The organism is Lysinibacillus sp. NPDC086135 (assembly GCF_044746345.1).
Taxonomy (GTDB): Bacteria; Bacillota; Bacilli; order Bacillales_A; family Planococcaceae; genus Lysinibacillus.
Genome location: NZ_JBIVCA010000024.1, coordinates 18,519 through 76,189, shown reverse-complemented (window position 1 = coordinate 76,189; position 57,671 = coordinate 18,519). Strand labels below are relative to the sequence as shown.

General features: G+C 38.1%; 52 protein-coding genes and 1 riboswitch (1 of these 53 only partly in view). Of the genes, 32 read left to right on the top strand and 20 right to left on the bottom strand.

The window, feature by feature from the left end:
- Positions 1-769, bottom strand: the 5' portion of a protein-coding gene (locus tag ACIPKN_RS23565) for a DUF2804 domain-containing protein (RefSeq protein ID WP_400940841.1). 254 nt of this gene lie to the left of the window's left edge; the window shows 769 of its 1,023 coding nt (coding positions 1-769); its start codon is at positions 767-769; its stop codon lies beyond the left edge, outside the window.
- 183 nt (positions 770-952) lie between these two features.
- Between ACIPKN_RS23565 and ACIPKN_RS23560 the strand changes: the two genes are divergently transcribed.
- Positions 953-1,447 (top strand): amidase domain-containing protein, encoded by a 495-nt coding sequence (locus tag ACIPKN_RS23560; RefSeq protein WP_132360098.1) that lies wholly within the window; start codon positions 953-955, stop codon positions 1,445-1,447.
- A gap of 346 nt (positions 1,448-1,793) precedes the next feature.
- The gene (locus ACIPKN_RS23555) at positions 1,794-2,366 is read left to right on the top strand and encodes a nitroreductase family protein (protein WP_400940838.1); all 573 of its coding nucleotides are present in this window, start codon (positions 1,794-1,796) and stop codon (positions 2,364-2,366) included.
- Between the two features lie 48 nt (positions 2,367-2,414).
- On the opposite strand, the gene ACIPKN_RS23550 is transcribed toward ACIPKN_RS23555, so the two are convergent.
- On the bottom strand, positions 2,415-3,797 hold the full coding sequence (locus tag ACIPKN_RS23550; RefSeq protein WP_400940836.1) for a dipeptidase: 1,383 nt from the start codon (positions 3,795-3,797) through the stop codon (positions 2,415-2,417).
- A gap of 287 nt (positions 3,798-4,084) precedes the next feature.
- Here ACIPKN_RS23550 and ACIPKN_RS23545 point away from each other — a divergent pair, with 287 nt between their 5' ends.
- Positions 4,085-4,942, top strand: coding sequence for a M23 family metallopeptidase (locus tag ACIPKN_RS23545; protein ID WP_400940834.1), 858 nt, complete (start codon positions 4,085-4,087; stop codon positions 4,940-4,942).
- Positions 4,943-5,082: 140 nt separating this feature from the next.
- On the opposite strand, the gene ACIPKN_RS23540 is transcribed toward ACIPKN_RS23545, so the two are convergent.
- Together ACIPKN_RS23540 and ACIPKN_RS23535 are read right to left on the bottom strand one after the other, a co-directional pair.
- Positions 5,083-5,727: a methyltransferase family protein gene (locus tag ACIPKN_RS23540; RefSeq protein WP_400940832.1), complete on the bottom strand. Its 645-nt coding sequence runs from the start codon at positions 5,725-5,727 to the stop codon at positions 5,083-5,085.
- Between the two features lie 18 nt (positions 5,728-5,745).
- Entirely contained in the window at positions 5,746-6,543 is a 798-nt protein-coding gene (locus ACIPKN_RS23535; RefSeq protein WP_400940829.1) for a MerR family transcriptional regulator, read from the bottom strand.
- A 235-nt stretch (positions 6,544-6,778) separates the two neighbouring features.
- Here ACIPKN_RS23535 and ACIPKN_RS23530 point away from each other — a divergent pair, with 235 nt between their 5' ends.
- Complete coding sequence (locus ACIPKN_RS23530) at positions 6,779-6,982, top strand: hypothetical protein (RefSeq protein WP_400940827.1); 204 nt, start codon at positions 6,779-6,781, stop codon at positions 6,980-6,982.
- A gap of 314 nt (positions 6,983-7,296) precedes the next feature.
- On the opposite strand, the gene ACIPKN_RS23525 is transcribed toward ACIPKN_RS23530, so the two are convergent.
- Complete coding sequence (locus ACIPKN_RS23525) at positions 7,297-8,166, bottom strand: DMT family transporter (protein WP_400940824.1); 870 nt, start codon at positions 8,164-8,166, stop codon at positions 7,297-7,299.
- 566 nt (positions 8,167-8,732) lie between these two features.
- On the opposite strand from ACIPKN_RS23525, the gene ACIPKN_RS23520 reads away from it, so the two are divergent.
- Both ACIPKN_RS23520 and ACIPKN_RS23515 read left to right on the top strand, forming a co-directional pair.
- The gene (locus ACIPKN_RS23520; RefSeq protein WP_132360114.1) at positions 8,733-9,281 is read left to right on the top strand and encodes an RNA polymerase sigma factor; all 549 of its coding nucleotides are present in this window, start codon (positions 8,733-8,735) and stop codon (positions 9,279-9,281) included.
- Positions 9,282-9,424: 143 nt separating this feature from the next.
- Positions 9,425-9,598: a hypothetical protein gene (locus tag ACIPKN_RS23515; protein WP_400940821.1), complete on the top strand. Its 174-nt coding sequence runs from the start codon at positions 9,425-9,427 to the stop codon at positions 9,596-9,598.
- Positions 9,599-10,002: 404 nt separating this feature from the next.
- Here ACIPKN_RS23515 and ACIPKN_RS23510 read toward each other — a convergent pair whose 3' ends face one another.
- The 5 genes from ACIPKN_RS23510 to ACIPKN_RS23490 form a co-directional block, all read right to left on the bottom strand.
- Positions 10,003-10,446 (bottom strand): MarR family winged helix-turn-helix transcriptional regulator, encoded by a 444-nt coding sequence (locus ACIPKN_RS23510; protein ID WP_142509466.1) that lies wholly within the window; start codon positions 10,444-10,446, stop codon positions 10,003-10,005.
- A gap of 23 nt (positions 10,447-10,469) precedes the next feature.
- A complete protein-coding gene (gene spx / locus ACIPKN_RS23505) occupies positions 10,470-10,874 on the bottom strand; it encodes a transcriptional regulator Spx (protein ID WP_053484570.1) in 405 nt (134 codons plus the stop codon).
- A 705-nt stretch (positions 10,875-11,579) separates the two neighbouring features.
- Positions 11,580-13,145 carry an ABC-F family ATP-binding cassette domain-containing protein gene (locus ACIPKN_RS23500; protein ID WP_400940818.1) on the bottom strand — a complete coding sequence of 522 codons (1,566 nt, stop codon included), beginning with the start codon at positions 13,143-13,145 and terminating at the stop codon, positions 11,580-11,582.
- 54 nt (positions 13,146-13,199) lie between these two features.
- Entirely contained in the window at positions 13,200-13,385 is a 186-nt protein-coding gene (locus ACIPKN_RS23495) for an SE1832 family protein (protein ID WP_132360124.1), read from the bottom strand.
- Positions 13,386-13,677: 292 nt separating this feature from the next.
- Positions 13,678-14,724 (bottom strand): PseG/SpsG family protein, encoded by a 1,047-nt coding sequence (locus ACIPKN_RS23490; RefSeq protein ID WP_400940814.1) that lies wholly within the window; start codon positions 14,722-14,724, stop codon positions 13,678-13,680.
- A gap of 262 nt (positions 14,725-14,986) precedes the next feature.
- On the opposite strand from ACIPKN_RS23490, the gene ACIPKN_RS23485 reads away from it, so the two are divergent.
- The 5 genes from ACIPKN_RS23485 to ACIPKN_RS23465 all read left to right on the top strand — a co-directional run bounded on the left by ACIPKN_RS23485 (position 14,987) and on the right by ACIPKN_RS23465 (position 22,585).
- Complete coding sequence (locus tag ACIPKN_RS23485; RefSeq protein ID WP_400940812.1) at positions 14,987-15,832, top strand: NAD(P)H-binding protein; 846 nt, start codon at positions 14,987-14,989, stop codon at positions 15,830-15,832.
- Between the two features lie 292 nt (positions 15,833-16,124).
- Positions 16,125-16,679, top strand: coding sequence for an NADPH-dependent FMN reductase (locus ACIPKN_RS23480; RefSeq protein ID WP_323654144.1), 555 nt, complete (start codon positions 16,125-16,127; stop codon positions 16,677-16,679).
- Positions 16,680-16,798: 119 nt separating this feature from the next.
- A complete protein-coding gene (locus ACIPKN_RS23475; RefSeq protein ID WP_400940810.1) occupies positions 16,799-20,581 on the top strand; it encodes a DEAD/DEAH box helicase in 3,783 nt (1,260 codons plus the stop codon).
- Position 20,582: 1 nt separating this feature from the next.
- Complete coding sequence (locus tag ACIPKN_RS23470; RefSeq protein ID WP_400940807.1) at positions 20,583-21,347, top strand: hypothetical protein; 765 nt, start codon at positions 20,583-20,585, stop codon at positions 21,345-21,347.
- Positions 21,348-21,511: 164 nt separating this feature from the next.
- Positions 21,512-22,585 (top strand): glycosyltransferase, encoded by a 1,074-nt coding sequence (locus ACIPKN_RS23465; protein ID WP_400940805.1) that lies wholly within the window; start codon positions 21,512-21,514, stop codon positions 22,583-22,585.
- 343 nt (positions 22,586-22,928) lie between these two features.
- Here the strand turns inward: ACIPKN_RS23465 and ACIPKN_RS23460 are convergent, their stop codons facing one another.
- Together ACIPKN_RS23460 and ACIPKN_RS23455 are read right to left on the bottom strand one after the other, a co-directional pair.
- Positions 22,929-23,309 carry a hypothetical protein gene (locus ACIPKN_RS23460; RefSeq protein ID WP_400940803.1) on the bottom strand — a complete coding sequence of 127 codons (381 nt, stop codon included), beginning with the start codon at positions 23,307-23,309 and terminating at the stop codon, positions 22,929-22,931.
- 170 nt (positions 23,310-23,479) lie between these two features.
- On the bottom strand, positions 23,480-23,866 hold the full coding sequence (locus ACIPKN_RS23455) for a hypothetical protein (RefSeq protein WP_400940801.1): 387 nt from the start codon (positions 23,864-23,866) through the stop codon (positions 23,480-23,482).
- A 459-nt stretch (positions 23,867-24,325) separates the two neighbouring features.
- On the opposite strand from ACIPKN_RS23455, the gene ACIPKN_RS23450 reads away from it, so the two are divergent.
- Complete coding sequence (locus ACIPKN_RS23450; RefSeq protein WP_400940799.1) at positions 24,326-24,517, top strand: SCO family protein; 192 nt, start codon at positions 24,326-24,328, stop codon at positions 24,515-24,517.
- A 499-nt stretch (positions 24,518-25,016) separates the two neighbouring features.
- Here the strand turns inward: ACIPKN_RS23450 and ACIPKN_RS23445 are convergent, their stop codons facing one another.
- Together ACIPKN_RS23445 and ACIPKN_RS23440 are read right to left on the bottom strand one after the other, a co-directional pair.
- Positions 25,017-25,904, bottom strand: a complete 888-nt coding sequence (locus ACIPKN_RS23445; RefSeq protein ID WP_400940797.1) for a helix-turn-helix domain-containing protein — start codon at positions 25,902-25,904, stop codon at positions 25,017-25,019.
- A gap of 796 nt (positions 25,905-26,700) precedes the next feature.
- Entirely contained in the window at positions 26,701-28,887 is a 2,187-nt protein-coding gene (locus ACIPKN_RS23440; RefSeq protein WP_400940795.1) for a DNA topoisomerase III, read from the bottom strand.
- Positions 28,888-29,306: 419 nt separating this feature from the next.
- Here ACIPKN_RS23440 and ACIPKN_RS23435 point away from each other — a divergent pair, with 419 nt between their 5' ends.
- The 16 genes from ACIPKN_RS23435 to ybaK all read left to right on the top strand — a co-directional run bounded on the left by ACIPKN_RS23435 (position 29,307) and on the right by ybaK (position 46,661).
- Positions 29,307-30,173 (top strand): MurR/RpiR family transcriptional regulator, encoded by an 867-nt coding sequence (locus ACIPKN_RS23435; protein WP_400940854.1) that lies wholly within the window; start codon positions 29,307-29,309, stop codon positions 30,171-30,173.
- 5 nt (positions 30,174-30,178) lie between these two features.
- Positions 30,179-31,294, top strand: coding sequence for a M20 peptidase aminoacylase family protein (locus tag ACIPKN_RS23430; protein WP_400940792.1), 1,116 nt, complete (start codon positions 30,179-30,181; stop codon positions 31,292-31,294).
- Between the two features lie 37 nt (positions 31,295-31,331).
- Entirely contained in the window at positions 31,332-32,171 is an 840-nt protein-coding gene (locus ACIPKN_RS23425) for a GNAT family N-acetyltransferase (RefSeq protein WP_400940790.1), read from the top strand.
- Positions 32,146-33,252 (top strand): o-succinylbenzoate synthase, encoded by a 1,107-nt coding sequence (menC, locus tag ACIPKN_RS23420; protein ID WP_400940788.1) that lies wholly within the window; start codon positions 32,146-32,148, stop codon positions 33,250-33,252. The genes ACIPKN_RS23425 and menC overlap by 26 nt, the downstream gene beginning before the upstream one ends.
- Before the next feature lie 105 nt (positions 33,253-33,357).
- Positions 33,358-34,410, top strand: a complete 1,053-nt coding sequence (locus ACIPKN_RS23415; protein WP_400940786.1) for a YkvI family membrane protein — start codon at positions 33,358-33,360, stop codon at positions 34,408-34,410.
- 733 nt (positions 34,411-35,143) lie between these two features.
- The gene (locus ACIPKN_RS23410) at positions 35,144-35,794 is read left to right on the top strand and encodes a TetR/AcrR family transcriptional regulator (protein WP_400940852.1); all 651 of its coding nucleotides are present in this window, start codon (positions 35,144-35,146) and stop codon (positions 35,792-35,794) included.
- A 236-nt stretch (positions 35,795-36,030) separates the two neighbouring features.
- Positions 36,031-37,173, top strand: coding sequence for an acyl-CoA dehydrogenase (locus ACIPKN_RS23405; protein ID WP_400940784.1), 1,143 nt, complete (start codon positions 36,031-36,033; stop codon positions 37,171-37,173).
- A gap of 30 nt (positions 37,174-37,203) precedes the next feature.
- Positions 37,204-38,838 (top strand): AMP-binding protein, encoded by a 1,635-nt coding sequence (locus tag ACIPKN_RS23400; protein ID WP_400940781.1) that lies wholly within the window; start codon positions 37,204-37,206, stop codon positions 38,836-38,838.
- 16 nt (positions 38,839-38,854) lie between these two features.
- A complete protein-coding gene (locus ACIPKN_RS23395) occupies positions 38,855-40,213 on the top strand; it encodes an acetyl-CoA carboxylase biotin carboxylase subunit (RefSeq protein ID WP_400940778.1) in 1,359 nt (452 codons plus the stop codon).
- Between the two features lie 158 nt (positions 40,214-40,371).
- Positions 40,372-40,584, top strand: coding sequence for an acetyl-CoA carboxylase biotin carboxyl carrier protein subunit (locus tag ACIPKN_RS23390; protein WP_400940775.1), 213 nt, complete (start codon positions 40,372-40,374; stop codon positions 40,582-40,584).
- A 12-nt stretch (positions 40,585-40,596) separates the two neighbouring features.
- Positions 40,597-41,514, top strand: a complete 918-nt coding sequence (locus tag ACIPKN_RS23385) for a hydroxymethylglutaryl-CoA lyase (protein WP_400940772.1) — start codon at positions 40,597-40,599, stop codon at positions 41,512-41,514.
- A complete protein-coding gene (locus tag ACIPKN_RS23380) occupies positions 41,511-42,293 on the top strand; it encodes an enoyl-CoA hydratase (protein WP_400940769.1) in 783 nt (260 codons plus the stop codon). Before ACIPKN_RS23385 ends, ACIPKN_RS23380 begins: the two co-directional genes overlap by 4 nt.
- A gap of 452 nt (positions 42,294-42,745) precedes the next feature.
- On the top strand, positions 42,746-44,284 hold the full coding sequence (locus ACIPKN_RS23375; protein WP_400940766.1) for an acyl-CoA carboxylase subunit beta: 1,539 nt from the start codon (positions 42,746-42,748) through the stop codon (positions 44,282-44,284).
- Positions 44,285-44,541: 257 nt separating this feature from the next.
- Positions 44,542-45,105 (top strand): VanZ family protein, encoded by a 564-nt coding sequence (locus tag ACIPKN_RS23370; protein ID WP_142509439.1) that lies wholly within the window; start codon positions 44,542-44,544, stop codon positions 45,103-45,105.
- A gap of 326 nt (positions 45,106-45,431) precedes the next feature.
- Complete coding sequence (locus ACIPKN_RS23365; protein WP_400940762.1) at positions 45,432-46,145, top strand: hypothetical protein; 714 nt, start codon at positions 45,432-45,434, stop codon at positions 46,143-46,145.
- 24 nt (positions 46,146-46,169) lie between these two features.
- Positions 46,170-46,661 carry a Cys-tRNA(Pro) deacylase gene (gene ybaK / locus ACIPKN_RS23360; RefSeq protein ID WP_400940759.1) on the top strand — a complete coding sequence of 164 codons (492 nt, stop codon included), beginning with the start codon at positions 46,170-46,172 and terminating at the stop codon, positions 46,659-46,661.
- Positions 46,662-46,956: 295 nt separating this feature from the next.
- Here ybaK and ACIPKN_RS23355 read toward each other — a convergent pair whose 3' ends face one another.
- On the bottom strand, positions 46,957-47,385 hold the full coding sequence (locus ACIPKN_RS23355; RefSeq protein WP_400940756.1) for a helix-turn-helix domain-containing protein: 429 nt from the start codon (positions 47,383-47,385) through the stop codon (positions 46,957-46,959).
- Between the two features lie 425 nt (positions 47,386-47,810).
- Between ACIPKN_RS23355 and ACIPKN_RS23350 the strand changes: the two genes are divergently transcribed.
- Together ACIPKN_RS23350 and ACIPKN_RS23345 are read left to right on the top strand one after the other, a co-directional pair.
- Positions 47,811-48,887: a nucleotide kinase gene (locus ACIPKN_RS23350; protein ID WP_400940753.1), complete on the top strand. Its 1,077-nt coding sequence runs from the start codon at positions 47,811-47,813 to the stop codon at positions 48,885-48,887.
- A gap of 58 nt (positions 48,888-48,945) precedes the next feature.
- A complete protein-coding gene (locus ACIPKN_RS23345; RefSeq protein ID WP_400940750.1) occupies positions 48,946-50,145 on the top strand; it encodes a glycine C-acetyltransferase in 1,200 nt (399 codons plus the stop codon).
- A gap of 176 nt (positions 50,146-50,321) precedes the next feature.
- On the opposite strand, the gene ACIPKN_RS23340 is transcribed toward ACIPKN_RS23345, so the two are convergent.
- From ACIPKN_RS23340 to ACIPKN_RS23320, 5 genes are all read right to left on the bottom strand, one after another.
- Positions 50,322-51,473 (bottom strand): alpha-hydroxy acid oxidase, encoded by a 1,152-nt coding sequence (locus tag ACIPKN_RS23340; RefSeq protein WP_400940748.1) that lies wholly within the window; start codon positions 51,471-51,473, stop codon positions 50,322-50,324.
- A gap of 13 nt (positions 51,474-51,486) precedes the next feature.
- Positions 51,487-52,158, bottom strand: a complete 672-nt coding sequence (locus ACIPKN_RS23335; protein ID WP_400940746.1) for a methionine ABC transporter permease — start codon at positions 52,156-52,158, stop codon at positions 51,487-51,489.
- The gene (locus tag ACIPKN_RS23330; RefSeq protein ID WP_400940744.1) at positions 52,151-53,176 is read right to left on the bottom strand and encodes a methionine ABC transporter ATP-binding protein; all 1,026 of its coding nucleotides are present in this window, start codon (positions 53,174-53,176) and stop codon (positions 52,151-52,153) included. Before ACIPKN_RS23330 ends, ACIPKN_RS23335 begins: the two co-directional genes overlap by 8 nt.
- A gap of 95 nt (positions 53,177-53,271) precedes the next feature.
- Positions 53,272-54,105 carry a MetQ/NlpA family ABC transporter substrate-binding protein gene (locus ACIPKN_RS23325; RefSeq protein ID WP_400940742.1) on the bottom strand — a complete coding sequence of 278 codons (834 nt, stop codon included), beginning with the start codon at positions 54,103-54,105 and terminating at the stop codon, positions 53,272-53,274.
- Positions 54,106-54,192: 87 nt separating this feature from the next.
- A riboswitch (SAM riboswitch) is annotated at positions 54,193-54,297 on the bottom strand.
- 205 nt (positions 54,298-54,502) lie between these two features.
- Positions 54,503-55,672: a pyridoxal phosphate-dependent aminotransferase gene (locus tag ACIPKN_RS23320; protein WP_400940740.1), complete on the bottom strand. Its 1,170-nt coding sequence runs from the start codon at positions 55,670-55,672 to the stop codon at positions 54,503-54,505.
- A gap of 130 nt (positions 55,673-55,802) precedes the next feature.
- Here ACIPKN_RS23320 and ACIPKN_RS23315 point away from each other — a divergent pair, with 130 nt between their 5' ends.
- Entirely contained in the window at positions 55,803-56,597 is a 795-nt protein-coding gene (locus ACIPKN_RS23315; RefSeq protein ID WP_400940737.1) for a PhzF family phenazine biosynthesis protein, read from the top strand.
- 81 nt (positions 56,598-56,678) lie between these two features.
- Entirely contained in the window at positions 56,679-57,473 is a 795-nt protein-coding gene (locus ACIPKN_RS23310) for a carbon-nitrogen family hydrolase (RefSeq protein ID WP_400940734.1), read from the top strand.
- Positions 57,474-57,671 lie beyond the last annotated feature (198 nt).

Below are 57,671 nucleotides of genomic sequence, written 5' to 3'. Positions count from 1 at the left end.
CATGTATTTTTGTCATTTTACCTTCAACGAAAACAGCATTTTCCGTCATTCCGGTTCCGTCTGTCCATTTACCCCCTAAATTGAGTCCGATTCGTCTGCCTCGAACTCGCTGTGAGGCCATTCCCCAAGTCCATGTGGATTCACGGGGCCAAACGCCACGACTGTATTCTAGGACAGAGAAGTTTTCCTCAGGAGAAAACATAAAACGGCGATTACCAATCGTCACAAACCCAGAAGTGGGGAGTATATGATGCTTACCTGTGAATTGGAATGTTTTACGGTTCCAAGGGATGACTACATTCAATGACTCATCTGTAGGCGGATGCTGAATGACAAGCTTTGCACGTAAAACATCTCCATCGAAGTCTGGGATTGAAACGGATAGATGTGTTTCATTTTGTACATATGTCATATCAATCATCATTTCACTATTTTTGAAGGATACTGAATCTAGCACCTGCGTAGGCATTTTTAACTTTCCACCCAATGGAATTGTAATTGTTTTTTCAAAGTAGCGCTGTGTTTCATATTCAAGGAAATAGACGAAGCAGACCGCTGCGTAGTCTAGATGGCTAATAGTAGCTGAGAAGATGATCTCATCGCCATAGACACACCAATAATTCCATTTCTTTTTGCGCATGATATGGCCACTTAAATTGCTGTTTATGAGAGGTTTACGAGCAAATCCAATGGCAGCTGGATTTAAATTACCTTTTTTATCGCATAAAAGAGTAGGTTGTATAATTTCTTTCTCAGCATGCTGCTTCAATTTCAACATCCCTTCTGATTCGTAATATAAAAGCCTATAATTCCTTACCCTTATTGTAGCAAAAACTATCTCAAAATTGGCAATGATAGTGCCAAATAAGACCACATTCGACATTTTTATGAATAAGGACCTAGCTAATAGAAATCCCTCATTATACATATGTTGAACTTAAGGAGGGGAAGCGTGGCAAAAATGTATAACAGACAGGCCGCTGTACAGTATGCAAACTTGTGGTGGAACAGGCGTAATCCAGCATTTCCGAATTTTACTGTTGATTGTACGAACTATATATCCCAATGTTTACTTGCTGGAGGAGCACCGATGCGAGGTGCTCCAAATAGAGGGAAAGGTTGGTGGGTTCAACATGGAAATTGGAGCTTTAGCTGGTCTGTTGCACATTCCCTTAGATGGTATTTGGAAGGCTCTACAACGGGATTGAAGGGTAGGCGTGTACAATCTGCGGAAGAATTAGAACTTGGGGATATCATTTTTTATGATTTCCAAGGGGATGGAAGAGTTGATCATTCCGTAATTGTGACAAGTATCCAAAATGGTATTCCATATGTTAATGCACACACTTCAGATAGCATTAATCGACCGTATTTTTATGAAGATTCAACGGCTTATACGCCAAGCATGACTTATCATTATATTCATATAGAAGATAGTTTTGCTTAAGGTGATAGTAGTGTTAAAGCTCATTATTTTGTGATAATGTGAAAGAGAGAAGATATTAATTTTGCCTTGGCGTAATTGCGTCCGGATTTTGAATTGTGATTACAAAATTCGTGACATCCGCCGGAGGCTTTATCTTCATTCAGTAGGTATGTGGACACCAAATAAAGGAACTATATCTGAATTTATCTCATCACTTTCAGAGAAGGGAGTCTAGTCTTCTGTACCTGTCGCTTTGCTTTCGGTACAAGAGAGATTTGTAACGGCCGTTTCACTTACGTTACATAAAACATTTGCTGAATGAAGATAAATCTTAATTATTGTAGTGTTTAGAAGGAGATAAGAGTAAATGAGCGAACAAATTTTATCTGTTAGGGATGCGATTATTGAGCGTCGATCTATTAAAAAGTTTAATGGACAGCCGGTAGATCGTGAAGACTTATTGGCCATTATTGACGATGCAGTGTGGGCACCGAATCATGGAAATCGAGAGCCTTGGCGTTTAGTTGTTGCATGTGGTAAGGAGTTAGATGGTCTTCATAATTTATTGCGTGATCTAACGATACCGAAATGGCAGGAGCTTTCAAGTGAAGATTTAGCGAAGCAAATGACGAAATTTACATTACCGGGTGGCTATGCTTTTGTCATCGTTCCAGAGGATGCTCGACAAAAAGAGCGTTTAGAAGATTACGGAGCGGCAAGTATTTTTATTCAAAATATGCAATTGCTAGCTTGGGATAGAGGAATCGGCTCATGTTGGAAAACACCTGGGTTCCTAGATAACCCGAAATTCCGTGAAGCTCTAAAGATTCAGCCAGGTGAGCGCGTGATCGCGATGCTACAAGTTGGCTATTTTGATGAAGTACCAAAAGGGAAAGAACGTAAAAAATCAGTAGATATCGTTTCAATTTTTGGAGAATAACAAAAGTAAAATCCCCTCGTTTAAAATAGACGAGGGGATTTATTTAATTTATTTTTGTAATTCAGCTACCTCGAATAAATAATCACTTAAAACGCGTAATCCTTTATCGAAGTTTTCTAAATGGAAGTGTTCATTTGGTGCATGGAAGTTTTCGCTTGATAAGCCGAAGCCCATTAGCACTACTGGCAATTCTAAAATTTCATCAAAGGCAGCTACGATAGGGATTGATCCACCTCCACGTGTGTAAGCAGTTGGCACATTATATACTTTTTCGTATGAGCGGCCAGCAGCTTGGATAAATGGATGATCAAATGGTGTTAAGAATGGGCGACCTTTATCGAATTCAGAGATTGTCACTTCAACGCCAGTTGGCTTATGTTTTTCAATATGTGCTTTTAATAGTGCTACAATTTCATTAGGCTCTTGATTTGGTACTAGACGGCATGTGATTTTTGCGCCAGCCTCAGCAGGAAGCACTGTTTTAATGCCTTCGCCAGAGAAGCCACCAAACACACCATTGATCTCTAATGTTGGGCGTGCCCAAGTACGTTCTAAATAGGAATAACCAGCTTCACCGAATAATTCTTTCACGCCAACTTCTTCCTTCACGGATTCTTCATCGAAACCAAGCGCACGGTAAGCTTCGCGTTCCTCTTCCGATAATGGTAAAACTTTATCATAGAAGCCCTCAACTTGAATTGTGCCATGCTCATCGCGGAAGGATGCTAAAATGTCAGCTAATGCATGAATAGCGTTTTGGACACCGCCACCGTAAAGACCAGAGTGAAGGTCGCCTTTTGCACCACGAACATCAATTTGAACACCTGTTAAGCCACGTAATCCATAGCATACAGCAGGCTTACCAGGGCCATATAAACCTGTATCAGAAATCAAAATTAGATCAGCAGCTAGTTTCTCCTTATGTTCTTCAACATAGGCAGGAAGGTTAGGACTACCAATTTCTTCTTCACCTTCATAGATGAATTTCACGTTCACTGGTAAAGTGCCAGTTGTTGCAAATAATGCTTCAATCATTTTTAAGTGCATAAACACTTGCCCTTTATCGTCACTAGCACCACGAGCGAATAGTTTGTTGTCTCGGATTGTCGGGTTGAATGGCTCTGTTTCCCATAAATTTAGTGGGTCAACCGGTTGTACATCATAATGACCGTAAAATAGAATTGTTGGTTTATCCTCTGCGTGTAACCAATCCGCATAAACAACAGGGTGACCTGCAGTTTGCGTAATAGAGACATTCTCAAGATTTAGCTTTTTAAAAGCATTTGCTAGCCACTCAGCGGCATTTTGTATATCTCCTTTATGCTCTGATAAAGAACTAATACTTGGAATACGTAAAAATTCATTTAATTCATTTAAATGTGTTTCGCGATGTTCTGAGAAATACGCATCTAATTGCTGTAAATTTGTCATCTAGCATCCCTCTTTTCAAATATTTCGATAATAGAAATAGTATAGCATAATGTGGTTGGGGAATCTTGTTATAGCAATGGTTTCTAACGTTTCTCTTAATGCGTAGCCTCACAGATGGGCCCTGCAGTGAAGCGGCTCACGGACGCCCCAAGGAAAGCGCCCAGTCGGAACGGAAATCAACACCACGTTATGGCGATGAGAAAAAAAGTAGTTATTGAAACTTTTTGTAATTAAACCTCGTAAATACAATTAAATGTTTTATTTATACATTAATGGGGGTTGTTGTCGTGAGGGAGTTCGGTAGTCCAGAAGAAGTCATAGATATTTGGTTAAGAGAAGGTTACGAAAAAATTTATGATACTACATCAAAAGACTTTCAGCAGATCGTCACTTTAGAACAATTCATTGAGCTAAGCACATCTTTTAATAGTGGCGTGGAAAATTATCAATTAGAAACAAAGACGATATTACAAAATTTAACACATTACGTATGGTCAGATGATAAACGAGAGAAAGTAGTTGTAGCTTCCTTTGATGAACTCAATCAAATACAGCGTTTTTATTTAAAGCCTTTTACTACATATCCAAAAACGGACCAACAATATACGAAAAATAAATACATAATGCCAATTAGAGATGAGTGGTTTGTTGTTTGGGGTGGTACGAATGAATTTGTAAATTATCATTATGTATATGAAAGTCAGCGATATGCTTACGATTTAGTAAAAGTTCGAGATGGGGAATCTTATCAAAATAGCCAAATTCGAAATGAAGATTTTTATGCTTTTGACGAAGATCTTATAGCGCCAGCAGATGGTAAAGTCGTAAAAGTTGTAGATGGAATAAAAGATAATGTGCCTGGTGAAATGGATGAACATAATCCAGCAGGAAACTATGTCGTGATTGAACATGCTAATCATGAATTTAGTATGATTGCACATTTTAAAAATAACTCAATTTTAGTAAAATCAGGCGATAACGTAACAGAAGGGCAACTTATTGGGAAATGTGGAAACTCTGGTAATTCATCAGAACCTCATATTCATTTTCAGGTAATGGATTCCCCTGATCTGGTATATGGAAAGTCCATTCGTATTCTTTTTAAAGATGGTAAGGAGCCAATACAAGGGGATACGGTATCTTAAACATACGAAGCGTCAGTTACAGTTGTTATATGTAGCTGACGCTTTGCTTTCGCTACATATAACATTTTCTGAAAGAAGTTAAAAAAGATCACCATACAATAGATGATCTTGAATACTCCGTTCTCAGAGTTTGTTGCTATTTACCAAATAAAAGGAACTAGTTTTTTAGTTGTCTGCTTATATAGTGTAAATTGTTCTCCGTACTTATTTTGTAAGTAATCATCAGATTTTGGAATATAGCCAAAAACAAATACTAAGAATAAACCTAGAGGGATAAGCAAACTATAAATATTGTTAGAGATTAGCGCTAAGCCTAGTACCCAAAGGCAATCTCCAAGATAATTAATATGAATCGCATATTTAAACAAACCATCTGTATATAGTTTACCTTGGTTTACAGGATTATCTTTAAAAGGTTTTCTAAGTAACTCTGAAATTGTGTTTAACATACTGCCGCCTAAAAATAATATCCAGCCTACAATAAGTACCGTTAAGTTTGCATCCTGATTACTTGTAATCATTAAAATGGGGAAACCTAAATAATAAATCCCAAAAGCTATACTGTTCATGATGGCTTCTTGCCATGCAATACCCCTAGGCAACCATATAAACATCATAGCTGTTAATCGTAAAGCTGTAATAATTAAAGCAATAAAAAACCCTAGTGAAATGCCAGATTTGTCATAGGTAATGAAAAGTAAATAATAGGCAATGATTAAATAGATAATCTCAGCAACTAAAATCAAGATTTTTTCTTTTATCGTTGGTTTTTTTATACCGTACATTGTATGACGCTCCTTCATTTATTCTATGGGAAAATATACTTCAATGATATTACTCTCCTCCGGTGTGCTATAGGGGTCCGTTTGATAAACTTCAAACGGAGCACCGTTCAGTTTAAAGTTATTTTCATCAATCCAAACATGCAGCTTTGTATGAATAGAAGGTAATTCATCGTAAGATCCAATAAGCGTAGCCATTGCGCAAAGACCAGGATTAAGCACCCTTGTTTTATTTGTGGCCATTGCAAGGGGTATCGCAATTTCTACATCATAATTTTCAGGTTCATATTCTGAACTATGGAAAATAGCAAGTGGCTTTGCAATAGATGATAAATTTTCAAACAAAATTTTGCTAAACAATTCATTAAAGTGTAATAGAAAATCAGCGGTATTTATTTGTTTTCGTTGAGATAATATATGATAGGTTAAGTGGTCCACAAGTTTAACCTCAATCTGATCTAAATAACCCATGATATTTTCCTCTTCTTCTAATAGTTGAATATCATGCTTTAATTTTTTTAACAACGAAGAATAAAATGTAATCTGCTGTGTCAGATTTTCTTGCTTGCTTTTCATTTTAGAGTTAAGAAGTTCGGTATTCTCCCGGTTAGCTAAAATAACCTTAATTTCTTCTAATGAAAATAAATAGCTTTTTAAGCGTGCAATCAATAAAGCTGTTTCTAATTGAGAAATATTATAATAGCGATAGTTGTTTTTAGCGTCTATGAAAGCAGGTTTTAAAAGTCCAATTTCATCATAATAACGAAGAGTCTTCAATGTGAAATGTGAGATCTTTGAAAACTCACTGATTGTAAGCATAACAATCACCCCCTGTTTTAAATATAATGCTTCCTCTAAGGGGAGGGTCAATCAATGTAGCTAAATTTTTTTATCGTCCCAAATGGATTACGAGACTGAGTCAGGAATAATTTTTTTGGATTCGATTTAAAATCAAGTTGGGTATACACTTAACAGGTGTTAATTTACAAACGAGTATAATTATATTGTTTAAAAATTTCGACTTTTTAGTTTTGTGTTGATAAGGGATTTTTAAATGTCTTCTACTACAACTGTTTTCGAAAAGTATGGAATGGTTGCAACGCTAGGATTTTTTAGTGATCAAGGTATTCAAAGGTTTATGGCCAATTTAATTATGGCGAATTTAGGTTATATACACTTAGGTCAAAGTTTAGACACCTTTTCGGGTGGGGAGCTTAAAAAGGGTAAAAATGGCAAGAATATTGGGCGATCCAAGTAATGACCTTATTGTGTTGGACGAGCCGAGTACAGGGTTGCACGAAGCTGACATTGACAATTTATTAGTGTTGTTTAAAAAACTTTTAAGTAAAAAGAAAACATTAATTATGTTCCAACACAATGGATCGTGGATATGGGGATAGAGGGTGGAAACTTAGGAGGAAATGTTCTTTTTGAAGGTTATCCTATCGATTTATTGGATATAGAAAACTCATATACAGCAAAACACTTACGACGTTATGTGAAATAAAGTAGAGTGATCTTCAGCAACATAAAAGAAGCTGAATGAGAGAGATCATTCAGCTTTTAGTATGTTTATTCACGAATAACCAATAGTACACCACTAAAGATTAATGCAGTTCCAGCCCAAAAGGATAGGCCAATTTGTTCACCTAGTAATAGCCATCCTAGGAAGGTACCGACAATTGGTTGAAAGAAGAAAAATAAACCACCACTTGCGGCATTAAGCATCTGTAATCCACGATTCCACAGTAAAAAGCCACACGCTGTAGAGATAACGCCTAAGTAGAGTAGGCCACCCCAGATGGATGGTTCTGCCATAGCGTGTAAGTCTAATTTTATTAGTCTTGGAATGGCTAAAGGTGTTAAGACCATGATAGCGACAAGTGTTCCGTAGCTAGTGACAACGATTTGTGAATACTGCTCTGGTACCCGTTTAATAAGGACAGACATCAGTGACCAGGTTAGGGCAGCGATTAGTAAAGCAACCCCACCTAACTGATGGGAGAAATCGATATGTGCATTACCTACGATCATATAGACTCCAAACGTCGCTAAAATAATAGATACAGCTTTTTTAAAAGTGATTTTTTCTTTTAAAATGAATCGCGCAAAAACAACCATAAATGCCGGTGTCGTTGCTGTAATGATGGCGCCCATTTGTGCAGTAGACAGCATAGTACCAATTTCTTGGGCAACGATAGAAATCGTATTTCCAATTAGCCCAATCATAAAAATTAACAGCCAGTCCCGCTTATCAATTTTCCACGATTGCTTTGTAATAGTGCCAATGATGAACAAAGCGATGATGGCAATCGTATAGCGCAGCCATACTAATTCTAAAGGTGGTACGGTATCGACAACTACCTTTACTACTACGTACATGCCGCCCCAAATGCTTGCAGCAAGTGATAAATATAAGGAACCTAATAAGGTTTTTTTCATTTTTTCCCCTCCGTTATCTCTAGACAATGCCTGTCCTTAACGGAGAAATGATGATTCTCCGTTAAGGGAGAATAACTTCAGGTACATCGTGTTCAAATAATGGTGAGAAGATCATAATAGCCAGCTCCTTTTTATATTATTTCATTTATCATATAACATTTTTTTGAATTTGATTAGAAAAAAATGGTCTGAACCCGGTGAACTATCGAATTTCCGAACGAAAAAGCCCATGAAGCAAAGAACCGCACTCAAGTTGTTGCTTCTGCCTTTCGATTGGGGTTGCTGAATTAAGTGTTTAAAATGTATGAAAAATCTGATTTCCTTCGCGCTGGGAAATTTAAGGGAATACTATTGTATATTCAATAAAAAAGAAGGGGGAAGGGCGTGTTATAAAGCTTTTCTCTGAATAATAAATATAGTAATAAAACATTATTTACGAATATTACAAGTGAAAGCATTTAAGCTTACACGATTGTAATGTAATTGAAAGCCAATACGATAGAGTGTAATACATTATTTTGCGAGAATGTGTATAGAAGCAAGAACAAGAAGCGGAGGAATACACGATGAATGAAAAATTAGAAGGCGTATATGAGGAATACAATCGTTACATATACCATTTATGTTTAAAACTTACTCGCAATAATGTAGAAGCTGAAGATTTAATGCAAGAAGTATGGGTAAAAGTTGTGCGCTATGAGGATAGCGTTGCCGAGGTGGAGCATATTAAAGCTTGGCTAACAACAATTACAATGAATACATTTAGAGATCGCTACCGTAAAAAAACACGACGTAGTAAATACATGATGAACCAACCTGAAACATTAGACGTACCGATATTAGATTTGGTTCCCAATAATGACATTTCAACAGAAGAAAAAATTGAAAAAGATATTGTTACTAAATTAGTACAGGATAAAATGGGTCAATTAGATACAATTTATCGTAAAACATTATGGTATTTCTACATAGACCAATTTTCACTTGCGGAAATCTCTTCAATTATGAAAGTTTCAATTGGGACTGTGAAATCGCGTTTATTCCGTGCAAAAGCTCGTTTAAAAGAAATGCTAATGGCCGATGCATCCATAGTAGAGTCTGTGCTGCCAGCATAACTAAATGCATTGGTCGCACTAGCATAATTACTTAGACGGAAGTATTCGCCCGGCCAATCCAATCCAAGAAAAGATGCATTGCAAAATTATTTTGCGATGCATCTTTTTTTGATGGATTTTTATAGCCTGGAGGATGAACATCGATGGTGGTAAAAGTTGGTATAAAGGGGGACATCGCTGATAGAAGAGTAAGAATCGCTGATAAATCCTCGTACATCGCTGATAGAAGAGTAAGAATCGTTGATAAAGCATCGAATATCGCTGCTAACAGTGCTAGAAACGCCGGTAAACCGAGTCAAATCTTTAATATTGTGTAAGATTCTATACAAAGTTTTTCAACCCTGATTTTATTTTTTCTAAATTTTCCAGCTTATGTTGGAATTCGCCGCTAAAACTGTGAATAGCGCCGCCAACTAAGCAAAGAACGCCGCTAAACCATAGAGTTGCGCCGCCAACCAAGCAAAGAACGCCGCTAAACCATAAAGTTTCGCCGCTAACAAGCAAGAAACCCTGCTAAACCTCGAAATCCCACCGTTAGGCACAAGACTTTAGTCAAGTCACTTTGTCTGTTCTATCCATCACTCCGGGAGTTATTTCCGTCAAAACCTCAGACACCGCTGATAAAGCGAAAGGGGGAATTACCGTAAACTAGCCCAAAAAGAAAAACACCGTAAAAAGTTAGATTGCATGTCTAACTTTTTACGGTATGAAAATGAAGCGTTTACTCATGTCGATTAGGTTCAGCGTTGAGTAATTTTGCAAAAATATCACGTAATGTTTGTACTTCCTCAGCTGACAGCATACCAAACATATTTTGTATAATTGCGCTAACTTGCTGGCGGGAATCTTCTAAAATATTTTCGCCATCAGCAGTAATTTTCAATTGGGATGCCCGTCGATCCGTTGCATGCTGTGTTTTTTCAATAAAGCCAGCATTAATGAGCTTACTTGTTAAAACAGTGACACCACCTGTCGTCACTTTTAACCGATCAGCAATGGCAGAAGGGCGTTTTGGTCCCTCCTGCGATAAGTAGTCTAAAATTAAAATATGGGATTTTGAAAAGCCGAGTACATTATGATTATTCCACTCGTTTGCCCACTTACGCTCTATGGAAGATACTACTTCAAACAACGAGGTAATGGCTCTTTCTTTTTCTTGATCCATATAAGGTCAACTCCAAAACTGTTTTAACTTTCTTGTGCCAATCTTGTCATCGCGTTTAACTCATAAGCACGTACTCTTCGTGGAATAAAACGGCGAATGTCCATCTCATTGTACCCAACTTGAATACGTTTTTCATCAATTAAGATTGGGCTTCGTAACATTCTTGGGTGAGCTTGGATGATGGCAAACAACTCTTGGATAGAGAGCTGATCAATATCAACATTTAAATTTTTAAAATCATTTGAGTTAGTTGCAATGATTTCGTCTGTTCCATCTTCTGTCATGCTTAAAATTTCTTTAAATTCAGCAAGTGTTAGTGGATGTGAAGTAATACGTTTTTCTTTATATTCGATTTTGTGATCTTTTAACCATTTTAATGCTTTTCTGGATGAAGAACAGCTCGCTTGTGAATAAATTGTAACTGTCATTCTTCATTCCCCGCTTTCTTTTTTAGAATTATATTTAATATATATCTTATTAGTAAGTTAATTAGGTTATACATATATCTTACTAGTAAGCTATATATAAATCAATAGTTTTTTGAAAATTTTTAAACAGAAATGAATTTTTTCTACTACACTAAAATATACGCACAAAAGAGCGAAAAGTTTCGCGAATTCAGCTTACAATGATGTAAGTTTACTCAATTAATAATAGAAGCTCATAGAAAAAAGAGAGCTGTTCTAATATAGAGAGAAATAGTCTGATTTGAAGGAGATAGTTATATTGTTAATCCACTGATTATTATTATGATTTAATGCAGGTTTTTATGCATAGATAAATAAATTTTTATGTCGGTGCTGAGAAGAGGGCTGTTTTCAGGCTTGAATGGGCAAGGGAACTGCTCAGGTAGGTCAGAGAATAGATTTAGTTGGACAAGGAACAGATCTGGTAGGCCAGGGGACCGCTCGTGTTTGCCAAGAAACCGCTCTGGTAGGCAGGGAGCAGATCGGATTTGCCAAGAAACCGCTCAGGTAGGCCGAGGAACTTAATCAGACAGCTCAAAAAACCACTCATGTAGCTCAAAGAACCACCAAATTGCTACAATCGACACTCGATTTCCAGTCAAAAAAGAGGGCAGTCCCGATTTGATCCATGAATCACAGCGGTAACTGCCCATATTGATAATATTTCTAGCTTTGTTGTCCTGAAGTAAACCAGTCTTGGACATTCCAAACCTTTGTTGCTAAACCTTCATAGAAATCAGGTTCATGGCTTACTAGTATGATTGTGCCTTTAAATTCTTTCATGGCACGTTTTAGCTCATCTTTTGCATCGACATCCAAGTGGTTTGTCGGTTCGTCAAATAGAAGCCAGTTTGCTTCATCCATCATGAGCTTACATAAACGAACCTTTGCTTGCTCACCACCAGATAAAGAATTAAGAGGGCGAGTAATATGCTCCGTTTTTAGTCCTGAGCGTGCTAATGCTGCACGTACTTGTGCTTGCTCCATAGAAGGGAAGGCATTCCATACGTCATCAATAGGTGTAATTTTTTCAGCTTTTACTTCTTGTTCGAAGTATGATGGGTAAAGATAGTCACCACGAATTACTTTTCCATCTAGCGGATTTATTTTGCCTAACATTGTTTTTAATAATGTTGATTTACCAACACCGTTCATACCAACTAGAGCAATTTTTTCCCCACGCTCAATAGCAAATGTAAGTGGAGGAAGTAACGGCTTATCCTTGTCGTAGCCAATGACTAAGTTTTCAGCCTCTACTACATAACGACTTGAAGAACGTGCCTCTTTAAAGCCGAATTCAGGCTTTACAGCTGTTTCAGGACGATCGATACGCTCTAAACGGTCAAGTTGCTTGGCGCGAGATTTTGCACGACCAGTAGTTGAGTAGCGAGCTTTATTTTTCGCAATGAAATCCTCTTGTTTTTTAATGAACTCCTGTTGTTTTTCATAAGCATCAATATGCTGGCGCTTATTGATTTCAGCAAGCTCTAAAAACTTTTCATATGTCGCTGTATAGCGAGTTAATTTTGAAAATTCTAGTTGGAAGATAACATCCACCGTGTTGTTCATAAACTCGGTATCATGCGAAATTAATAAGAAAGCATGTGGATAGTTCTTTAAATAGTTTTTCAACCATGTAATATGCTCTTCATCTAGATAGTTCGTCGGCTCATCTAGTAATAAAACTTTTGGTTTTTCAAGTAATAGCTTAGCTAGTAAAACCTTTGTACGTTGACCACCTGAAAGGGCAGCAACATCACGTTCTAAGCCAATTGCATCAAGACCAAGACCGCGTGCAACCTCTTCAATTTTCATATCAAGAGAATAGAAATCTCCTGCGTCCAGAGCATCTTGCACTTCAGCCATTTGCTCTAGTAAATCTTCTAATTCTTCAGGTGTTGCTTCAGCCATTTTTCCTGTAATTTCATTAAGCTCTTCTTCTTTTTTATATAAAGGAAGAAATGCGTCACGTAATGCATCACGCATAGTTCGGCCAGCTGTCAATACAGTGTGCTGATCTAAATAGCCGTAATGCGTTCCTGGAAGCCATTCAACTTTACCAGTATCGTGGATTGTTTGGCCTGTAATGATGCCCATTAATGTTGATTTACCAACACCGTTTGCACCTACAAGACCAATATGATCACCTTCAACTAGACGAAAAGAGACATCTTTAAAAAGCGTGCGGTCACCGAAAGAATGACCTAAATTTTCAACTGTTAATATTGCCATATACGTTCCTCCGAGAGAGCGGCCTAAGTTTTTTTATGACCGCCGATATCATTTTTATAGTTCTGCTAATTGTTTATTTAATTGCGCTAGCGTTGCTTCCATATTTGCAAGACGTTGCTCTGCTTTTGCTACTTGATCATTATGACCTGTAGATTCAAGCTTTTCGATGTCGCCTTGTAAATTCATATAATCCATTTTTAATTCTCTAATTTGATATTCAATATCACTTTTTGATGGCATGATGACTGCTCCTTTATGTGTTTAGTTGTATAACGAATGCGTATCAATTATGCCTCGGCATAATTGTGTCCGGAATCGGCTTTGTGTTCGATTCCGTGACATCCGCCGGAGGCTTTAACTTCTTTCAGCGGGTGTTTGGACACCTGCTGAAAGAAGTAAAAGCGATGGAGGTTTTTTAATCCCCCACCGCTTATTAGTTACTATCAATCGGGTACTAATGTTGCTTGAATTCACTTCTATAATTAAAGATGAAATTCTTCTACATTGTATCATATCCACCTTCAAAGAATCACTAAGTAGAAGCGATATTGTGTCGATCGTAAGCGAAATCTAAAAGTAGTGACTGTAGTGCTTCATTATTACTTGCTAGATTGAGCTGTCGTTGTTTTTTTACAGCTCGTTCGCTTCGGGCCTCATGTAATAAAAACTCCATGACAGCGTTTTGGATTTGTGATTGCTTCATTTTGCGACCAAGTCCAAGGTGAATAAAGCCGTTCTGTTCGCGAGGGAAGGCATGTAATAGCTCAGCCTCAGTTTGTGCAAGAGTAATACAAGGTACACCATAAGAGGCGATTTTATAAGGTGTATAGTTAGCATTGCAAATAATTACATCTGCTTTTGGTAATAGTTTTAGGAGTGCGTTTTTATCACGAAGAATGGCGGTATTACGACGACTAAGCACCATCATTTGCAGATCATCGGTTGCGTGGCGATAGCTTTCATCAATCATCACTGTAATTTGTAGTGGAATTTGTAGCTGCGTTAAGTGTCGAAGAGTACGGTAGGTTAAGTTATGCTCGTCCCCATCCTCAAAAGCAACAACAATATGAGGTGGATTTTCAGGTATTTTACTGTCTGGTCTATCATCAAACTTCTGAAAAGCTTGTGGTAATGCGAAGTTGAAACTCCCCCCAATATAATGGGATGGTAAATAATCTTTAACTTCTTGATAGAGTGCTAGCAATACACAGTCACAGGCTTGGCCACCCTCACCAAAATCATCAAAATGAATGATAATTTTGCAGAACGGTCGTAAATTCTGTATTTGCCAGCTTTCGGAGTTACGACCATCTCTTACAATTAAATCAGGCTGAATACCTTTCATTTGCTTTGGTAGCTCATCGAAATGTTCAAATAAGATTGGCGAGAGATTTTCATTCATTAAAATTTGAATTCCATCGTTTGAAGGGGTCTTTACAAATATGAAAACTTCTTGATTTGTAAGTAGCTTTGCCAGCGTTGCAACCCGTTCAAAAGGATACAGCCCTTTATCGATACAGCTTTCAATAATGAAAACAATCGTCTTTTTTAGTTCCGTTGTTTGAATTTCGTTTTGCAAATGTATCCCATCCTTTCATCCGTCTATTTAAACTATGGTGAATGATGGGCAAGTATGTGTAAAAAATTAGGATTATTAAATCAATTTTACCGAGGCATAATTGATAAAAACCTAAAATTAAATGAGTAAGAGCTCTTTCTTTGACCGATAAATAAAGTAGAGTTTGCAAGAAGATACATAGGATTGTTGCAGTTTTTCAGCAAAACTTTCGTTCCGGCAGAGTAACTTTTGGGGCAAATGAGCATAGAAGGGGGTACAACCAATGGGAATGCGCGCAGCGATTGTTGTAGGGGCTACTGGATTAACAGGTACCTCTCTTGTAAAACAATTATGTGAAAATGATGAATACATTTCAGTTACGGTTATTGCACGAAGAGCGCTAGCATTTACGCATCCAAAGCTAGAAGTAAAAATTCGTAATTTTGATGCTTTAGAGGAAAAAGATATCGAATTTGCACATGAGCTTTATTGTTGTTTAGGAACAACAATAAAAAAGGCAGGATCACGTGAGGAATTTGAGAAAGTTGATTTTGAATACCCGTTAACGATTGCCTCATTAGCAAAAAATCGAGGAATCCCACATATGTTAGTTATTACGGCGATGGGTGCAAATGAAAGTTCTCCATTTTACTATAATCGAGTGAAAGGAAAGCTTGAACATGATCTTATGGAGCTAGGCTTACAGAGACTTTCAATTATTCGCCCATCTCTATTGGTTGGCGATAGAGAGGAATTTCGCTTTGGTGAAAAGGCGGGAGAGAAAGTTTTAAAATTAGTAAAGCCATTATTAGTTGGGCCATTAAAGCGTTCAAGAGCTATAGAAGCTTCCCAAGTTGCGAAGGCGATGATCGTTATTGCGCTGTATGGTGATAAACAGTCAGTTACAATTTATCCATCACAGGAATTGGCTAAGCTAGATTTCCCTGAAACGCAGGATGATGATGTTTCAAGAGAGCAATTATTTAATTGGAATAAGCACAATTTATTAGGTTCTAACGATGAAGAAGATAAAGTAAATCGTGAAGTCGTTATTAATCGAGATAAATATAAGATAGAGGAAACCGTTGTAGATAAAGAAGTAAAATTCCAACGTCGTGAGGATAAATAAAGGTCTATTACCGAAATTTAATCAATGCAGACAAGTTGATTGGAGTGAAGACTGGGCGACTCTTTGGGGATCAGCGATGTTTTATCTGCGCGAAAGCGCCCAGCCGGAACGGAAATCATCCCCACGTTATGAGCGAAATATTATTTTAATAATTTTTCGAAAGCATATTTCTTGTGTAGACTCCGTTCCGCCTAAAGACTGAATTTACGGTTTTAACTACTACAATTCTTTCCGTGCCTCTTTTCATTTGTTACAATATTATTGTAGAAATGAATGTGGAGGCAAAGTGAAAATGAAAATTTTACTCGTTGATGGCACAATGTTTGGTCGTAAAACTGGTGCTATTTTAGAACAAGTGGAGCAATATATTAAAGAATTAGATGCAGGTTTCGAGTTAGAAATTATGCATTTTAGTCAATATAAGCATCAAATTGTAGACGGTTCACCGTTAAATGATGACATGAAAGAAATGATTCAAAAGTTCGAAGAAGCGGATGCGTATATTATCGCTACACCAATTTTCCAAGCATCGATTCCAGGCGTTTTAAAAAATGCATTTGACTTCTTGCATCCGAAAACAATGCGCTATAAGCCTGTATCGATTGTGGCAAATGGTGGTACGTATCAGCACCATTTAGTAGTAGAAAATCAGTTGAAACCAATTTTAGATTACTTCCGTGCACTTGTAACTCCGAACTATGTATACACACACACATCTCACTTTGATGCAAATAATAATATAGTTGACGAAGATGTTCATAATCGTTTACGTGAATTGGCTCGTGTTTTTGTACAGTATTGTGAAATGAGCAAAACATTGCCGAAAGAACCGATTGATCAACATTAAAATAAAATGCATCCCTTGTGCAGTGGAAAGAAATCACTGTGCAGGGGATTTTTCTTTTCAAGTATCCTTTTACGATGTGATAAAATAGTATTTTAGTGAAACGGAAGGGAGGGCTGCTCATGCAGGACATCGCTATACTAGAAAAACAACGCTGTAGTCTAATTTTGACTAATAAGGCGAAGGAAGCGGTAGAGGAATGCTCAGCAAACGAGCATGCCTTTTTTGCCTTACAAAAAACAATCACCGTCTATATCGAAAAGCGCAAAGCAAAAACGGTTGGTGAAACATTTTTATCGATTTATTTTAATGCGGAGCAAAATGAAAAGTTAACCGACGTCCTTGCGGAGAAAACAGCCATTATGGATTGTGTGCTAAAGGTTGAAGGATTATTAGCTACAAATATTCGTTTTGTACATATGCGAGGCCCAATTAATACAAACCGTCGTTTACCGGCAGCATTACAACTTGTCACAAGACCGAATAATGGAGCAGGGATTCCGCTTGATCTTCATAAAAAAATAAGAGAGCTACCAATAGCCGAGGAACGCACAGAATATGTGAAAAAGCGTATCTCAAGCTGGGAAGGCTATTTAAAAATTCAAGAACGCGATGCGACCATTGATGATATTCATACAGAGTTTAAGCAAAGCTATTTTAACGAAGATTTTACTAGGCTGACAATTGTCTGCCCTTATATAAAATCGAAGGAATGGAAGAAGCTTGAAGGGTTAAGTGTGAGCATTCAAGGGGTACGCGGTGAAATTGGACAAGTATTGAAGGCTAATGCAGGGAAGCAGACAATAGAAATTGACTTAAAGCCTTTTGTGCAGGATTTAGCACGTAAAGATCAACTTAACCTTCGTTCAAAGCAAGCGAGCTTTAGTAATTTTGCGACATTGAGTCAAATTAGACGATTACGCAATGGTTTTACAAAGCTAGAAAAAGGCGAGGCAGTTAACCCTAATTTAGAGACAATACTATTTGAAAAACGCCCAACTGTACGAGCTTCCAAGCTTCAAGAGGATATTGTTTTTCACAATAATTTAAACGAATATCAAAGGCGGGCTGTTTTAGGAGCATTGTCTGTTGAAGATTTGTATGTGATTCAAGGACCTCCTGGCACAGGTAAGACAACTGTTATTTCTGAAATTTGTCAGCAAAATGTTAAGGCGGGCTTAAAAACACTCGTAGCTTCTCAATCAAATCTCGCCGTGGATAATGCTTTAGGACGACTTCTTTCCAATCAAGAAATTCGAATTTTACGTTACGGTAGAACGGAAAGCATAGAAGAAGAGGGTAAAAAGTTTATTGAGGAAAATGTTGCGCTTCATTGGCGTGAGCAAACTCTTGTAGCGATTGAAGAGGAAATAACAGCTTTTACAGAACGTGAGCAAGAACTAAAATCAAGTATTATCAAGGCTGAGGAAGAGCTAGAAAAGCTTGAGGCGTGGCTTGAGGAGTTAACAAAGGAAATAGCTGCAAAAGAGCAGGCCGCAATTGACGAGCCAATTTTACAGCAGGAAATACAAGCGTTAAAGAAAGAATTAAAGGCTGCAAAAGCTGGACAGCAGGAGAACGAGGCACATAAAGAGCATTACGAAAAACAGCTGGTGCAAATCGAGCCTGCTGTAAAGATGCTTGAGCAGACTCTTGCTGAAAGTCCGTCTATCGAACAGCTGAAGCTTACTATAGAAGAAACTACTCAAAAAATTGAGCAATTGGAAGCATCTGCTCAATATAAGGAGCTGCAAGAGCAAAAGCAGCATCTAGCACTGCAGTTCAAAGATATCCAATTGAAATATGAAGAGGAAAATAATCGTCTTCGGTTAATGAAGGAAGCCGAACAATATATCAGTAATTTAACGTCCTATGAGCGAATTGAACGATTTTTACAGCATTATCAAATTCGCCCATCTTATGTGCTGTCACAGCAAATCAGTCGTTTACAGCATTTAGAGGATGCTAAAGATTTAGACGCATGGGCAACTATCAATTCACGTCTACAAAAAGCGATCGCAAAGCTTGAATCGTTAGTATCCGATGAAGAAAAAGAACGTGCCCTTGCTAAAAGTAGAGTGCAGCAAGTTCAATCGTTTTCGCTGCAAAATTTAACAGGTGTTTTTGCACAGCTCAATACAGCCTTTCAAGATGATCAAACACCACCTGCCGAGCAAATTGAGCATTTCTTGCTCGGATTATATATGCGTCGTGATTTTGTCTGGCAAAAGGGTGTAGCTCTTAAGCAACAACAAGATCATAAAGATCGGGAGTTTGAGTCCTTGCGTAAAGGTATTGGAGGCCTATTACATCAAGAATGCGCGATTACTAGCTTTGACGTTCAAAGCTTGCAACGACAATTGCAGCCATTTTTACAGCATACAGAACGACTTCAGCAGTTAGCTGAGGCATTCCAAATTGATGCTGAGCCAGAAGAGTCTGTAGAACATTTAAAAATGCTCGTGTCACAATCGAAATCTTCTCTTCAAACAGCACGTCAACAACTTGAGGCAGTGGAGCATGCTAATACACAGCTCCTACCAAAGAAAGCGGCACTTCAAACAGCGCAGACTAGCTTACAAGAGATTGAACTACAGCTAACACAATTAGAAGAAAATATAAAAGAAATTAATATAGCTGGATTGAAGAAGGAGAAGCAGCTCACAGCATGCACAAAGCTTCTACAATCAACACCAGAGCGCACTTCCGAGGAAGTAGTGAAAGCAATGGCATCCTCGAAAACAGCAATAGTGGAATTACAGCGCAAGGAACAGCAACTACCTCTTCGAAAAAAGTTACAAGAGCAATGGCGTGACAAGCTACAAAATGCTACTGAATATGATTTAGATGAAATTCGTAAATTATATGTGCGTCATGCGAATGTTATCGGTACAACATGCGTTGCTTCGGCAAGTAAGGAGTTTATGGAGAACTACCCGACATTTGATGTTGTTATTATTGATGAAGTTTCAAAGGCAACACCACCAGAGCTATTATTGCCAATGCTTAAGGGTAAGAAAGTTATTTTAGTAGGCGATCATCATCAGCTACCTCCACTACTTGGAGACGATACGTTGGAAGAAACATTAAAAGCAATGCTCGATGAAAATCCAAACTTTGACGGCGCACAGGAGTTAAAAAATTTACTGCGTGAATCACTGTTTGAACGTTTATTCAATAATTTACCGCAAACACATAAGCAAATGCTGGCATTGCAGTATCGAATGCATGAAAAAATTATGCACAGTATTACACCGTTTTACGCGAAAGAGGAAAATGGTCTGCAATGTGGTTTACCAGATTCGGATGCAGCACGAGACCATTGCCTAGAAGGACAATTTGTGAACCGAGATGATCATTTGCTATGGGTTGATATTCCAACTGAAAAACCTTATCTAGAGGAGCAGGTAAAGGGCGGAACGAGTCGTTATAATGAGGGTGAACTACAAACAATTCGTCGTATTTTAATAGATATGAACAAGGCTGTTATTGAAGCTAAAACTGCTGGCCACATACCTCAAGATGCACAAAAAAGTGTTGGGGTAATTAGTTTCTATGGGGAGCAAGTTAAGAAAATTAATCGCCTTCTACAACAGGAATTACAGCTACCACATCTTCAATTTAGAACCGGGACAGTTGATAAGTTCCAAGGTATGGAGATGGACGTCATATTAGTTAGTATGGTACGTAATACGCCTAAAGGGGGAGACGTTGGCTTTGCAAGAGATTATCGTCGTTTAAACGTTGCCTTATCTCGTGCTCGAGAACTATTATTACTTGTCGGAAGTGCTGAGATGTTTGCCAAACGTGCGAAGCATCCAGATACACGAGAGATGTATAGCAATCTGTTAGAGACCGTGAAATCCTATAACGGCTTGCGTAATCATGAAGGACAGGTGATGTAGATTGTCAAAATTACAGCAGCGCTTAATGCGTGAAATTCAGCAAAATCGAAATATTAAAATGGTCAAAACCGATGAATGGTGCATCCCGATTCGAACAGTAGAAGTAACCTATGAGCCAGTTCGTCGTTCTACTATGGATGTCTTGATGACAATGCTGTTAATGAGCATACAGGAAGCGGATTTTGCAAACGCACAAGAATTAAGTGAGCTATTACTAGTTGATCCGTTATTTATTGAGGATTTAGTATCGTTAATGTCCCGAGTAAGTCTTATTGAGCAAACGGAAGACTTCTATAGATTAACCGCTAAAGGACAGCAGCAGCTGGAACGTGGCATCTTCGAAGAGGAGCTAGATGTCGAAATGGCTAACCTTTACTATAGCCCATGCCATCTTGCATTTCTTGCTGTCGACGAGGACAATATAGAAGAATATGATGACCTACCAGAATTATATCGCTATGTGGATGAAGAGGCTGAGAAGCAGGAGCAATTCGAAGAAGCAATGTTAATAGAAGCGCTACAGCAAGAGGATGAAGAAAAAGCTGAAGCTGGAGCTGGGGCCTCTCAAAAAATAATTTCAAAAATTGTTGAAACAGACGCTAAACAAATCAATGATATCCCATGCCTTGAATTTGTCCTTCACGATAAAGAACAAGATATTTTGTTCGTCCGAGTTTGGAATGCATTCTTAAATCAATGGGATTCACACCTAGAACAACAGCTCACAGAAAAAGAACAACTAAAGTGGCGTGAAAAGTACTTATAAGACAAAAAACGAACGTGTGCAGCGTTCGTTTTTTTTGATGGAAGAGTTGGGTGATAAATTATAAAAGTTGGGCGATAAAAACAAAAAGTTAGGAGATAAAATGGTAAATAGCCTCGTTAAATTTTTAAGCTTGCATATATTATTACAAAAAAAGGAGGGGACCGATGTTTACGATTAGTTTATGTATGATTGTTAAAAATGAAGAATGTACTATTGAAAGATGCCTAGACTCCGTTCAACATTTAGTGGATGAAATCAATATTATTGATACAGGCTCAACTGATCGTACAAAAAATATCGTCCGGAACTATACCTCACGAATTTTCGACTTTACCTGGTGCGATGACTTTGCCAAAGCTCGTAACTTTTCTTTTCAACAAGCGACGAAAGATTTTATTTTATGGCTGGATGCTGATGACGTGATCACAACAGAACATCAGCAAAAGTTCCTACAACTTAAACAATCTCTTTTTCATCCTAATGTCGATGCTGTTTCCATGGATTATTATGTAACGCTGGATGCTGATGGCTATGTAGAATCAAGTGAAAAAAGATTTCGTCTCGTAAAACGTGCGCATAATTTTCAGTGGCAGGGCGCCGTCCATGAATATTTAGATGTAACAGGCCAGCTCTTTCATAGCGATATAGCAATCACACATTTACCAAGAAAAAGTGATATCCATCGCAATATTACTATTTATGAGCGTTTAAAGAAAGAAGGGCACCCATTTTCAGCTAGAGAAACTTTTCATTACGCAAATGAGCTTAAATTTCACCAGCGATTTTTAGAAGCAATCAATCATTATAATATTTTCCTAGATTCCACAAAAGGCTCTGCTGATGATCAAATTCAAGCTTGCTTAAACTTAGCGGATTGCTACCAACAGCTACATGATTCAAAACAAGCAACACAAACTATTATACAGTCATTATTATATGATCGACCAAGACCAGAAACATGCTGTCGAATCGGTCATTTTTTTATGGAGCAATCGAAAAATAAAGAAGCTATTTACTGGTATTCACAAGCATTACAGCAACCTATAGAGCAGACAATGGCTATACACAAGCACGCTTATTCCACATGGCTTCCACATTTACAGCTAAGCTTGTTATACAATCGCTTGCGTCTCTATGAAAATGCATATCAGCATAATGAAGAAGCACGTAAATTTAAGCCAAAAGATCAGCGCATACTAGACAACCGAAAGTTCTTGTTAAGTCAGTTAAAGAAATAAGGCTGTCATGGAAAAGGAACATCAATAAAATTAATATATATACCGTAACCAATTAACATCGATACAAAAACAACAATTGTCATAAAAATCACATTCCGAGGTCTGAAAGTTTGAGCATCCATTCATTCATCCCCTTTCTAATTTGTGAACATTCTGTTAACTCAACATATGTTTTAAGAGTTTGAGTATGCAGTCAATTTTCGATATTTTTATTTGAAGCATAGAAAAAGAGCAAATTCACAATTAAGGTGAATTTGCTCTTTATATTGATCGATAATGACTATTAAGGTGACTAAGTAGAGGGCTCTAAATAATTTCTGCTTTTAACTTCTTTTAGTAAGTGTTAGTTACCATTAAGCGAAGCGCCAGCAGTGCATCCTGTACCTGAACTACTTTCACAATATACACGTAGTGAATATTCCTTACTTGACGACACTCCACCTAATGTTGAAGTATTTCTTTCACCTGGATTTAGATAAATATATCCTGCAAGTGGTTCACCATTTTCGAAAATTCGGAAACTTACTTTTTCTCGGCCTGTATTTACAACATTGTATTGCAATAGACCATTATTTTTTACACGTACTGTCGAAATACTTGGTAAACCCGTTGTCAAAGTAACGCTATCTTTATACGGCGCGGCTGCTAGGGCTTTTTGATTGTCAAAAGCTATTGGAGAAAGTAAAGCTGTAGCTGTCAATAGTGTTGCTAATAATTTTTTCATTTCAAATTACTCCTTTTCCGATTCTATAAGTATTTCAATTATCCACCAACTAACACTTGAATTTCTAATAGACAAATGAACTGTATATCTCGCTGTTTCATAGAGACGAGCTCATAAAATCTGCTAGTAAGTGGAATTTTTCTATACTTGATAAAAGAATTTATTTATTCTTAAGGGTTACCATTAAGTGATGCACCAGCAGTACATCCTTTACCTGTACTACTTTCACAATAGATACGTAGTGAATATTCCCTATTTGGCGACACTCCACCTAATGATGTAGCATCTCTTTTGCCTGGATCTAGATATCTACGTTCAGGAAAAAGTGGTTCACCATTATCAAAAATTTGGAAGCTCACTTTTTGAAAGCCTGTATTTACAACATTGTATGCCAAAACACCATTATTTTTTACACGTACTGTCGAAATGCTTGGTAAACCCGTTGTCAAAGTAACACTATCTTTATACGGCGCAGCTGCTAGGGCTTCTTGAGTGCTAAAAGCTGTTGGAGAAAGTAAAGCTGTAACAGTCAATAGTGTCGCAAAAATTTTTTTCATTTCTAACTACTCCTTTTATGATATTTGTATAAGTACTTCAACCACCTCAACTAAAACTTGAATTCTTAATGTACAAATAAACTGTATGTATTTGGAACTTTAGAGGTTTTGAATTACTTACAAATTAATAATAAATGCATATCCTTTAATTTATTAAAAATGTAAACAATTGTTAACTTGATATATTTTGAGGGAATACAGTCTGAAATTATAAATGATACTTGATCCTGGGAATTTTAATTGAAATTGAAATCTTCTTTAAAGAAGGGAAGGAGGAAATACCAATAAACGTTGTTATTGGAGGGAAAGATATTGAAGATAAAAAACCTATTTGTTTAATAGAGTTGTTATAGTTTTGTCAGAGTGTAGTAATTATCAATTTAACTAGTAGATGATTGCATCTATTTTAATCAAAATAATGAAAGTGTAGCGTTAGAAAATTTAAAAGGGGAAACCTAGTTGGATATATTTGTTTTTACGAACTGTAACACAGTTTGTCCGCCTATGTCATGTAATATGGCTGAAGTCCAAGGTTTACTAAATATTCAAGATTATAAGATAGTTGCCTTTACCGTAGATTCCGAAAATGACACCCATGAAGTTCTGTCAGAATATTTATCAAAATATAAAGTAGCTGATGAATCAAAATAGGAACTTTTAACGGGTTATAAACAAGAGTATAGTACAGCTTGCTCGAAACTCCTTCATCAGGAATTATAAGAATCCTTGTCTAAGTAACTGTCATACAATCTGACTTTACGATTACGCAAAGAAATTATGGTTAAAAGATTTCTCTAATTCCCATAATTGTCTCTATATATCAAATTGTTGAAAGAAGATATTTAAAAATGCTACTCTTCTTACACATAGGTTTATGATCAAGAATTGCTGGCATACTAAGTGAAAGTTTATAGGGATGGTACAATTTTAAAGAAGTGCTTTCGGGTGAAAACGAACCTAGTCAAGATGTAATATGTATTGAGTAAATGGACTTTCCTAAAAACAGGAGAAAAAGTTTGACTCATAAGTTATAATATCAAGTCGAAATATCGACGCTTTCTCAAATGCCTAAAATATAGCCTTTATTACTTAATGGGATATTGTATGCCCTTTTTAGGAGACAAAGAAACAAGGCAAGATAGAGGGAACCTTATTGAGAATAGGTGTCCTCTTTGAATTTTAAATTATAAATTTCCTGTACTTTTTCATAAAGCTCAAGGCATTGTGTGGATTTAAGCTTTAGTTCCAGTAAAGTAAATACATTTATAATTTCCAGTATTGTTTTGTTCTTTGACGTATCTCCATCTATAAGAGAGATTAATGCAGAGAAAAATTTAATCATTGTTTGCATGTACATATTATCTATAACACTTACTTTTACTTTCTCTAATTCAGCAAGGTATTTTTTAGCCCCATCTATATCCTTACACGTAATTTTTTTTTCTAAAATATTGAAAATTATTAAAGCAATTTCATTACGGTATCTCGTAAGATTTTGATAGCGCTGTAATGTTTTTTTTGTACGATCATAAACAAGATCAATTAATTCTATTGAGTAAAAACTTAAACTATTTGCAAACAAAGTGATTTCATAATAACCCCAGCTTTCACAATTCATTAAGTATTTTTGGAGTAATTCTATTTCTTTAGTATGTTCTTTTGTTCCTAGAAGATCATCAACCAACAACAATATCAAGGATCGAAAATGTAAAAACTTTAGGTTGTGCGTTAATTTATATTCATTTTCAACTTGTTCAACAATTAAGTATAAAGCATCTACATCTTGGTTATAGAAAGCTTCAACATACTTCCTCGTATAATCTAAGTCCTTATTTTCCTCATCATTGTATATGATACTAAATTCTTCTAGCGTGATATTTAAGTAATCTAACATTTTTAAAAATTTTTCTGCTGTCGTATCGCTTTCTCCTCGTTCAAATTTTACTATGGCTGGTCTACTCAGTAAATTTTTGTATAGAACATTAGAACGGACGTTTTTTTGTAGCCGTAACTCTCTAATTAATTCTCCAATTTTCATTTGTACTACTTCCTCCAACTTTAAGATGTTAACTTTTGTTTACATTTTAACAAAAAATGTATAAAAAACCAATAATATATATAGTAAGATGAAAGGAGGAGATGACGATGTTGCTAGGAATAAAGGTCTTTACAGTAAATGTCGGAACTATTATCAGTTCTATTTGGGACTTAATTGGTAGTTAATAATCAATCAAATGATTCTTTGAATATATTATATTTCCTTACATACCAATGAAATTAAAGATGTTCTAAATGTTTAAACATACATAAATTGATAATATGAAATTTAAATAATAAAAAAATCACGCATATTGCTATTCATGCAAAATACGTGATTTTTTTAAATTAATTAATCCGATAAACAATATAATTACACAATATAATTTATTTTGTCTATTAAATTTCTGTTGATATTAATTAAATACACACTTTGATTTTATTTAACGGAGGGGTAACGATTATTGGTATTAGCGAGGGTAAACTTTTATTTGAGCAGGGGGTACTGTCACATTCATAGTACGTATCATTTCCCCAAGTTAGACACTAGTCTATATTAACGTTTACGAAGATTTATTTACTTGTAGGCCTTACTAATTGCTGGTGTGGAGCATCAACAGTACTAGGAGATGGACTATCTACTGGACCAAAACCTTATATGAGTAATGTGCCTCTACGGTCAATATTTGTTAAAGAACTAGAAAAACGTGGCTTAAATCAATATGCTGATCAAAATGAACCATGAAGATTAAAAGAGGCCTCGCTAATGCGGGACCTCTTTATACTTTGTTTTAAAATTAATCAAATTTCATACCTTTTAATAAATCCGCAAATGCATTATTAATCGGCTCCGCCTCTTTTTCTTGTTGCTTCATATACTTCTGTACACTACGTTTATCCACTTTACCGCTTCCTTCTTTTTTACGGCGTGCTTCAAAAGCAGATAATTTTTCACGATGACCGCATTTACATACAAAAATTTGTCCATCGCCTTCACCACGTAGCTCCAGCTTTTTCTTACATTGTGGACAACGGGCATTCGTGACACGTGCTACGTTTTTACGGTGACCACATTCACGGTCTTGGCACACAAGCATTTTGCCTTTTTTACCGTTCACTTCAAGCATCGGTTTACCGCAATCGGGACAAGTCTTTGTTGAGATATTGTCGTGCTTGAATTTCTTATCACTATTTTTAATATCCGCTACGATTTCTTTCGTATGCTGCTTCATTTCATTGATAAACGTTTCTTTCTTTAACTTTCCTTTGGCAATTAACTCTAATTTTTGCTCCCATTCAGCTGTTGTCTCAGGTGACTTTAATTCGTTCGGAACTAAATCCAGTAACTGACTACCTTTAGACGTGATATGAATATCCTTCCCACGTTTTTCAAGTAAGAATGAATTAAATAATTTATCAATAATATCAGCGCGCGTTGCTACTGTACCTAGTCCACCCGTTGATTTTAATGTATCTGCAAGCTGTTTATCTTGCGTGTTCAAATATTTTGTAGGGTTCTCCATTGCTGATAAAAGAGTAGCTTCGTTAAATCTAGCAGGTGGCTTTGTTTGGCCAGAAGTTTGTGAAATTAAATTCACCTTTAACTCCTGTCCTTTTTCTAGACGAGGAAGTAATTGCTCTTTTACATCTTCGTTCGTTTCCTCATCCTCAAAACGATTTGAATAAACTTCTTTCCAACCAGCAGTAATTACCGTTTTACCACGTGCGATAAATTTTTCATTGCCGATTTTAGCTTGCACTGTTAATTGCTCAAATTCATGTACTGGGAATAGAACGGCTAAGAAACGTTTTACAACTAAATCATAAATTTTTCGCTCTTTATCGTTAAAGTTTGCAAAGTTAACATATTCCTCTGTTGGAATAATTGCATGGTGATCTGATACTTTACTGTCATCTACAAACGATTTATTCGCTTTAATAGACTTTGTAAGCACCTTATTTGCTAAAGAACGATATTCTCCTACACCACATGCCTTTAATCTTTCTGGAAGCGTGCTAACGATGTCAGAAGATAAATAGCGTGAATCTGTACGAGGATAAGTAAGCACCTTATGCGACTCGTATAACTTTTGCATAATATTTAATGTTTCTTTCGCTGAGTAGCCAAACATTTTATTGGCATCTCGTTGTAATTCAGTCAAATCGTATAGACCTGGAGAAAAAGATTTCTTCGGTTTACGTTCTATCTCAATTACTTTTGCATTTTGCCTATCTAAAGTATTTACAATGGCATCGACTTTCTCTTTATTAAAGCTACGAGAATTACCGTTTGCATCTTGCCATGTTAATTTTAATTCCGATGTTTTTGCTTCAATACCATAATATGTTTGCGCTTTGAAATTCTTAATTTCATCTTCGCGTGCTGCTACCATTGCTACAACTGGTGTTTGAACGCGTCCACAATTTAGCTGTGCATTATGTTTAGTCGTTAACGCTCTAGTCGCATTAAGTCCGATATACCAGTCAGCTTCAGAACGCGCTATAGCTGAAAAATAAAGGTTTTCATATGCTTTACCTGGTTTTAAATTTGCAAAGCCTTCTTTGATTGCTTTATCCGTTACAGAAGAAATCCACAAGCGCTTAATTGGTTTATTTACTTTAGCACGCTCAATAATCCAGCGTGCTACTAGCTCACCTTCACGTCCAGCATCGGTTGCTATTATGATTTCATTTACATCACCACGTATTAGTTGTGATTTAACAGCATTATATTGTTTACTTGTTTGCTTAATCGTTGTGAGTTTTAAACGTTCTGGTAGCATCGGTAAATCTGCTAAGTCCCACTTTTTATATTTCTCATCATAGCTTTCTGGGTCGGCAAGTGTTACTAAATGACCCAGCGCCCATGTGACGATATATTTGTCACCTTCTAAGAATCCATTACCCTTTTTGTTACATTTCAGTACATTTGCAATATCGCGTGCCACTGAAGGTTTTTCTGCTAAAACTAAACTTTTCGCCATATTTTGAACTCCTTTTACTATCTTGTACTGTTAATAGTAACATAGTTAGTAATAGCTGAAGTATGTATAACCCTTAAACTTCCTTGCCAACACGATGTTGGTCACGAAGGCGTTATCACAGGACGTGATGCTTTTAGCCTTCGTTTCTCTTGCTGATCCCAAGGAATCGCCCAGTATCCACTCCAATCAACTTATTCACATGATTCAACTTTTGGAGATGAGCTACCTTTGTTGTTCATTTCGTAGATTGAAACCGGTGCCACAGAATGGTTCTTTGTTCTTGCAAAATTTTTATTTTTTAAATATAAACAGAAATTTCAGAAAATATATTGAGTTAAGAAAATAAGTATGCTACTGTATGTAACATGAAAATGCAGTTTGAGCTTCAAAAAATAAAATGAGAAGGATGAACTTCTTTGATGGATAATCAAACAATTCAACAAGTCATTCAACATAAATATCAGGAGCTTTCAAAGAGTCAGCAAAAGGTAGCGATCTTCATCCTCAAAAATTTGCAGACTGTTGGTGTTCATTCAGCCGCATATGTGGGGGAGAAGGCAGGGGTAAGTGAAACGACGGTTATCCGCTTTTGCTACGCTATCGGATTATCGGGTTATGCTGAGCTGCAGCGTGAGATTACGATGCAGTTATTCAATGAAGGAAATACTAGTAGCTTACACAATTATTTGCAATCAAAGCAGGCACTTTTTGAGACCCCGCGTTTTTATGAAAAAACGATGGAAAAGGATGCAGCGAGTATTTTAAATGTTGCGAAGAACATCAACGAGGAAGATTTTAATCGTGCTTCCATTCTGCTGCATACGAAGAAAAAAATTTATATTGTCGGGAATGGGTCCTCCCATTTAGCGGCACAATGGTTGTGTTTTACGTTAAATATACTACGTCCTAACGTAGTGCTTTTAGATTTTGAAACTAGTGAAATCATTAGAGCTTTACAAGAAATTGATGAGGATAGTGTGGTCATTATTTTATCGTTTCATCGTTATTTTAAAGAACCGATTCAATTTGCAGCCGAAATTCAAGAAAAAAATTGCGAGATTATTGGTATTACAGATTCTAAAATTGCACCTATCACGCAATATGCGACGATTACCTTAGTGAATGAACAACAAGAAATGTCTACGATTGATGCAATGCCAGCACTGATTTCATTTTTAAATACACTAATTGCAGGTATGACTACACAAAATCACGACTATTATGAAAATCAACGCGTAAAATATGATGATTTCCAACATAGCTTTTTAGCAAATCGATGGAGTTGAATACAATGAATCAAATTTTACAAAACTTACAGCCGAGATTGGCTGATATTTTTACATATTTACATGAGCATCCGGAAATTAGCTGGCAAGAAAAGAAGACAACGCAATACATCGCCGGTTTATTGAAGGAGGCACAGATGGAGCCTCAATTGTTTGAGGATATGACGGGATTGTATGTAGATATTGGTGAAGGAATACCGAGAGTCGGATTTCGTACGGATATTGATGCTCTATGGCAGGAAGTAGATGGTGAATTTAAGGCTAATCATTCTTGTGGCCATGACGGTCACATGACGATGGCTATTGGGACGGCACTCGTGTTAAAGGATATGGAGCATTTACTCCCAGGCGCAGTACGTATTCTTTTTCAGCCTGCTGAAGAAAAGGCACAGGGCGCTCGCACATTCGTCGAGAAGGGGCTTATCGATCATTTAGAATACTTATTTGGTGTCCATGTTCGTCCGTTAAAAGAATTAAGGGACGGGACGTATGCTCCAGCATTGTACCACGGTGCTGCAAAGCTTTTTACTGGGACAATTCTTGGGGAAGAGGCTCATGGCGCACGACCTGAACTCGGCATTAATGCAATTGAAGTAGGGGCTGCATTTGTCGAAGGTTTACAAAAGCTCTGGACAGACCCCAATGTCTCTGCTTCAGTCAAAATGACACAATTTAATGCAGGAGGAACCTCGACGAATATTATTCCGGGGAAAGCAACATTTAGCATCGATGCACGAGCACAAACAAATGAAGTAATGCAAACTCTCACGGATGGTATTGAACGTGTAAAAGCATCGATAGAAGTGATGTATGGTGCAAAAATTTCCTTACATGTAGATGCACATATTGTTGCAGCATTAGTGAATGATGAGGCATTACAACATATGAAAGCAGCGATAGTTGACGTAGTTGGTGAAAAAGCATGTGCTTCATCAGTCGTCACTCCTGGAGGAGAGGATTTTCATTTTTATACGTATGAACGTCCGAACCTGAAAGCAACAATGCTAGGCTTAGGCTGTGGTGTAATACCAGGATTACATCATCCGAACATGACCTTTAATCGAGAGCGGCTTATTACCGGCGTGAACATTATCACGAGAGCTATTTTACGAGCTTTATAGACCTTAACTGAGGGCCATTAAGAAAGGAGCGATAGCAATGATTAACATAAGGGAAATAAAGACAATCGAACAGCTGGAGCAAGTTCAACAATTGGAATATAACGTTTGGGGCATGCCTTCAATTCCCATTCATCAAACTTTAACAGCTGTGAAAAATGGCGGTATCGTTGTTGGTGCCTATGATGGTGATCAATTAGTTGGCTTTAGCTATGGCTTTTCGGGGTTTCGAGAGGGCAAAAGCTATTTATGTTCCCATATGTTAGGGATAGACGAAAATTTCCGCTCCCAAGGAATAGGTGAACAATTAAAATATGCCCAGCAAGCTATTGCTATTGAGAGGGGCTACGATTTAATGGTGTGGACGTTTGATCCGCTGGAAACTCGAAATGGTTTTCTCAATCTGTCCAAATTAAATGGTATTTGTAATACGTATATAGAAAACTGCTACGGTGAAATGCAGGATGGCTTAAATAAGGGACTACCTTCAGACCGTTTTGAGGTGTGTTGGCATATAACCTCTAATTACGTAAGTAAAAATCTTTCAATAGATACGACGGATGCCATACCAGTGGCTAGCTGTGTATTAAATGAACAAGGATTTCTATGTTTAAATATATCTGAAAATTTAAAATGTAAGGAAAACTCATATACATTGCCTGTACCAAAGGATTTTCAAGCATTGAAGCTACAAGATCCAGCATTAGCATTGGACTGGCGTTTCAAAACGAGATATTTATTACAACGCTTATTTGCACAAGGCTATGCGGCAGTTCAATTGCAGCAACAAGAATATTACAACGAGTATGTCCTAGTAAAATTAGAAACTTTAGATCTGGAAGGGGTAAACCAATATGAAAATTATGGAAATTTCCATTAGACATTTAAAAATGAAATTAAAAGAACCATTTACAACTAGCTTTGGCACATTCGAGGATAAAGATTTTTTAGTTTTAGAGGCCAAGGATGAGGCAGGAACAATCGGTTGGGGAGAATCTGTTGCATTCCATTCTCCTTGGTACAACGAGGAAACATTGCAAACGAACTGGCATATGCTAGAGGATTTTTTAATCCCTCTTATTTTAAATAAAGAGCTTCAGCATCCGGATGAGGTCAATGAGCTATTTAAACCAATTCGCAAAAATAATATGGCGAAATCAACGATTGAAGGTGCTATTTGGGATATTTACGCCCAACAGACGAATCAATCACTGGCGGCCGCACTTGGTGGTAAAAAGGATAACATTGAAGTAGGGATCAGTATCGGTATTCAAAAAACAATCGAGGACCTAATTGCGTTAGTAGATGGCTTTGTGAATGAAGGCTATAAACGAATGAAAATCAAAATTAAGCCATGCTGGGATGTAGAGGTCATGCGTACATTACGTGAAACGTTCCCTGATGTGGCGTTTATGGCAGATGCGAACTCAGCTTATCGTCTCGAAGATGCTGAGACGCTCAAGCAGCTAGATGCTTTTAATTTAACGATGATCGAACAGCCATTGGCGTCGGATGACATCATTGACCACGCAGCATTACAAAAATTAATCGATACGCCAATCTGCTTAGACGAAAGTATCCATTCTTTAGAAGATGCACGTAAAGCTATTGAGTTAGGCGGTACTAAAATTATTAACATTAAAATTGGTCGTGTTGGTGGCTTAACAGAAGCGAAGAAAATACATGATTATTGTGAGGCAAATAACATTCCAGTTTGGTGTGGAGGCATGCTAGAGTCTGGTATTGGTCGTGCACATAATGTGGCATTAACTACATTATCGAATTTCATTTTACCTGGAGATACTGCAGGCTCAAACCGTTATTGGGAAAAAGATATCATCAACCCAGAAGTTGTAGTGAAGGACGGTTATATTGAAGTTCCTCAAAAAGCAGGAATCGGCTATGAAGTGAGTAGGGAGACAATCGATTTATTCACAGTAGCACAGAAAATATATAAATAATGCGATCTTAGAAAACTTATGGATAGAACTTAAATCATAAGGCGATGACTCCTACGAGGAATCAACCGTCTTATGGATTTTAAAAAATAGATAAGCAGGTGGTCTATGAAAAAAAGTTGGCAGATAGGTGGGGCATTTGTAGGATTAATCGTTGGTGCTGGCTTTGCATCAGGACAAGAAATTATGCAATATTTTACGAGCTTTGGTCTTTACGGTATAGCAGGGGGAATTGTCGCAACAATTGCATTTGCCTTTTTAGGGATGAGTCTAGCACAATTAGGAGCGGATTCACAAACGACCTCTCATAAAGAGGTTATCTATCAAATTGGTGGACGGTATGTTGGGGTACTATTAGATATTGTCATTACATTCTTCTTATTTGGCGTTGCGGTTGTTATGTTTGCTGGTTCGGGGTCTACATTCGAGCAAATGTTTAATATAAATCCGATGATTGGTAGTATTTTTATGGTAATCATTACGATTTTAACATTGCTATTAAATGTAAAAAACATTATTAATATAATAGCTTTAGTGACGCCATATTTAATGGGAATCGTTTTTATTATATTAATTTATTCTATTTTCACGATGGACTTAACAATTGCCGAACAGAATGTGTTAGCGCAGGAGCAAACATCGGCGTCTTCTAATTGGATATTGGGCGCACTTCTCTATGTATCTTATAACATAGCTGCTGGTACTGCGATGTTAATTGTTATGGGGGGAACGGTAAAAGAGCGCAAGATTGCTGGTTTAGGTGGTCTTCTTGGTGGCGTAATGCTCGGTGTTTTAATCATACTTATTAATATTGCTTTGTTCGTTAAAATGGATGTAGTTGGTGGGACGGCAATGCCAACATTAGAGCTAGCAAAACAAATTCATCCTGTAGTAGGTATTTTAATGTCTATTGCTCTATTAGGTATGATGTACAATACAGCTGTAGGAATGCTTTATGCATTTACAGTACGTTTTATAGCGCCTGACCATAAAAGCTTTAAATTGGGTATTGTGGTAATAGGCTTAATAGGCTTTGTCGCGAGTTTAGTAGGGTTCACGACATTAGTTGGAAAGGTATATTCAACAATGGGGTATTTAGGCTTTGCACTAATCATTGCTATTATCATCTCGTGGCTACGTAAAATACCAAAAGCTTCATAACTATATTTTTGAGATTCTCTAGTGTTTTTATATAGCGCTAGGGAATTTTTTTGGATCTTAGTAATGAAAACAAGTTGAAAATCATACAGTAATTGTATGTTTGTTTATCTTCATTCAGCAAATGTTTTATGTAACGTAAGTGAAACGGCAGTTACAAATCTCTCTTGTAGCGAAAGCAAAGCGACAGCGGCCAATTACACCAAGGCGAAATCGATTTGTATAGATTTTAAAAATTCTGCTTTATGTGAAATAAATTCTCGTAATTTAAAATAAAATCTACATCGATGCTAGACACTAATTTTTGTAAATGCTATATTAATGGTGTCATAGTTTTTTTATAATTAAGAAAAGTCAGGTTTCTCCGCCGATAGATGGGATGGCATTTTGCTAAAACATATACCATATGCGTAAGTTGATTGGAGTGGAGGTTGGGCGACTCCTCGGGGATCAGCGTCACAGATGAGACCCTGGAGCGAGCATCGCGAGTGAAGCGGCTCATCGGACGCCCCCAGGAAGCTTTGCTCTGTGCGAAAGCGAAGCGTCAGCAACAAATGTTTTCTGTAGCGAAAGCGAAGCGTCAGCTACAAATGTTTTTTCTGTGCGAAAGCGAAGCGGCAGCAACAAAGCATCCAGCCGGAACGGAAATCAACCACACATTATGGTGATGACCCAAACTTTTTCTAATTATAAAGAGTGATGGAGTAAAGAGTTATAAGAAGGATGATAGATGCCTATGGTAAAGAAAACGTTAAAACAACGCATTGTTGACGCTTCTGTAGTGCTATTTCAGCAAGATGGCTATCACAATGTCACTGTTGATCGCATTGTTGAATATATTGGTGCATCAAAGGGTGGATTTTATCATAATTTTAAATCGAAAGATGAGTTGTTGTATGAAATTCACGATGTATTTATTTCCTATGTTATTAAACAATCACAGGAGGCATATGACAAATACGATACACCGATTACACGTTTATGTGCAATGCTGCAAACACTGACTCAAGTATTTGATGTGTATCAAGCACATATTACTGTTTTTTATGAGGAAAGCCGTTCATTGCCAGGGGATTATAATGAAATTATTCATAAAAAACGAGATCAATATCGGGATATTTTACAAAAAGTCATAGAGGAAGGCCAACAAACAAAGGATTTTCGTACAGAACTACCTTGTACTATTGTAACGATGGCTATTGTTGGGATGATTAACTGGACATACAAATGGTTTAAGCAATCTGGTCCATTAACAATGGAGGAAATTACAGAGGTCTTTACGGATATGGTATTGCGTGCGATTGTCACTGAACAAGCAGTGGAAGAAGCAGTTCAATTTATGGTCAAAGAGAAGCCAGAAGCAAAAACTGGTTTTATTAATAGTTAAAACAAACCGACTAGTCGGTATTAACTTATTTCAATGGGTGTTTAAACACCCATTGAAATAGAGGAACTCAGTCTAAAACCGTCATGTCCTGTGGCAACGACTGAGTGACCAACATCACGTTGGCCCAAAGCCTCCCGCCGATTCCGGACGCTATTATGCCGAGGTATAATTGATTTTTTGCAACTGTCATCTGAACGAAATCCGCTATGGCACATTAAACATTAGGGGGACTGGGGATGAACTTTGAACTAACGAAAGAGCAAGCAATGATTCGAGACATGGTGCGTGATTTTGCTGAAAATGAAATTAAACCGTATGCTCGTGAGGTTGACGAGACATCGACGATGAGAATAGAGAGCTTTAAAAAGATGGCAGAGCTAGGCTTATTAGGTATTCCATTTCCTGAAGAGTATGGTGGTTCAGGCGGAGATACTGTTTCCTACGCACTTGCTGTTGAAGAAATCGGTCGTGCGTGTGGTGGCACAGGATTAAGCTATGCAGCAGCAGTTAGCTTAGGTGCTTCGCCTATTTATAATTTCGGTACAGAGGAGCAAAAGCAAGAATGGCTTATTCCATTAGCGAAGGGAGAAACATTAGGTTCGTTTGGTCTAACAGAGCCCAATGCTGGTTCAGATGCTGGTGGGACACGTACAACAGCCGTAATTGATGGTGATGATTACATCATTAATGGTGAAAAATGCTGGATCACAAATGCTGGCCATGCACGTCAAATTATTGTGACGGCAGTGACAGGTAAACGTGAGGATGGTAAAAAAATCATCTCAGCTATCATTGTACCAACTAATACTCCTGGCGTAACGATCAACTGCAATTACGACAAAATGGGCGTACGTGGCTCCAATACATGTGAGATTATTTTGCAAAATGTTCGTGTACCAAGGGCTAATCTTTTAGGGGATGAAAAACACGGATTTAGCCAATTTTTAAATACTTTAGACGGCGGACGTATTTCCATTGCAGCATTATCTGTAGGAATTGCACAGGCAGCTTATGAGAAATCATTAAAATACGCAAAAGAACGTGAACAATTTGGTGCACCAATTTCAAAACTTCAGGCAATACAGTTTAAATTGGCCGATATGGCAATGGAGATAGAGCTTGCACGTACGTTAGTACATAAGGCGGCATGGCTTAAAGATCAAAAGAAACCATTCGGGAAGGAAGCGGCAATGGCAAAATTATTTGCTTCTGAAATGGGCTTCCGAACTTGTAATCAAGCCATTCAAATTCACGGCGGTTCAGGCTATATGAAAGAATACGACGTAGAGCGTCATCTGCGTGATATTAAGTTAATGGAAATCGGTGAAGGAACGTCTGAAATTCAACGTCTCGTTATTTCTCGTTTAATAGGCTGTTAATCATCTTAGGTAGCTAAAAGGAGGATTTTCATGGCGGAACTTGTGTATCAAACTATTGGTCAATTGCTAGATGAACAATCGGAAAAGTATCCACAACGGGAAGCATTAGTGTATGCAGACAGGGATTTACGGATGACCTACGAGGAACTCAATCGGCAAAGTCGTTTAGTAGCTAGAGGGTTAATGGCTCTTGGAATAGAGAAGGGCGAGCATATTGCAGTATGGACGACCAATGTCCCGGAATGGGTACAGTTGCAATTTGGTACAGGTAAAATGGGTGCTCCGATCGTCACTGTCAACACTAATTATCGCTCAAGCGAGTTGGAATATTTATTGAAGCAATCCGATGCAAAAACGATTATTTTAATTGAAAATTATCGAGACCATTCTTTTATGAATACACTGCAAGAGTTATGTCCAGAGCTTGAACATTGTGAACCGGGTAATTTGCAATCAAAGCGACTGCCTTTATTGAAAAATGTTATTTTAATTGGCGAGACAAAATACCCTGGAGTGCTAAACTGGGCTGATGTGTTATCGGCTGCAGCGCAAATAACAGAGGCGCAATTAGATAAAAGACAGCAAGAGCTTCATTATGATGATGTTATTAATGTTCAATATACTTCGGGAACAACAGGTTTTCCGAAAGGTGTTATGTTAACGCATTATAACTTAGTCAATAATGCGATTAATATTGCAGAATGTATGGATTTAACTTTCGAAGATCGTTTATGCATACCTGTCCCATTCTTCCATTGCTTTGGCTGTGTAATTGGAACATTAGCCATTACGACTAGTGGCGGGACGATGGTACCAGTGCAGGAATTTTCAGCTACTGAAGTGCTACAAACAGTTGAAAAAGAGAAATGTACAGCGTTACATGGTGTACCAACGATGTTTATTAGCGAGCTTAATTTACCGAATTTTTCGTCTTTGGATCTATCAACGTTACGCACTGGAGTAATGGCAGGCTCTAATTGTCCTATTGAGGTGATGAAAGCCGTGATCGACAAAATGGGAATGAAGGATGTAACTATCTGTTACGGACAAACAGAAGCCTCACCTGTTATTACGCAAACGAGAGCAGATGACCCGCTATTGTTAAAGGTAGAAACCGTTGGTCGTGCATTACCGAATCTGGAAGTTAAAATCGTCGTTCCTGGTACAGACGAAGAAGCTGCGCCAAATGAGCAAGGGGAACTATGTACGAGAGGCTACCATGTCATGAAAGGTTACTATAAAAACCAAGAAGAAACACTTCTTGCAATTGATGGGGCTGGTTGGCTGCATACCGGGGATTTGGCGACAATGGATGAGGCGGGCTATGTACGTGTAACAGGGCGTTTAAAAGATATGATTATTCGCGGTGGTGAAAATATATCTCCTCGAGAAATTGAAGAATTCCTTTACACACACCCGAAAATTGCAGATGTACAGGTCGCTGGTGTTCCTGATCCTGTTTATGGAGAGGAAGCGGCAGCTTGGATCATTTTGCGTGAAGGAGAGCAGGCAACAGAGGAAGAAATTCGTGATTATTGTCGGGATAAAATATCTAGACATAAAATACCACGACATATTTTCTTTATCGACGACTATCCGATGACTGCATCAGGAAAAGTTCAAAAGTATAGATTACGAGAGAGTTTTGTTCCAGCAGTGAAATAAGAAGGGGGCCGGTGTTATGTTCAAAAAGGTTTTAATTGCAAATCGTGGAGAGATAGCAAGACGTGTTATTAGAACATGCAAACGACTTAATGTCCTAACAGTTGCGGTGTATTCCGAGGCGGACGCTGAAAGCTTACATGTTAAGGAAGCGGATGAGGCGTTTTGTATCGGAAAACCACCTGTTGCACAAAGTTATTTAAATATTGATCGTATTCTTGAAGTGGCGAAGGAAAGCGGTGCTGAAGCTGTTCATCCAGGCTATGGCTTATTATCAGAAAACGCTGAGTTTGCTAAACGTTGTACAGAGGCAGGCTTAGTTTTTATTGGGCCTAGCGCAGACGTTATTGCTTCGATGGGTAGTAAATTAGAAGCCCGGAAAACGATGAAGGCGGCAGGTGTACCAATTGTTGAAGGTGTAGAGAAACCTGTGAAAGATGTAACAGAAGCTATTGAAATTGCTTCCCGTCTAGGCTATCCGATTATGTTAAAAGCCTCTGCTGGCGGTGGGGGTATCGGAATGCAGCTCGTAGAAAATGCAGAGGGATTGGCAAAGGCCTTTGAGGGAAATCAAAAGCGTGCACAGTCATTCTTTGGTGATGGCACGATGTATATGGAACGATTTATTGCTAATCCTCATCACGTCGAGGTACAAATTATTGCGGATCACGATGGCAATGTCGTACCGCTATTTGAGCGCGAGTGCTCGATTCAACGCAGAAATCAAAAAGTAGTTGAGGAAGCACCATCTCCTTTCATTTCTGAAGAAACAAGAAAAAGTATGCTAGATGCTTCAGTCAAGGCAGTTCAGCATATTGGCTATGTGAATGCTGGAACGATTGAGTATTTAGTAGATGCAGAGCAAAACTTTTATTTCTTAGAGATGAATACGCGCTTACAGGTTGAACATCCGGTGACTGAGGAAATTACGAAACTAGATCTTGTAGAGGAGCAATTAAAGATTGCGGCAAAACAACCATTAGCATTTACGCGCGATAGTATAGAAAGAAAAGGGCATGCGATTGAAGTACGCATCTACGCCGAAGATCCTTCGACCTTTTTCCCTTCTCCAGGTACAATCACGGCTTTTGAATTACCAACAGGTGAAGGTATTCGCCATGAATGTGGCGTAGAGGCTGGCACTTCGGTAACACCTTTTTACGATCCGATGATTAGCAAATTAGTTGTGTGGGGAGAAACACGAGCAATTGCGTGTGAGCGACTTATTGAGGCACTTAAAGCGTATAAAATAGAAGGAATTCAAACAAATATTCCAATGCTACTGAAAACAGTCACACATGAACAATTTTTAAAGGGCTATACAACAACTAAATTTGTAGATGAATATTATCTACCTCAATTAGCAGAGACAAAATAAAACCTCTGGACGTATTGTTTATCTGTGCGAGGGCGAAGCGCCGAAAGCGAAACGACAGCAACGACAATTACGCCAAGGCGAAATTGATAAAAGCATTCGCACTTAAATATTAGTGCGAATGCGTTATCAGTACATTCATAATATTTGGAGGGATTACAATGGCAACAGTTAAAGCGAGCATGGCAGGAACAGTATGGAAAATTGTTGTAGCAGAGGGCGAGAAAGTTACAGCGGGACAAGATGTGGCAATTTTAGAGTCGATGAAAATGGAGATTCCTATTGAAGCAGAGGAAGCTGGCGTAGTCACAAAAATCATTGCGAACGAAGGGGATTTCATTAACGTTGATGATGATATTTTAGAAATTGAATAAGGAGGCTTCTTTATGCAGCTACCAAAGCATGTCACGTTAAAGGAAGTAGGGCCTCGTGACGGTTTGCAAAATGAGAAAACGCATCTTGCAACTGCCGATAAAGTGCAATTAGTAAATTTACTTAGTCAAACTGGATTGAATTATATTGAGGTAACTTCTTTTGTGCATCCGAAGTGGATTCCACAGCTGGCAGATGCAGTGGAGGTTCTTCAGGCCATTAAACGCCAAAAAGATATCACATATGCGGCACTCGTACCGAACATGCGGGGCTTAGAACGTGCATTGCAGGCTGAAGTAGATGAAGTGAGCGTATTTATGTCAGCAAGTGAAAGCCATAATCAAAGTAATATTAATAAAACAATTAATGAAACATTTCCGATACTACAGGAAGTTGTGGTAGGGGCAAAGGCAGCGCATAAAAACGTACGAGGCTATATCTCAACGGTAATTGGGTGCCCGTATGAAGGCTACATACAACCAGAAAAGGTTTTGCGAGTAACAGAAAAATTATTAGAAATGGGCGTCGATGAAATTTCGTTCGGTGACACGATTGGTGTTGGTGTACCGACACAGGTGGAAAATCTTTTAGAAGAATTGCTAAAAAGATATCCTGCAGAAAATTTCGCGATGCATTTTCATGATACACGTGGCACAGCGCTAGCGAATATTGTTCAATCTTTAAAAATGGGGATTACGAAGTTTGATAGTGCGCTTGGTGGACTTGGCGGCTGTCCGTATGCCAAAGGAGCATCAGGTAATGTAGCTACGGAAGATTTACTGTATTTATTAGATGAAATGGGTATTACAACGGGTGTAGAGCTGGATAAAGTGCTAGAGGCTGCGCTATTTATTGAACAGAAACTAGGGAAGGCCGTTGCCTCTAAACAAATGGCGATTGCCCGTAATGAAAGGAGTGCGAGCCAATTATGACGCAACTCGTTCGTTTTGAATTATTAGATGGTAGCATTGGGCTTATTACACTTTCCAGACCTGAAGCTGCAAATGCAATGTCTGTACAACTACTCCAAGAACTGAGCACGACACTCGACAACATAAACGGTGATCCGGCAGTGCGAGTCGTTTTACTAACGGGGGCAGGGGAAAAAGCTTTTTGCGCAGGAGCAGATTTAAAAGAACGTAAAGGGATGCCAGACCGACAAGTAAAGCAGATTGTGCAATTAATCGGTGCAACAGTGGCAAAAGTAGAAGCACTCGCTCAACCAGTTATCGCCGTATTAAATGGTGTTGCTTTTGGTGGCGGACTCGAACTAGCATTAGCCTGTGATTTACGTCTTGCAGCTGCACATGCAAAGATGGGCCTTACGGAAACATCTCTCGGCATCATCCCAGGGGCAGGAGGCACACAACGACTTCCACGACTAATTGGCATTGGAAAAGCGAAGGAATTAATTTATACAGCACGTCGATTAAATGCAGAGGAAGCGAGAAGCTACGGTATTGTGGAGTATGTTCATGAAGGACATGAAGTACTAGAAAAGGCTCAGCAGCTTGCACTCGAAATGGCAAAGAATGCTCCACTTTCTTTAGTACAGGCGAAAATCGCCATGAATCAAGGAGTTGAAGTAGATTTAGCTACGGGTTTAAAAATCGAATCACTTGCATATAATGCTCTGATTCCTACAGAAGATCGATTAGAGGGCTTACTTGCTTTCCAAGAAAAACGAACACCGCAATACTTAGGGAAATAAAGACCTGATAATAGATTTTGAAAGGTTTTAAAGTAGGATTTTAAAATATTGGCATATCATCAAAAAGTGGGGCTAGGTGACTTCTTGGGGCTCATCGAACGCGCCCAGGAAAGCTCTTGGTCGAAACGGAAATCAACCCACGTTATAGTGATGAACCATACAAGGTTGAATTTCTAATAGATTTTGGTTCATTATCGGAAGTTTGGAATAATACTTAGTTATAACATATGCAATGCCATAAGTTGATTGGAGTGGAGGCTGGGCGACTCCTCGGGGATCAGCGTTACAGATGAGACCCTGCAGCGAAGCGAAGCGGCTTATCGAACGCCCCCAGGAAAGCGCCCAGCCGGAACGGAAATCAACCCCAAGCTATGATGATGAACTGAAATCTAGGTATACTATTAACTATTTATGCTAAGGCGTAACCGAATGGGCAAAAGGAGGAATTAACTATGAGCAATGTACCGACAGAAAATACGACTAAAACAATGAAGGAACAAATTTTAGCAGGCGGTCTGCCAAAATATCACGATAAAAATGCGCAGCAAGGAAAATTATTTGTACGTGAACGACTCGAATTATTATTAGATGATGGGCTGCAATCAGAGGATGGCTTGTACGCAAACTGCTTAGTTGGTGACTTACCGGCAGATGGCGTTGTAACAGGAATCGGTAAAATCCATGGCCGTACCGTTTGTGTATTAGCAAACGATTCGACGATTAAAGCTGGCTCTTGGGGTAAACGTACAGTAGAAAAAATGATTCGTATTCAAGAAACAGCTGAAAAGTTAAATTGCCCATTACTGTATCTAGTCGATTCGGCAGGTGCACGTATTACTGATCAATTAGAAATGTTTCCTGGCCGACGAGGAGCAGGACGTATTTTCTATAATCAGGTAAAACTATCAGGTAAAATCCCTCAAATATGCTTACTGTTTGGACCTTCTGCAGCAGGAGGCGCATATATCCCTGCATTCTGCGATATTGTAGTTATGGTAGAGGGCAATGCATCGATGTATTTAGGATCCCCACGTATGGCGGAAATGGTTATTGGTGAGAAGGTAGATTTGGAAACGATGGGTGGAGCGAAAATGCACTGTTCCGTTTCCGGTTGTGGAGATGTGCTTGCTAAAACCGAGCAGGAAGCAATTGCCTATGCCCGTAAATATTTGAGCTACTTCCCGAACAATTATGCAGAGCGCGGTAAGGTAGAGGCTCCAAAGCCACCAGCTACATTCGATAAATCGATTGAAGAGCTAATACCAAAAAATCAAAACGTTCCTTTTGATATGTATAAGCTAATTGACCGTATTATAGATGAAAATTCGTTTTGTGAAGTAAAAAAATTATTCGCTCCAGAATTAATTACAGGACTTGGGCGCATTAATGGGCAATCCGTTGGAATTATCGCCAATCAACCGCGCGTAAAGGGTGGCGTTTTGTTCCACGATTCAGCTGATAAAGCAGCAAAGTTCATTTCACTTTGTGATGCGTTTAATATTCCGCTTCTTTTCCTTGCAGATGTACCAGGCTTTATGATTGGTACGCAAGTTGAAAAAGCTGGGATTATACGTCATGGTGCGAAAATGATTTTCGCAATGAGCGAGGCAACAGTCCCTAAATTAACGGTCATTGTTCGCAAGGCATATGGTGCAGGGCTGTATGCAATGGCAGGTCCTGCTTTTGAGCCAGACTGCTGTATTGCGCTTTCTAACGCGCAAATTGCTGTAATGGGCCCAGAGGCAGCGGTCAATGCAGTATATGCAAATAAAATCGCTGAACTTCCAAAAGAGGAGCAAGCGAACTTTATTGCAGAGAAACGTAAGGAATATCAAGAGGAAATCGATGTCTATCGTCTAGCTTCAGAGCTCATCATTGACGATGTTATTGAGCCAAATGATTTACGAAAAGCACTTGAATCACGTTTAGAGCTGTATATGTCAAAATATTTATTATTCTCGGAACGTAAACATGGAGTAAATCCAGTATAAAGTCTGAAAGAATGCTGTCTCAGTTTAATTGAGGCAGCTTTTTTTTGCATCACCAAAAGCTAAGGATGGTATTTTGTTAAAATTTGTTTTTTTCTCTTTTCTAATTGAATCTGGACAAACGTATAGTAAAGGGGGGAAAGTATTCCTAATATGCTAGTATGCTTTAAAACGCTTCACCCATCTTATTTTTGCCACTTGCATGGGGAAGGGAGGCATATTAAAATTATGAGAGGATACAGGAGGTAGGTTGTACAGGCATGACAAAAAATAATATACAGGGTAGTGCCAAGCTACCGTTACCTTATCGTTCATTGATAGATACATATTATTTACCAATCAAGATAATAGGTTGGATATTTTTTTGTATTTATTCCGTTATAGCTTTTTATAAACTAGTTATTGATCGACTAGTGAATGTAATTATTATTTTATTTAATGGCGAATATTCTCTAGACGAATTAGGGCTGTTTGATTATAGTGACTGGCGTTTAACCACAAATTTTATTCCCTTTGATACAATTCTTCGCTATATAAATTACTCTCAGTATTTTAATTTGGATATCATTATTATTAATTTACTAGGCAATTTATTGATATTTACCCCAATGGGCTTTTTACTTCCATTATTATCAAAAAAGTTTCGTAAAGCGCGGACAGTTATTTGGGCAGGCTTTTTCTCTAGTCTAGCGGTAGAAACGATCCAGTTTATTTTTACGGTTGGGTCGGCTGATATTGATGATTTAATTTTAAATACACTCGGTGCATGGCTTGGTTACTTAGCCTATAAAAGTATACTTATTAAACCTAAAAAAGACAGATAGAAACAGTCCTTGTTATGGGGCTGTTTTTTTAGTGGTGAATTAACACCATTTATAAAGTGATAACGATAATAAATTTTATTGAAATTAAATATTGAAATACTAAATGAATATAATATTGTGGGTTTTGTTAGGTCTTTGTACTTATTTCGTTGAAAGTGAAATATTTCTTTAGGAGCTTAGTATTAATTTGCTCTTGAATTTGGTAAAGAAAATTCCGATAATTAGGGTACAGAAACTATTCTGAAGGAATAGATAAAGTTAATAGAGGAAATTATCATATCTATTATTTAACTTGCATATTAAATAAGAAAGCCGAGGTGAATCATATGAAACTATCTAGTTTAATAGAACAAGAAAGAATATCATCACACTATAATCGTAAAAAGATTTTACAGCGAAAACAAGCTGGTGATGCATATCGAAAAAGTGCACTGTATTTTCCACCGAAGAAAAATCCGTTATTGCTTGAGCTAGAAAATTTACTTTTAGGGCATACAGACCAAGAACTCTTTGAGCAACAAAAAGAGGAGTCCAAAGAGGTCACACCTCAACAGCAAGCAATCATTCAAGATATGCAACAGACGAAAAATGTACTCGCACATGAGCAAATGCAAAAGCAATATTCACAGGTAGAGCGTGTAAATGAGGAAGCGCCTATAGTAGATGATGCGAATGCCAAGGAAACGTTACAAATTTTAGAGCGGGTGCGGAATACAGCGCTGGGACCCGTGCAGCCATCACCACAGGATTTACGTGTAGATGCTCAAATACAGCATATGCAAGCGCAATTAAATGGTCAAGAGGTAGATGATAGTGAGTCAGCTTTTGTACGTGAAGATATTGAAGTCAAAGTACCAGAACGTTTTTCGAAGGAATTGAAATTGGATCCATTTGTAGATACAATTTTCGGTAAGAGTTATGCGGAGGCATACAAGGCGCGAACATATAAACACGCTTCTGAAAAGTATGCCACTCATATTCAAATGGCAAAAGACGGCTATCGCCCGAGAAATGACTCCATGATCTCCATGATAGCCTAATGCTACAGATGGGAGATTTTTGATATGGCAAAAGCAAAGCATGCGAAAACAAATGCGATAAGATTATTGGAGCAACAAAAAATACAATTCGAAGTAATTGAATATGAGACTGGTGACGGCCAAGTTGACGGAATTTCGGTTGCTGAAAAAATTGGTCACCCAGTTGCTCGTGTTTTCAAAACATTAGTAGCAAAGGCAAGTGCACAAAAGCTTTTTGTATTTGTTATTCCTGTAGCAGATGAGCTTGATTTAAAAGCAGCTGCAAAGGTTGTAGGAGAGAAAAAAATCGACATGCTCCCGGTCAAGGAGTTACTTGGCTATACAGGCTATGTGCGAGGCGGATGCTCTCCAATCGGCATGAAGAAGCTTTATCCAACTGTCATCGATTCGTCGGCCCAAGAGCAAGGAAATATTATAGTAAGTGCCGGGAAAATCGGTATGCAAATCCACTTACAGCTAGATGATTTAGTCGCTGTGACAAAAGCAAAGATTGCATCAATCACTACTACCCAATGATATGCTGGGTAGTTTTTTTATTGATAATTTGTAGAAGGGTCACATAGATAAGCGGTAAACTGCTCGGCACAGAAGGATTATTGTAGGGGCAGGAGCAAATATAACCTACTATCAATTCTAAATATAAAGGATACTTTAAAAATTCATTTGTTGAATAGCCCAATAAAAAAGCATACCTATAAACATCATTACTATACCAATAGCAAAAAAAGTAGACCCTACTTTTTTCACCATACATCTCCCTCCAAACTTCAGCTAATGTTAACTGACCTGCATCACAGGCATAATTGCGTGTTTAATTAAAAAATTTGTTCTTGTTATTTTTGATGTAGCTAACGACAATTCCAAAGTAAATAACAGCTATGAGATTAATGATACTTAATGTAAGACCTGATGGTTTGGACCAGGGAAGTACAAAAAGCCAAAATACTACTAAAATTGAACTCAGTACATATAACCATTTGAACCGATCTGTCATTTTCAATTCTCTCGTCTCTTCTTCTTTGATGCTTGTAACTCTTAAGGAATTGTCTCCTTTCATTAATTCGTCAATACTAATATTGAATAAATCACTTAATGCAATAAGCGTTTCAATATTGGGGTAACCTTTTTCAAGCTCCCATTTAGAAACGGATTGTCTGCTAATGTTTAATTTAATGGCTAATTCTTCTTGTGATAAATTATGCTTTAAGCGTTCTTCTTTTAGCTTTTTATAGAACTCCATGATTTCAACTCCTGTCATTTTATTTTTACAATAGCTTATAAAAATTTGTAAGAATCGCAAGGTAGAATGATGTAACCTAAGAGTAGCAAACAGTGAAACAGATGGTTGCTACTTCCGCAATCGGGCACTTTTGGTGAAAATAGATAGAAAATGATCAAGCTTTTCATTTACCATAAAATATGGGCGAGATGTAAGTTATCTCCCTCCAAACTTAAAAATTCGACTTCATTTTGGGTATCCCTTTTTTTACTACCTCGTTAGTTTAATGGATTTATTCGAGAGGCTTTTATTGGCGGCACTCTATGGGCATGAACTTATTTTATTAAATAGGAAGCTACTTTTATGTGTAAAAATTAAAAATAGCTCTTCATTTTTTTTAAGGTTCCTTCATATAATGCAAGGCATAAGATAAAGGGGGATCGAAATTGAACGGAAATGTGACCTACTATTATGGACACGCACTGACTGGGCAAGGAATTAAACATTTATATAAAGAAATGATGGATGAGGCTGAATTAGTTTATATTTTACAGGGTGCACCGACGTTTAAAGGATCAGAACTTCTTAAAGAGCTTGGGTATTTTTATGTAAAGCAAGGCTTTGCGGTGGAGTGGTATAAGCATGCTTTGCTGGAGGATATTGTTGAGGCAGTGTATGTTCAAGGATGTAATCGACTATTTGTATGGTCATCGGGTTGGGGGATTGAACCGGTTTTCCTTGGAACAAAGCATCGGGTGATGTCATTTTATGATTGCTTAGAAGAAATCCAGCTTGAAAGGGTTGGCGAACAGCTCGCTGATGCAATGACGGAACGAGAGTCATGGCGTGAGAAGTGTATTTCGAAGCTTAACAATGCAAAAAAGATCCATGATGATTGGGAAGGAGTCACTCAGAGTTGCATGAACTGGCAGGCATTGAATGATCAGGTTGAAAATTTAAAGACAGATGTTTTCCAATCAATCGTCTTAAATAAAACAGGAGTGCGCACCCATCGCTTACTCGGAACATTAACACCGAGGGGTTCCGAAAATACCGTAGATAGCATAACAAAAAATGTATCTAGAAGATTGATGATCAAAGGGAAGCCAGGTACAGGTAAATCTTCTTTAATGAAAGGTTTAGCAGACGAAGCAAATGCAAGAGGGCTCGATGCACAAATTATTTGGTGCGGCTTGGATTCAAACTCAGTTGACATGGTCATTATCCCGGAATTGAATTTCTGTATTTTTGATAGTACAGAGCCTCATATCTTTGACCCACAGGACGGAAGACTAGGGGATGAAATTTTCGATATAGGGAAACATTGCGCAATTTCACAGGAGGCAGAAGTTCAAATTGAAGATATTCGGGCAAAGTATAAAGAGGCGATGCAGGATGCAATGGGTTATTCGAAGCGTTACGCAGAAGCGGAGTATACTGTCCGTCGATTATTAGATAATTGTGTATCATCATCTCTTTGGCGAGAAAAAACTGCCCCACTATTCGAAAGATTAACAAAGTAATTTTTCTAATAGTATGCTTATGCTACACTAGGAACTAGAATAGTGTTCTTAGGAAAGGATGATACGCTTGTCAAAAGTATTGAATGCATTTTTAGATGAAAACCTAAAAGCCTTACACGATCAAGGCTTATACAATGAAATTGATCCAGTAGAGGGAGCAAACGGACCAATTATTCAGGTACGTGGCAAAAATTTAATTAATCTATCATCAAACAACTATCTTGGCTTAGCGACGAATGAAGATTTAAAGCGTATTGCCAAAGAAACAATTGAGACATACGGTGTAGGGGCTGGGGCAGTTCGTACGATTAACGGCACACTTGATTTACACGTAAAACTAGAGGAAAAACTTGCTGAATTTAAAGGTACCGAAGCAGCGATCTCTTACCAATCAGGTTTTAACTGTAATATGGCAGCTATTTCAGCTGTTATGGATAAAAATGATGCAATTCTTTCAGACCAATTAAACCATGCGTCGATTATTGATGGCTGTCGTTTATCACGTGCGAAAATCATTGCCTTTAATCACTCTGATATGGACGATTTACGTGCAAAGGCAAAAGAAGCAAAAGAATCAGGCTTATATAATAAAGTCATGGTCATTACTGATGGCGTATTCTCAATGGACGGTGATATTGCAAAACTACCAGAAATCGTTGAGATTGCGAAAGAGTTTGATTTAATAACATACGTCGATGATGCACACGGATCAGGTGTAACAGGTAAAGGAAAAGGTACTGTGAAGCATTTCGGTTTAGAAAAAGAAATTGACTTCCAAATTGGTACACTATCTAAAGCAATTGGTGTTGTTGGTGGATATGTAGCAGGTAAGAAAAATTTAATTGACTGGCTAAAAGTGCGTTCTCGTCCATTTTTATTCTCAACGGCATTACCACCAGGTGATGTAGCAGCGATTACAGCAGCAGTACAAATGTTGATTGACTCAACAGAGCTTCACGATAAGCTATGGGAAAATGGCGATTATCTAAAAGCGGGTCTTGCTAATCTTGGCTTTAATATCGGTGAATCTGAAACGCCAATCACACCATGTATTATTGGTGATGAAAAGCTTACGCAGGAATTTTCTCGCCGCCTATTTGAAGAGGGCGTCTACGCTAAATCAATCGTTTTCCCAACGGTTCCAAAAGGCACAGGACGTGTTCGTAACATGCCTACAGCGGCACATACAAAAGAAATGTTAGACGACGCTCTAGCAATCTATGAAAAAGTCGGCCGTGAACTAGGCGTTATTCAATAAAAAATGGGGCTTCCTCAAAAGTGAGGTAGCCCTTTTTATATTAATGTTCCGATAAATCGGTGAAACGTTCCGATAAAATCTGAAATTGTTCCGATAAATCTCAAAATTGTTCCGATAAAACACAAATTTATTCCGATAAGTCTCTTATCTGCACCTCAAACTGCCGGACGCTTTTTTTACGCTTCATCCTTTTTCACTAATGTAATATCACGTAGTCCTTTTATAGATATTGCTCCCGCTAATGCGATAGAAACTTTTAATTCATCATATAAATTCGTCATTACTTTTTCGACTCCTTGCTGTCCTTCTAATGCAAGTCCGTAGACGAAGGGACGGCCAATGGCAACAGCATCTGCTCCTAAAGCGAGTGCCTTAAGGGCATCCATTCCACGATACACACCGCTATCTAAAATAACAGGAATTTGTCCCTTTACAGCTTTCACAATGTCAGGAAGTGCATCAAGTGAAGCAATTACGCCATCCAATTGGCGGCCACCATGGTTGGATACGATAATGCCGTCAATGCCGTTTTCTATTGCTAGTTTTGCGTCTTCAGGATGTAAGATCCCCTTTAACAAAATAGGGAGATTTGAACGGCGCTTTAATTCACGTACATTGTCCCAATTTAATGTTGGATGGAATATATTTTGCAATACGCCTTGGATATATGACTCGAATGAATCATCTGGTAAGGAAGCAGTAAAAACAGGGTCATTCATATAGTTTCCTCGTGCATACCCAAGCTTTAATGGTGAAAATTGATTACGAACATCCTCTTCACGCCAGCCAAGCATGACTGTATCTACAGTTAAAACGATAGCCTCAAAACCAGCTGCTTCGGCTCGAGCGGCCATGCTATAGGCAATTTCCTCATTTGTTGACCAATATAATTGAAACCATTTAGTAGCAGTGGGAGCTGTTTGTGCCACATTCTCGAGTGCATAGCTTGAAACTGTGCTTTGAATATATGGAATTTTTAATTGATCAGCTGCACGTGCAACGGCCAGCTCTCCTTCGTCATGCGCCATTTTGTTCATGCCAACAGGGGCAAATAAGAACGGAGTTGGATATACTTTTCCGAACAGTTCAATCGATGTATCAATACTTGAAACATCTTGTAAAAAGCGAGGAATGATAGAGTATTTTTCAAAGGCTGTACGGTTATTCCTTAATGTTTGCTCGCCGCCAGCGCCTGAACGGATGTAACCAAACGGACCAGCTTCCAATTTTTCTGCAACTGCCTTTTCTAAATCTGTAAAGCAAATAGGGAAGGGGGCCTGTGCATTAATATTTTTTAACAGTAGGTCGCTATGTGTTGTCTTTGTCATCGTAAACCTCCTACTAATCTTTCTTTAACTTCGTAGCAAAGCGGTTACCTAGTGATTGAATACTCTGCACGAGGATGATTAAGATGAACACTGTCGCATACATCACGTCAACCTCATAGCGTAAATGGCCGTAACGGTATGCGAGATCACCTAGACCACCAGCACCAACCATTCCTGCCATTGCTGTTGCTCCTATAAGACCGATTGTGGCAATCGTTAAACCTAAAATAATGGATGGGCGTGCCTCGCGTAATAAGACGTTCCAAATAATATGACTACGTTTAATACCCATTGCTGTATAAGCTTCCACAACACCTGGATCAACTTCTAAAAGTGCTGTTTCCATAAGTCGCGCAATATAAGGCGCTGTATAAACAACAAGTGGCACGATAACACCTTTTACACCAATAGTTGTGCCAACGATTAGCTTCGTGAACGGTAAAATGAAAAATAGTAAAATAATGAACGGTACAGAGCGAATAATATTAATAAATAAATTGAAAAATTGGTAGAGAAATTTATTTTCAAACGATTGCCCCGGGCGAGTTAAAACGATTAAAAGCCCCAAAGGAATCCCAATTAAAATAGAAAAGAATAATGAAATCCCAACCATTTGGAAGGTTTCGAGAATGGATTTCCCAATAACATCTGACCAATCTGCAAAGAAGCTTTGAATGCTATTCATTTAATTCGCCTCCTAATTCTTCAACGCTTACCCCGTTTTCTGTAAAATACTTAAGTGCTTTTTCTACGATATGTGCTTCACCGTGTAGATGCACGACAATATTACCGACAATGCCGTTTTTTAATTCTATGATATTGGCTGATAAAATATTTGGTTGTACATCATAAACTTTACTCACTTCTGCTAGTAATGGTTTCCCTGTACTTTCACCAAGGAATGTTAAACGAATAACACTTCCCGAAACATTTAATTGCTTGATAAGAGAAGGGGATAAATTACGTTGAGAAATGGTATTTAAAAATTTTCGTGTTGTTGGATGCTGAGGCTTCGAAAATAGTTCTATAGCAGAGCCATATTCCACAACCGCCCCTGATTCAAGAACGGATACAGCATCGCAAATTTTTTGAATAACATTCATTTCATGTGTAATAAGTAAAATAGTGATGCCTAGCTCACGATTAATTTTCAAGAGAAGCTCAAGAATGGCGTCCGTTGTTTCGGGATCGAGTGCACTTGTCGCTTCATCACTAAGCAAAATCTCGGGCTCTTGGGCTAGGGCACGCGCAATAGCGACACGTTGCTTTTGACCACCTGAAAGCTGGCTAGGATAGCTATCCAATTTCTCCGTTAGGCCAACAATTTCTGCATATTTTGTAACGCGTTTTTTTACTTCAGAGTCGTTATAGCCAAGAAGCTTTAATGGTACCGAGATATTGTTGTAAACAGTCGCTGTTTTTAAAAGGTTAAAATGCTGGAAGATCATCCCGATTTTTTGCCGAGTTTTGCGAAGGTCGTTTAGAGAAAGGGAAGTAATATCTACATGATCGATTAATACCTTTCCTGTTGTCGGACGTTCTAATAAATTCACACAGCGAATAAGGGTACTCTTTCCTGCACCACTGTAGCCAATAACCCCATGAATTTCACCTTTTTTGACATGCAGGTTAATACCATCTACTGCTTTGACGATACCATTTTTAGTTTTAAATTCTTTTGTTATATTTTCTAGTTGAATCATACGGTGATATCTCCTTTCTAAGTCCTTCTATAAAGCAAGAATCTGCTAACTTTCCTGTAGGAGTCTCGCAGATTCTTGATATTCTTAATCGTCACTTACCAGCTTGGAATTACAGAGCCTTGGAATTTTTCTTCAATAAATTTGCGTACCTCATCAGATTGATAAGCTTCAACAAATTTTTTGATCGTTGGGTCATCTTTGTTTTCAGCGCGCACCACAATGTAATTCACATATGGAGAGTCCGTAGATTCTAAAAGAATGGAGTCTTTTTTAGGATTAATGCCAGCATCAAGAGCGAAGTTTGTATTAATGGCAGCTACATCTACTTCACTAAGCTGTTTAGGAATTTGTGCAGCCTCTAATTCAATGAATTTCAAATTCTTTTTGTTTTCTTCCACATCGCGAATAGATGCTGTTAAGTCTGCACCGTCTTTTAATTTAATATAGCCTGCCTTTTGAAGTACAAATAGTGCACGAGCCCCGTTCGTTGGATCATTCGGTAATCCGAACGTTGCACCATCTGGAACGTCATCGAATGATTTATATTTCTCGGAGTATATGCCTAGAGGATTTAAAATTGTTTTTCCAACTGGCACTAAATCTGTATTGTGATCTTTGTTAAATGTATCGAGGAATGGCTTGTGTTGATAACTGTTTACATCAAGATCGCCCTCTACTAACGATGTATTTGGTAAAACATAATCAGAGAAAGATTTTAGTTCTACCTCTAAGCCATTTTCTTTGGCAACTTTCGCTACAACCTCAGCAATTTGTTCGTGCGGTCCAGAAGTTACACCTACTACAATCTTATTTTCATTAATAGTCTTACGTTGACTATCTTTACTATTTTCTTTAGTACCACAGCCCATTAATGCTGCTACTAATGTAAGACTTGCTAAACCTAATAAAATCTTGTTGTTCTTTTTCATGAAACATACCTCCAAAGTTGTTTTATCGGTAATAAAAATAAAAAAACTCTCTTAAAAAATTAAGAGAGGCTCATGAAAAATTGTCCTCTCTTATCTTTCAAACGATGCTCGTTTGCAGGAATTAGCACCTTCCTTAAAAAAGGAGGTTGCCGAGCTTCATAGGGCCAGTCCCTCAGCTACTCTTGATAAGAGATTTATAATATTTTTTTGTAAATCCGATAGAACTAATATAAATTATAGGATATAGTAAGTCAATTGAATTTTTAAAATTTTTTATTTTATTATAATATTTAGTTGTGAAAGAATCCGCTAGAAGAAGGGGTGGAGTAAGTAAGAGAGAGAAAAAACTGTCCCCATAGCAAGTTTGAGCTAATGGAACAGTTTTTGATTGAAATGTTCAGGAGCTAAATAAGTTTAATTTTTCAATTCTGCTGATCGCTTCACGTAAGCGGTCTTCACTAACAAGTAAACCAACCCGTACATAACCTTCACCATATTGACCGAAGCCACTGCCTGCAGCTACTGCGATATCAGCTTTGTCGAGCAATATATCGGCAAATTGTTCACTCGTAAAACCTAGTGGAACAGGGAGCCATGCAAAAAAAGAGCCTCTCGGTGCTGTTACTTGCCAACCAATTCGCTGGGCTTCTTCGATCAGGACGTTTCGTCGACGCTCATAAGTCGCTCTTAGCTTATCTGCGCAACTCTGGGAAGCAGTAAGTGCAACTGCCGCGGCTTGTTGTACGGCAGGAAATTGACTACAAAAAAGATGATCTTGAATAAGGTTAATGGCTGCGACAATGTCGGGGTTACCAACTGCAAAACCAATGCGCCAGCCTGCCATATTATACGTTTTGGATAATGTATACATTTCGATACCGACATCTTTAGCACCATCAGCTTGCAGGAAGCTGATAGGTTTATTGCCGTCAAATCCAATCGCTCCGTAGGCAAAATCATGTGCGACGATAATGTTGTGCTCTTTTGCAAAGCGTACTGTTTCTTCGAAAAATTCAAATGTTGCAGTACCGCCAGTTGGATTATTCGGGTAATTCAAGTACAGCAACTTCGCCTTTTCTTTTACTTCATTGGATAAAGCATTATAATCTGGCAGGAAATCATTTTCTGCGAAAAGAGGCATAACTTCAAAATTAACATCACCTAATACGACACCAGATAAGTAATCTGGATATCCAGGATCAGGTAATAGCATAGTGTCACCGGGGTTTAAAACAGCTAACGGTAGCTCAACAAGGCCAATTTTCGTACCACCGAGAATAGCAACTTCTGTTTCAGGGTCAATGTCCACATTGTATTCACGTTTGTAGCAGCTTGCTGCTGCTTGGCGTAATTCTGCTATGCCACGAAATGGAGAGTATTGATGAGTTTGAGGATTTTTTGCCGCCTCCTGTAATGCTTTAATAATGTGTGAAGGGGTGGGTTGATCTGGATTACCTTGACCAAGATTGATAACATCACGTCCTTCAGCAAGAGCAGCGTTTACTTTTTGCACAAGTTCTGCAAAAAATTGAGTTGGGAGTTGCTGTAGTTTTTTTGAGAATTCCATGCACGTCCACCTTTTTCAGAATATAATAATTATTGGAGATATGATGCACATAATATTACTTTTTTTAGTAATTGTCTAGAGTATTTTCAGTTAATTAAAAATCAAAAGTGACCAAAATGAGGTGGGAAAATTGAACAAAGTCTCGTATTTTATCGTCAATGCTTTTACTACAGAGCTTTACAAGGGAAATCCCGCAGCAGTATGTTTACTTGATTCAACGATACCTGAGTCGACCATGCAGAAAATTGCTCAAGAGATCCCAGTACCGACAACAGCTTTTGTTCAAAGGAAGGATAATAATTTTTTTCTTAGATGGTTTACGCCGGCAAAGGAAATACCGATTTGTGGACATGGAACAATCGCTAGCGCTTTTTTACTCTGGAAACAAGGGATTGTACCTATCAATTCTTCGATTATATTCCAGACTGTAAGTGGCCCTCTGCAAGCAAATTGGTTCAATGAATTAGTTGAAATAACAATTCAAAAGTATCAGTTAGAAGAGATTGAATGTCCTTTGGAGCTTGAAGAATGGCTAGGTGTGAAACCAACATATGTAGGGAAAACAGAATTGGATTATATAGTGGAGTTAAGTCACGAAGAGTATATTGCGGATTTCAAAGCTGATTTTCAAGCGATGAAACAGTTCCCGGTACGTGGTGTTTGTATTACAAGTCGTTCTAAAGATGAGGGGATTGATATTGTCTCAAGATTCTTTTCTCCAGCACAAGGCATTGATGAAGACCATGTAAATGGTTCCACTCATGGTGCGCTAGGACCTTACTGGTGTGCAAAATTATCAAAAGAAAGCATCGTGAGCAAACAACTTTCAAAACGCGGTGGCTTATTGTACGTTACACCAAAAATAAAAGATGTTGCTATTGCGGGTTCTGCAGTTCAAGTATTAAGTGGTGAAATAATAATCTAAATATTGAGCTTAAACCATGGAAGTCAGGTTGATTTATTGTAGTATAAATACAGAACAGTACTGTCTAGAGGAGGAATAGCAATGAAAATTGGTTGTATTCAATTAAACGTAGGCTTTGGCAAAGTAGAAGAAAATTTTGCTCGCGCTGAGGACAAAATTCGTGAAGCGGCAAAACAAGGTGCAGAAATTATTGTGCTGCCAGAAATGTGGAATTCAGGCTATGCTCTTGAAAAATTATCAGAGCTTGCAGATGTGGATGGAGAGCGTTCGAAAGCATTTTTATCAAACCTAGCGAAAGAGCTTGGCGTACATATTGTTGGTGGCTCGGTTTCAACGAAGAAGGGCGATAAATTTTACAACACGATGTATACGTTTGATAAAAATGGTGTGTTAGTAGGGGAATATAACAAGGCACATCTTTTCCGTTTGATGGACGAGCATTTATATTTAGAAGCTGGGGATGAAATGAATCGCTTTGTCCTTGGAGATATCGAGGCTGCAGGCGTGATTTGCTATGATATCCGCTTCCCGGAATGGCTACGTGCTCACGCCTTAGTAGGGGCAAAAGTATTGTTCGTGCCGGCACAATGGCCGACACCACGTATCGATCATTGGAAAACATTACTGCAAGCACGTGCCATTGAAAATCAATGCTTTGTGATCGCTGTTAATCGTCTTTCTAGAAAGGTAGAGAACTTTAATGGTCAATCAATGATAATTCAACCGTGGGGCGAGGTGCTGTGGGTTGGTGCAGAGGACGAAGAAGTAGCTGTCATCGACGTGGACTTTTCAATTGTCGATGAAGTAAGAGGCAGAATTCCTGTTTATGACGACCGCAGACCTGGATTATACAACGGAGTAGTTACCGAAAACTAAAATTTGATAGCACGCTCAAGGAGCAAAGCGACCTTGAGCGTGCTAATCGATGAACAGAAGAACAGCGCTGATAAGGAGGAGAAAATCGCTGATAAGCGGATGAACAGCGCTGATAAGGAGGAGAAAATCGCTGATAAGCGGATGAACAGCGCTGATAAGGAGGAGAAAATCGCTGATAAGCGGATGAACAGCGCTGAT

Bases quoted from the DNA above. Each gene is read 5' to 3' on its own strand.
- ACIPKN_RS23555 (WP_400940838.1), top strand. From the start codon at position 1,794: ATGAGCGAACAAATTTTATCTGTTAGGGATGCGATTATTGAGCGTCGA.
- ACIPKN_RS23550 (WP_400940836.1), bottom strand. From the start codon at position 3,797: ATGACAAATTTACAGCAATTAGATGCGTATTTCTCAGAACATCGCGAA.
- ACIPKN_RS23540 (WP_400940832.1), bottom strand. From the start codon at position 5,727: ATGTACGGTATAAAAAAACCAACGATAAAAGAAAAAATCTTGATTTTA.
- ACIPKN_RS23535 (WP_400940829.1), bottom strand. From the start codon at position 6,543: ATGCTTACAATCAGTGAGTTTTCAAAGATCTCACATTTCACATTGAAG.
- ACIPKN_RS23530 (WP_400940827.1), top strand. From the start codon at position 6,779: ATGTCTTCTACTACAACTGTTTTCGAAAAGTATGGAATGGTTGCAACG.
- ACIPKN_RS23525 (WP_400940824.1), bottom strand. From the start codon at position 8,166: ATGAAAAAAACCTTATTAGGTTCCTTATATTTATCACTTGCTGCAAGC.
- ACIPKN_RS23520 (WP_132360114.1), top strand. From the start codon at position 8,733: ATGAATGAAAAATTAGAAGGCGTATATGAGGAATACAATCGTTACATA.
- ACIPKN_RS23515 (WP_400940821.1), top strand. From the start codon at position 9,425: ATGGTGGTAAAAGTTGGTATAAAGGGGGACATCGCTGATAGAAGAGTA.
- ACIPKN_RS23510 (WP_142509466.1), bottom strand. From the start codon at position 10,446: ATGGATCAAGAAAAAGAAAGAGCCATTACCTCGTTGTTTGAAGTAGTA.
- spx (WP_053484570.1), bottom strand. From the start codon at position 10,874: ATGACAGTTACAATTTATTCACAAGCGAGCTGTTCTTCATCCAGAAAA.
- ACIPKN_RS23500 (WP_400940818.1), bottom strand. From the start codon at position 13,145: ATGGCAATATTAACAGTTGAAAATTTAGGTCATTCTTTCGGTGACCGC.
- ACIPKN_RS23495 (WP_132360124.1), bottom strand. From the start codon at position 13,385: ATGCCATCAAAAAGTGATATTGAATATCAAATTAGAGAATTAAAAATG.
- ACIPKN_RS23485 (WP_400940812.1), top strand. From the start codon at position 14,987: ATGGGAATGCGCGCAGCGATTGTTGTAGGGGCTACTGGATTAACAGGT.
- ACIPKN_RS23480 (WP_323654144.1), top strand. From the start codon at position 16,125: ATGAAAATTTTACTCGTTGATGGCACAATGTTTGGTCGTAAAACTGGT.
- ACIPKN_RS23475 (WP_400940810.1), top strand. From the start codon at position 16,799: ATGCAGGACATCGCTATACTAGAAAAACAACGCTGTAGTCTAATTTTG.
- ACIPKN_RS23465 (WP_400940805.1), top strand. From the start codon at position 21,512: ATGTTTACGATTAGTTTATGTATGATTGTTAAAAATGAAGAATGTACT.
- ACIPKN_RS23460 (WP_400940803.1), bottom strand. From the start codon at position 23,309: ATGAAAAAATTATTAGCAACACTATTGACAGCTACAGCTTTACTTTCT.
- ACIPKN_RS23455 (WP_400940801.1), bottom strand. From the start codon at position 23,866: ATGAAAAAAATTTTTGCGACACTATTGACTGTTACAGCTTTACTTTCT.
- ACIPKN_RS23445 (WP_400940797.1), bottom strand. From the start codon at position 25,904: ATGAAAATTGGAGAATTAATTAGAGAGTTACGGCTACAAAAAAACGTC.
- ACIPKN_RS23440 (WP_400940795.1), bottom strand. From the start codon at position 28,887: ATGGCGAAAAGTTTAGTTTTAGCAGAAAAACCTTCAGTGGCACGCGAT.
- ACIPKN_RS23435 (WP_400940854.1), top strand. From the start codon at position 29,307: ATGGATAATCAAACAATTCAACAAGTCATTCAACATAAATATCAGGAG.
- ACIPKN_RS23430 (WP_400940792.1), top strand. From the start codon at position 30,179: ATGAATCAAATTTTACAAAACTTACAGCCGAGATTGGCTGATATTTTT.
- ACIPKN_RS23425 (WP_400940790.1), top strand. From the start codon at position 31,332: ATGATTAACATAAGGGAAATAAAGACAATCGAACAGCTGGAGCAAGTT.
- menC (WP_400940788.1), top strand. From the start codon at position 32,146: ATGAAAATTATGGAAATTTCCATTAGACATTTAAAAATGAAATTAAAA.
- ACIPKN_RS23415 (WP_400940786.1), top strand. From the start codon at position 33,358: ATGAAAAAAAGTTGGCAGATAGGTGGGGCATTTGTAGGATTAATCGTT.
- ACIPKN_RS23410 (WP_400940852.1), top strand. From the start codon at position 35,144: ATGGTAAAGAAAACGTTAAAACAACGCATTGTTGACGCTTCTGTAGTG.
- ACIPKN_RS23405 (WP_400940784.1), top strand. From the start codon at position 36,031: ATGAACTTTGAACTAACGAAAGAGCAAGCAATGATTCGAGACATGGTG.
- ACIPKN_RS23400 (WP_400940781.1), top strand. From the start codon at position 37,204: ATGGCGGAACTTGTGTATCAAACTATTGGTCAATTGCTAGATGAACAA.
- ACIPKN_RS23395 (WP_400940778.1), top strand. From the start codon at position 38,855: ATGTTCAAAAAGGTTTTAATTGCAAATCGTGGAGAGATAGCAAGACGT.
- ACIPKN_RS23390 (WP_400940775.1), top strand. From the start codon at position 40,372: ATGGCAACAGTTAAAGCGAGCATGGCAGGAACAGTATGGAAAATTGTT.
- ACIPKN_RS23385 (WP_400940772.1), top strand. From the start codon at position 40,597: ATGCAGCTACCAAAGCATGTCACGTTAAAGGAAGTAGGGCCTCGTGAC.
- ACIPKN_RS23380 (WP_400940769.1), top strand. From the start codon at position 41,511: ATGACGCAACTCGTTCGTTTTGAATTATTAGATGGTAGCATTGGGCTT.
- ACIPKN_RS23375 (WP_400940766.1), top strand. From the start codon at position 42,746: ATGAGCAATGTACCGACAGAAAATACGACTAAAACAATGAAGGAACAA.
- ACIPKN_RS23370 (WP_142509439.1), top strand. From the start codon at position 44,542: ATGACAAAAAATAATATACAGGGTAGTGCCAAGCTACCGTTACCTTAT.
- ACIPKN_RS23365 (WP_400940762.1), top strand. From the start codon at position 45,432: ATGAAACTATCTAGTTTAATAGAACAAGAAAGAATATCATCACACTAT.
- ybaK (WP_400940759.1), top strand. From the start codon at position 46,170: ATGGCAAAAGCAAAGCATGCGAAAACAAATGCGATAAGATTATTGGAG.
- ACIPKN_RS23355 (WP_400940756.1), bottom strand. From the start codon at position 47,385: ATGGAGTTCTATAAAAAGCTAAAAGAAGAACGCTTAAAGCATAATTTA.
- ACIPKN_RS23345 (WP_400940750.1), top strand. From the start codon at position 48,946: ATGATACGCTTGTCAAAAGTATTGAATGCATTTTTAGATGAAAACCTA.
- ACIPKN_RS23340 (WP_400940748.1), bottom strand. From the start codon at position 51,473: ATGACAAAGACAACACATAGCGACCTACTGTTAAAAAATATTAATGCA.
- ACIPKN_RS23335 (WP_400940746.1), bottom strand. From the start codon at position 52,158: ATGAATAGCATTCAAAGCTTCTTTGCAGATTGGTCAGATGTTATTGGG.
- ACIPKN_RS23330 (WP_400940744.1), bottom strand. From the start codon at position 53,176: ATGATTCAACTAGAAAATATAACAAAAGAATTTAAAACTAAAAATGGT.
- ACIPKN_RS23325 (WP_400940742.1), bottom strand. From the start codon at position 54,105: ATGAAAAAGAACAACAAGATTTTATTAGGTTTAGCAAGTCTTACATTA.
- ACIPKN_RS23320 (WP_400940740.1), bottom strand. From the start codon at position 55,672: ATGGAATTCTCAAAAAAACTACAGCAACTCCCAACTCAATTTTTTGCA.
- ACIPKN_RS23310 (WP_400940734.1), top strand. From the start codon at position 56,679: ATGAAAATTGGTTGTATTCAATTAAACGTAGGCTTTGGCAAAGTAGAA.